Source organism: Streptomyces albiflavescens (genome assembly GCF_014645835.1).
GTDB classification, from domain to species: domain Bacteria; phylum Actinomycetota; class Actinomycetes; order Streptomycetales; family Streptomycetaceae; genus Streptomyces; species Streptomyces albiflavescens.
The window spans coordinates 55,442-109,781 of sequence record NZ_BMMM01000004.1; the positions used below are offsets into that span (position 1 = coordinate 55,442).

General features: G+C 69.5%; 57 protein-coding genes and 2 pseudogenes (2 of these 59 cut by a window edge). 36 read left to right on the forward strand and 23 right to left on the reverse strand.

What is annotated here, in order from left to right:
- The 7 genes from IEY95_RS12625 to IEY95_RS12650 form a co-directional block, all read left to right on the forward strand.
- Positions 1-629, forward strand: partial view of a hypothetical protein gene (locus IEY95_RS12625; RefSeq protein ID WP_189186076.1) — the 3' portion only. The gene continues 601 nt to the left of window position 1, outside the view; only the last 629 of its 1,230 coding nucleotides appear in the window; its start codon lies off the left edge, out of view; its stop codon occupies positions 627-629.
- 135 nt (positions 630-764) lie between these two features.
- Positions 765-1,508 (forward strand): LmeA family phospholipid-binding protein, encoded by a 744-nt coding sequence (locus IEY95_RS12630; protein WP_189186077.1) that lies wholly within the window; start codon positions 765-767, stop codon positions 1,506-1,508.
- A 221-nt stretch (positions 1,509-1,729) separates the two neighbouring features.
- Positions 1,730-1,810 (forward strand): putative leader peptide, encoded by an 81-nt coding sequence (locus IEY95_RS50610; RefSeq protein WP_350310325.1) that lies wholly within the window; start codon positions 1,730-1,732, stop codon positions 1,808-1,810.
- A 144-nt stretch (positions 1,811-1,954) separates the two neighbouring features.
- Positions 1,955-2,800: a sulfurtransferase gene (locus tag IEY95_RS12635; protein ID WP_189186078.1), complete on the forward strand. Its 846-nt coding sequence runs from the start codon at positions 1,955-1,957 to the stop codon at positions 2,798-2,800.
- A gap of 30 nt (positions 2,801-2,830) precedes the next feature.
- Positions 2,831-3,118, forward strand: coding sequence for a DUF1416 domain-containing protein (locus tag IEY95_RS12640; protein WP_054232391.1), 288 nt, complete (start codon positions 2,831-2,833; stop codon positions 3,116-3,118).
- A gap of 167 nt (positions 3,119-3,285) precedes the next feature.
- A complete protein-coding gene (locus IEY95_RS12645) occupies positions 3,286-3,546 on the forward strand; it encodes a DUF3099 domain-containing protein (protein ID WP_189186079.1) in 261 nt (86 codons plus the stop codon).
- A 50-nt stretch (positions 3,547-3,596) separates the two neighbouring features.
- Positions 3,597-4,019 carry a VOC family protein gene (locus IEY95_RS12650; protein WP_189186080.1) on the forward strand — a complete coding sequence of 141 codons (423 nt, stop codon included), beginning with the start codon at positions 3,597-3,599 and terminating at the stop codon, positions 4,017-4,019.
- A gap of 77 nt (positions 4,020-4,096) precedes the next feature.
- Here the strand turns inward: IEY95_RS12650 and IEY95_RS12655 are convergent, their stop codons facing one another.
- Positions 4,097-4,459, reverse strand: coding sequence for a DsrE family protein (locus tag IEY95_RS12655; RefSeq protein ID WP_189186081.1), 363 nt, complete (start codon positions 4,457-4,459; stop codon positions 4,097-4,099).
- Between the two features lie 297 nt (positions 4,460-4,756).
- Between IEY95_RS12655 and IEY95_RS12660 the strand changes: the two genes are divergently transcribed.
- From IEY95_RS12660 to ygfZ, 6 genes are all read left to right on the forward strand, one after another.
- Positions 4,757-5,467, forward strand: a complete 711-nt coding sequence (locus tag IEY95_RS12660) for a hypothetical protein (RefSeq protein ID WP_308429306.1) — start codon at positions 4,757-4,759, stop codon at positions 5,465-5,467.
- Complete coding sequence (locus IEY95_RS12665; protein WP_229702855.1) at positions 5,464-6,420, forward strand: hypothetical protein; 957 nt, start codon at positions 5,464-5,466, stop codon at positions 6,418-6,420. The genes IEY95_RS12660 and IEY95_RS12665 overlap by 4 nt, the downstream gene beginning before the upstream one ends.
- Positions 6,417-7,298 (forward strand): hypothetical protein, encoded by an 882-nt coding sequence (locus IEY95_RS12670; protein WP_189186083.1) that lies wholly within the window; start codon positions 6,417-6,419, stop codon positions 7,296-7,298. Before IEY95_RS12665 ends, IEY95_RS12670 begins: the two co-directional genes overlap by 4 nt.
- Positions 7,299-7,524: 226 nt before the next feature.
- Positions 7,525-8,100, forward strand: coding sequence for a heme-binding beta-barrel domain-containing protein (locus IEY95_RS12675; protein WP_189186084.1), 576 nt, complete (start codon positions 7,525-7,527; stop codon positions 8,098-8,100).
- A 65-nt stretch (positions 8,101-8,165) separates the two neighbouring features.
- Positions 8,166-8,588 (forward strand): Fur family transcriptional regulator, encoded by a 423-nt coding sequence (locus tag IEY95_RS12680; RefSeq protein ID WP_189186085.1) that lies wholly within the window; start codon positions 8,166-8,168, stop codon positions 8,586-8,588.
- Positions 8,589-8,719: 131 nt separating this feature from the next.
- Positions 8,720-9,685, forward strand: coding sequence for a CAF17-like 4Fe-4S cluster assembly/insertion protein YgfZ (ygfZ, locus tag IEY95_RS12685; protein WP_189186086.1), 966 nt, complete (start codon positions 8,720-8,722; stop codon positions 9,683-9,685).
- Between the two features lie 67 nt (positions 9,686-9,752).
- Here the strand turns inward: ygfZ and dtd are convergent, their stop codons facing one another.
- Positions 9,753-10,178 (reverse strand): D-aminoacyl-tRNA deacylase, encoded by a 426-nt coding sequence (gene dtd, locus IEY95_RS12690; protein WP_189186087.1) that lies wholly within the window; start codon positions 10,176-10,178, stop codon positions 9,753-9,755.
- Between the two features lie 194 nt (positions 10,179-10,372).
- On the opposite strand from dtd, the gene IEY95_RS12695 reads away from it, so the two are divergent.
- The 3 genes from IEY95_RS12695 to IEY95_RS12705 all read left to right on the forward strand — a co-directional run bounded on the left by IEY95_RS12695 (position 10,373) and on the right by IEY95_RS12705 (position 13,547).
- The gene (locus tag IEY95_RS12695; RefSeq protein ID WP_189186088.1) at positions 10,373-11,035 is read left to right on the forward strand and encodes an RsiG family protein; all 663 of its coding nucleotides are present in this window, start codon (positions 10,373-10,375) and stop codon (positions 11,033-11,035) included.
- Positions 11,036-11,101: 66 nt separating this feature from the next.
- Entirely contained in the window at positions 11,102-12,055 is a 954-nt protein-coding gene (locus tag IEY95_RS12700; protein WP_189186089.1) for an asparaginase, read from the forward strand.
- A gap of 199 nt (positions 12,056-12,254) precedes the next feature.
- Positions 12,255-13,547: a GNAT family N-acetyltransferase gene (locus IEY95_RS12705; RefSeq protein WP_189186090.1), complete on the forward strand. Its 1,293-nt coding sequence runs from the start codon at positions 12,255-12,257 to the stop codon at positions 13,545-13,547.
- 199 nt (positions 13,548-13,746) lie between these two features.
- Here the strand turns inward: IEY95_RS12705 and IEY95_RS12710 are convergent, their stop codons facing one another.
- Positions 13,747-13,932 carry a hypothetical protein gene (locus IEY95_RS12710; protein WP_189186091.1) on the reverse strand — a complete coding sequence of 62 codons (186 nt, stop codon included), beginning with the start codon at positions 13,930-13,932 and terminating at the stop codon, positions 13,747-13,749.
- A 215-nt stretch (positions 13,933-14,147) separates the two neighbouring features.
- Here IEY95_RS12710 and IEY95_RS12715 point away from each other — a divergent pair, with 215 nt between their 5' ends.
- Positions 14,148-15,056 carry a winged helix-turn-helix domain-containing protein gene (locus IEY95_RS12715; RefSeq protein ID WP_189186092.1) on the forward strand — a complete coding sequence of 303 codons (909 nt, stop codon included), beginning with the start codon at positions 14,148-14,150 and terminating at the stop codon, positions 15,054-15,056.
- A gap of 48 nt (positions 15,057-15,104) precedes the next feature.
- Here IEY95_RS12715 and IEY95_RS12720 read toward each other — a convergent pair whose 3' ends face one another.
- Positions 15,105-15,293 (reverse strand): hypothetical protein, encoded by a 189-nt coding sequence (locus IEY95_RS12720; RefSeq protein ID WP_189186093.1) that lies wholly within the window; start codon positions 15,291-15,293, stop codon positions 15,105-15,107.
- 186 nt (positions 15,294-15,479) lie between these two features.
- Here IEY95_RS12720 and IEY95_RS12725 point away from each other — a divergent pair, with 186 nt between their 5' ends.
- Positions 15,480-16,358, forward strand: a complete 879-nt coding sequence (locus IEY95_RS12725; RefSeq protein ID WP_189186094.1) for a GntR family transcriptional regulator — start codon at positions 15,480-15,482, stop codon at positions 16,356-16,358.
- Positions 16,307-17,095, forward strand: a complete 789-nt coding sequence (locus tag IEY95_RS12730; protein ID WP_229702856.1) for an HAD family hydrolase — start codon at positions 16,307-16,309, stop codon at positions 17,093-17,095. The genes IEY95_RS12725 and IEY95_RS12730 overlap by 52 nt, the downstream gene beginning before the upstream one ends.
- Here IEY95_RS12730 and IEY95_RS12735 read toward each other — a convergent pair.
- A complete protein-coding gene (locus IEY95_RS12735; protein ID WP_189186096.1) occupies positions 17,086-17,274 on the reverse strand; it encodes a hypothetical protein in 189 nt (62 codons plus the stop codon). The genes IEY95_RS12730 and IEY95_RS12735 overlap by 10 nt on opposite strands.
- A 170-nt stretch (positions 17,275-17,444) precedes the next feature.
- On the opposite strand from IEY95_RS12735, the gene IEY95_RS12740 reads away from it, so the two are divergent.
- A complete protein-coding gene (locus IEY95_RS12740; RefSeq protein WP_189186097.1) occupies positions 17,445-18,317 on the forward strand; it encodes a winged helix-turn-helix domain-containing protein in 873 nt (290 codons plus the stop codon).
- On the opposite strand, the gene IEY95_RS12745 is transcribed toward IEY95_RS12740, so the two are convergent.
- Positions 18,281-19,063 carry an HAD family hydrolase gene (locus IEY95_RS12745; RefSeq protein ID WP_189186482.1) on the reverse strand — a complete coding sequence of 261 codons (783 nt, stop codon included), beginning with the start codon at positions 19,061-19,063 and terminating at the stop codon, positions 18,281-18,283. The two genes, IEY95_RS12740 and IEY95_RS12745, sit on opposite strands and share 37 nt — an antisense overlap.
- Positions 19,064-19,308: 245 nt before the next feature.
- Between IEY95_RS12745 and IEY95_RS12750 the strand changes: the two genes are divergently transcribed.
- Both IEY95_RS12750 and IEY95_RS12755 read left to right on the forward strand, forming a co-directional pair.
- Positions 19,309-20,412, forward strand: a complete 1,104-nt coding sequence (locus IEY95_RS12750) for a phosphotransferase family protein (RefSeq protein ID WP_189186098.1) — start codon at positions 19,309-19,311, stop codon at positions 20,410-20,412.
- An 88-nt stretch (positions 20,413-20,500) separates the two neighbouring features.
- The gene (locus IEY95_RS12755) at positions 20,501-22,726 is read left to right on the forward strand and encodes an aminoglycoside phosphotransferase family protein (RefSeq protein WP_229702858.1); all 2,226 of its coding nucleotides are present in this window, start codon (positions 20,501-20,503) and stop codon (positions 22,724-22,726) included.
- Positions 22,727-22,790: 64 nt separating this feature from the next.
- Here the strand turns inward: IEY95_RS12755 and IEY95_RS12760 are convergent, their stop codons facing one another.
- Positions 22,791-23,762 carry a zinc-binding dehydrogenase gene (locus tag IEY95_RS12760; RefSeq protein WP_189186099.1) on the reverse strand — a complete coding sequence of 324 codons (972 nt, stop codon included), beginning with the start codon at positions 23,760-23,762 and terminating at the stop codon, positions 22,791-22,793.
- A 98-nt stretch (positions 23,763-23,860) separates the two neighbouring features.
- Between IEY95_RS12760 and IEY95_RS12765 the strand changes: the two genes are divergently transcribed.
- Together IEY95_RS12765 and IEY95_RS12770 are read left to right on the forward strand one after the other, a co-directional pair.
- A complete protein-coding gene (locus tag IEY95_RS12765) occupies positions 23,861-24,466 on the forward strand; it encodes a TetR/AcrR family transcriptional regulator (RefSeq protein ID WP_189186100.1) in 606 nt (201 codons plus the stop codon).
- A 69-nt stretch (positions 24,467-24,535) separates the two neighbouring features.
- The gene (locus IEY95_RS12770) at positions 24,536-26,572 is read left to right on the forward strand and encodes a HelD family protein (RefSeq protein ID WP_189186101.1); all 2,037 of its coding nucleotides are present in this window, start codon (positions 24,536-24,538) and stop codon (positions 26,570-26,572) included.
- Position 26,573: 1 nt separating this feature from the next.
- Here IEY95_RS12770 and IEY95_RS12775 read toward each other — a convergent pair whose 3' ends face one another.
- From IEY95_RS12775 to IEY95_RS12785, 3 genes are all read right to left on the reverse strand, one after another.
- Entirely contained in the window at positions 26,574-27,242 is a 669-nt protein-coding gene (locus IEY95_RS12775) for an SDR family oxidoreductase (RefSeq protein ID WP_189186102.1), read from the reverse strand.
- Positions 27,239-28,126, reverse strand: a complete 888-nt coding sequence (locus IEY95_RS12780; RefSeq protein ID WP_189186103.1) for a nitroreductase/quinone reductase family protein — start codon at positions 28,124-28,126, stop codon at positions 27,239-27,241. Before IEY95_RS12780 ends, IEY95_RS12775 begins: the two co-directional genes overlap by 4 nt.
- A 424-nt stretch (positions 28,127-28,550) precedes the next feature.
- Positions 28,551-29,438 (reverse strand): sigma-70 family RNA polymerase sigma factor, encoded by an 888-nt coding sequence (locus IEY95_RS12785; RefSeq protein ID WP_189186104.1) that lies wholly within the window; start codon positions 29,436-29,438, stop codon positions 28,551-28,553.
- 106 nt (positions 29,439-29,544) lie between these two features.
- Here IEY95_RS12785 and IEY95_RS12790 point away from each other — a divergent pair, with 106 nt between their 5' ends.
- Positions 29,545-30,315: an SDR family oxidoreductase gene (locus IEY95_RS12790; protein ID WP_189186105.1), complete on the forward strand. Its 771-nt coding sequence runs from the start codon at positions 29,545-29,547 to the stop codon at positions 30,313-30,315.
- A 129-nt stretch (positions 30,316-30,444) separates the two neighbouring features.
- Entirely contained in the window at positions 30,445-31,002 is a 558-nt protein-coding gene (locus IEY95_RS12795) for a GNAT family N-acetyltransferase (protein WP_189186106.1), read from the forward strand.
- A gap of 260 nt (positions 31,003-31,262) precedes the next feature.
- Here IEY95_RS12795 and IEY95_RS12800 read toward each other — a convergent pair whose 3' ends face one another.
- Positions 31,263-33,650, reverse strand: coding sequence for an ATP-binding cassette domain-containing protein (locus tag IEY95_RS12800; RefSeq protein ID WP_189186107.1), 2,388 nt, complete (start codon positions 33,648-33,650; stop codon positions 31,263-31,265).
- 543 nt (positions 33,651-34,193) lie between these two features.
- Between IEY95_RS12800 and IEY95_RS12805 the strand changes: the two genes are divergently transcribed.
- From IEY95_RS12805 to IEY95_RS12815, 3 genes are all read left to right on the forward strand, one after another.
- Positions 34,194-34,706 carry a helix-turn-helix domain-containing protein gene (locus IEY95_RS12805; protein ID WP_189186108.1) on the forward strand — a complete coding sequence of 171 codons (513 nt, stop codon included), beginning with the start codon at positions 34,194-34,196 and terminating at the stop codon, positions 34,704-34,706.
- Between the two features lie 98 nt (positions 34,707-34,804).
- Complete coding sequence (locus tag IEY95_RS12810; RefSeq protein ID WP_189186109.1) at positions 34,805-35,425, forward strand: hypothetical protein; 621 nt, start codon at positions 34,805-34,807, stop codon at positions 35,423-35,425.
- Positions 35,426-35,559: 134 nt separating this feature from the next.
- Complete coding sequence (locus IEY95_RS12815; protein ID WP_189186484.1) at positions 35,560-35,898, forward strand: DUF2516 family protein; 339 nt, start codon at positions 35,560-35,562, stop codon at positions 35,896-35,898.
- Positions 35,899-35,934: 36 nt separating this feature from the next.
- On the opposite strand, the gene IEY95_RS12820 is transcribed toward IEY95_RS12815, so the two are convergent.
- From IEY95_RS12820 to IEY95_RS12830, 3 genes are all read right to left on the reverse strand, one after another.
- Complete coding sequence (locus IEY95_RS12820) at positions 35,935-37,263, reverse strand: PP2C family protein-serine/threonine phosphatase (RefSeq protein WP_189186110.1); 1,329 nt, start codon at positions 37,261-37,263, stop codon at positions 35,935-35,937.
- Between the two features lie 283 nt (positions 37,264-37,546).
- Positions 37,547-38,632, reverse strand: coding sequence for a C40 family peptidase (locus tag IEY95_RS12825; protein WP_189186111.1), 1,086 nt, complete (start codon positions 38,630-38,632; stop codon positions 37,547-37,549).
- 313 nt (positions 38,633-38,945) lie between these two features.
- Positions 38,946-39,758 (reverse strand): class I SAM-dependent methyltransferase, encoded by an 813-nt coding sequence (locus IEY95_RS12830; RefSeq protein ID WP_189186112.1) that lies wholly within the window; start codon positions 39,756-39,758, stop codon positions 38,946-38,948.
- Positions 39,759-40,067: 309 nt separating this feature from the next.
- Between IEY95_RS12830 and mshA the strand changes: the two genes are divergently transcribed.
- The 3 genes from mshA to IEY95_RS12845 all read left to right on the forward strand — a co-directional run bounded on the left by mshA (position 40,068) and on the right by IEY95_RS12845 (position 43,753).
- Complete coding sequence (mshA, locus tag IEY95_RS12835; protein WP_189186113.1) at positions 40,068-41,405, forward strand: D-inositol-3-phosphate glycosyltransferase; 1,338 nt, start codon at positions 40,068-40,070, stop codon at positions 41,403-41,405.
- Positions 41,398-41,898 carry a type III secretion system chaperone family protein gene (locus tag IEY95_RS12840; protein WP_189186114.1) on the forward strand — a complete coding sequence of 167 codons (501 nt, stop codon included), beginning with the start codon at positions 41,398-41,400 and terminating at the stop codon, positions 41,896-41,898. The genes mshA and IEY95_RS12840 overlap by 8 nt, the downstream gene beginning before the upstream one ends.
- A 127-nt stretch (positions 41,899-42,025) precedes the next feature.
- A complete protein-coding gene (locus tag IEY95_RS12845) occupies positions 42,026-43,753 on the forward strand; it encodes a glycosyl hydrolase family 28-related protein (protein ID WP_373294464.1) in 1,728 nt (575 codons plus the stop codon).
- Here the strand turns inward: IEY95_RS12845 and IEY95_RS12850 are convergent.
- A complete protein-coding gene (locus IEY95_RS12850) occupies positions 43,732-44,544 on the reverse strand; it encodes a helix-turn-helix transcriptional regulator (RefSeq protein WP_189186115.1) in 813 nt (270 codons plus the stop codon). The two genes, IEY95_RS12845 and IEY95_RS12850, sit on opposite strands and share 22 nt — an antisense overlap.
- A gap of 49 nt (positions 44,545-44,593) precedes the next feature.
- On the opposite strand from IEY95_RS12850, the gene IEY95_RS12855 reads away from it, so the two are divergent.
- Positions 44,594-45,028, forward strand: coding sequence for a DUF2000 domain-containing protein (locus tag IEY95_RS12855; protein ID WP_229702860.1), 435 nt, complete (start codon positions 44,594-44,596; stop codon positions 45,026-45,028).
- On the opposite strand, the gene IEY95_RS12860 is transcribed toward IEY95_RS12855, so the two are convergent.
- On the reverse strand, positions 45,025-46,329 hold the full coding sequence (locus IEY95_RS12860; protein WP_229702862.1) for an MDR family MFS transporter: 1,305 nt from the start codon (positions 46,327-46,329) through the stop codon (positions 45,025-45,027). The genes IEY95_RS12855 and IEY95_RS12860 overlap by 4 nt on opposite strands.
- A gap of 194 nt (positions 46,330-46,523) precedes the next feature.
- Here IEY95_RS12860 and IEY95_RS12865 point away from each other — a divergent pair, with 194 nt between their 5' ends.
- Entirely contained in the window at positions 46,524-47,285 is a 762-nt protein-coding gene (locus IEY95_RS12865; protein ID WP_189186117.1) for a phosphoglyceromutase, read from the forward strand.
- A gap of 86 nt (positions 47,286-47,371) precedes the next feature.
- Here IEY95_RS12865 and IEY95_RS12870 read toward each other — a convergent pair whose 3' ends face one another.
- The 3 genes and pseudogenes from IEY95_RS12870 to IEY95_RS48890 form a co-directional block, all read right to left on the reverse strand.
- Positions 47,372-47,560 (reverse strand): hypothetical protein, encoded by a 189-nt coding sequence (locus tag IEY95_RS12870; protein WP_189186118.1) that lies wholly within the window; start codon positions 47,558-47,560, stop codon positions 47,372-47,374.
- Between the two features lie 527 nt (positions 47,561-48,087).
- A pseudogene (locus IEY95_RS12875) lies at positions 48,088-48,930 on the reverse strand (tyrosine-type recombinase/integrase); the annotation flags it as partial.
- Positions 48,931-49,074: 144 nt separating this feature from the next.
- Positions 49,075-49,284 (reverse strand): annotated as a pseudogene (locus IEY95_RS48890) (IS1182 family transposase); the annotation flags it as partial.
- A 177-nt stretch (positions 49,285-49,461) separates the two neighbouring features.
- Here IEY95_RS48890 and IEY95_RS12880 point away from each other — a divergent pair.
- Together IEY95_RS12880 and IEY95_RS12885 are read left to right on the forward strand one after the other, a co-directional pair.
- Positions 49,462-50,346, forward strand: a complete 885-nt coding sequence (locus IEY95_RS12880) for an IS5 family transposase (RefSeq protein WP_229702864.1) — start codon at positions 49,462-49,464, stop codon at positions 50,344-50,346.
- Positions 50,347-50,714: 368 nt separating this feature from the next.
- A complete protein-coding gene (locus tag IEY95_RS12885; RefSeq protein ID WP_189186119.1) occupies positions 50,715-51,392 on the forward strand; it encodes a hypothetical protein in 678 nt (225 codons plus the stop codon).
- A 467-nt stretch (positions 51,393-51,859) separates the two neighbouring features.
- Here IEY95_RS12885 and IEY95_RS50615 read toward each other — a convergent pair whose 3' ends face one another.
- The 4 genes from IEY95_RS50615 to IEY95_RS12900 form a co-directional block, all read right to left on the reverse strand.
- Positions 51,860-52,075, reverse strand: a complete 216-nt coding sequence (locus IEY95_RS50615) for a DUF6959 family protein (protein ID WP_373294465.1) — start codon at positions 52,073-52,075, stop codon at positions 51,860-51,862.
- Between the two features lie 554 nt (positions 52,076-52,629).
- Positions 52,630-52,812 (reverse strand): hypothetical protein, encoded by a 183-nt coding sequence (locus IEY95_RS12890; protein ID WP_189186526.1) that lies wholly within the window; start codon positions 52,810-52,812, stop codon positions 52,630-52,632.
- Positions 52,809-53,882: an aldo/keto reductase gene (locus tag IEY95_RS12895; protein ID WP_189186120.1), complete on the reverse strand. Its 1,074-nt coding sequence runs from the start codon at positions 53,880-53,882 to the stop codon at positions 52,809-52,811. The genes IEY95_RS12890 and IEY95_RS12895 overlap by 4 nt, the downstream gene beginning before the upstream one ends.
- A 227-nt stretch (positions 53,883-54,109) precedes the next feature.
- Positions 54,110-54,340: the final stretch of a zinc-dependent alcohol dehydrogenase family protein gene (locus tag IEY95_RS12900; RefSeq protein WP_189186121.1), read on the reverse strand. Its footprint extends 762 nt past the window's final position; 231 of the gene's 993 nt are visible here — the last part of the coding sequence; its start codon lies beyond the right edge, outside the window; its stop codon occupies positions 54,110-54,112.

Consider the following 54,340-nt stretch of genomic DNA (forward strand, 5'->3'; position numbering starts at 1 on the left):
CGCTCGTCGTACCCCTCGTGCTGCTGCAGGCCGTCACGGCGGCCGGATGGTTCCGGCTGAACGGGATGTGGCCCGCCCGGCAGGGCATCGCGCTGGCGTTCCTGGGCGCGGTGACCGCGGACGTGGCGCTGCTCGCGACCGGCCGGGAGAACGGGCCCGCCGCGATCCTCGGCACCCTCGGCGTATGGGTCCTGCTGACCCTCGTCCTGCAACTGCGCAGCCACGCCGACCCGGACACCCGGATGTACGGCCTGATGGCGACCGTCGCCTCGGCGGCGCTGGCGATCGTCGCCGCCGGGCACCTCGCCGCGGAGCCGGACGCCGTCACGGTGGGAGCGGCCGCCGTCGCCGTGGCGATCCTCGCCCGTGCGCTGCCGCTGCCCACGGCGGCCTCCGTGGTGGTCGCGCTGCTGGCCGCCGCGGGCGCCGGTGTCGCCGTCGGCGGGATGACCGATCTGGGGCCGCGGGGCGCCTTCCTCGGCCTCGGCGCGGGCGTCTGCGCGCTGGTCGGCCACCGGGTCGCGAGCTACGACTACCCGTCCCGTTTCGTCCACTTCACCGCGGGCGTGGCCCTTCCCCTGGCCGCCGCGGCCCCGGCGGTCTACCTGCTGGGCCGCGCGCTCGGCTAGCCGAGCGGTTCGTCACAGCTGATCGACAAGCACCTCGAAGGGCCCCCGACACGGGGGCCCTTCGGGGTTAGGCTCGCGATCGACGGCCACTCGGTCGTTGAGACCGGGTCTGCCGAGGTGGGGGAAACACCGAGCATGCGCGCACTGCGAATAACCTTGATCGTCGTCGTCATCCTGGGCGGCCTGTTCGTGATCGCGGACCGGGTGGCGGTCGGGTTCGCGGAGGACAAGGCGGCGGACCGGATCAAGAGCACCGAGGGGCTGGCCGGCACCCCCGACGTGTCCATCGAGGGCTTCCCCTTCCTCACCCAGGTCGCCGGCGGCGAGCTCGACGACGTGAAGATCGGCATCAAGAACTACGAAGCCTCGACGGGCGGCACGAGCGCCGCCGCCGCCACGATCCGCATCGACCACCTCAGCGCCGAGATGCACGGCGTCGTCTTCAACGGCGACTACAGCTCCGCCACCGCCGACAGCGCCACCGGCACCGCGTCCATCGCGTACGACGAGCTGCTGAAGGCCGCCAAGGCCGAGCCCACCCAGGTCGCCTCCGGTGTCACCGCGCGGGTGATCGGCCTCTCCGACGGCGGCAACGGCAAGATCAAGGTCACGGTCGAGGCCACCGTCCTCGGCACCAAGCTGCCCCAGCCGGTCTCCGTGCTCAGCTCCGTCAGCGTCTCGGGGGACACGGTGAAGGTGCACGCCGACTCCCTGCCCAAGCTGGGTGTCGAGCTCGCCGAGGGCCGGATCCGCGCGATCACCGACTTCCAGCAGAAGATCGACGAACTGCCCGGCGGCATCCAGCTCGACAAGGTCGAGGCGGCAAAGAGCGGCGTCGACATCTCGGTGAAGGGTTCGGACGTCAAGCTGGTCGGGTAGGCCTCGGCGCGGGCCGGGGCCCGTGGAGAGCCCGTTGTCCGAAGGGCGAGACGACCTCGTCCGTACCGCAGATGCGCTGTCGGCGTGACGACGGAAACAGCGGCCCGGAAACAAGGCGGGCGCGGCCTCGACGCGCAGCGCATCCCACATCACGGACGATCGCGTCTCAGCATCCGACACACCGGTGACATGCCCGCCTGTCCGTCCCTACGATCGGACGCATGAAGCGACAGGCGGATCTCACGAAGCGGCGGGCAGTAGACCTGTGCCGCGTCGCCGCCATGCTCTGTCGCACCTTCTGAGCGGAAGCGTTCGAACTTCCGCGAGCCGGGCCCCTGGATGTCTCTTGTCGGGGCCACCCCTGCGCCACACAGCCGTTACCGGCATGACCGCGCACCCCTCTCTAACGCACCGCCCCGCCGCAACTGCCCCGGAGGAGAACGAGCATGAGCCGCAGCGACGTCCTGGTAGACGCCGACTGGGTCCAGGACCACCTGGACGACCCGAACGTGGCCATCGTCGAGGTCGACGAGGACACGTCCGCGTACGAGAAGAACCACATCAAGAACGCCATCCGGATCGACTGGACCAAGGACCTCCAGGACCCGGTCCGCCGTGACTTCATCGACCAGGAGGGCTTCGAGGAGCTCCTCTCGTCGAAGGGCATCGGCAACGACACCCTCGTCGTCCTCTACGGCGGCAACAACAACTGGTTCGCCTCGTACGCCTACTGGTACTTCAAGCTCTACGGCCACGAGAACGTGAAGCTCCTCGACGGCGGCCGCAAGAAGTGGGAGCTCGACTCCCGCGACCTGGTCGACGGCTCGCAGGTGCCCGAGCGCGCCGCGACCGAGTACCAGGCCAAGGCCCAGAACACGGCGATCCGCGCCTTCCGTGACGACGTCGTCGCCGCGATCGGCTCGCAGAACCTGGTCGACGTGCGTTCGCCCGACGAGTTCAGCGGCAAGCTGCTCGCCCCGGCCCACCTGCCGCAGGAGCAGTCGCAGCGTCCGGGCCACATCCCGACCGCCCGCAACATCCCGTGGTCGAAGAACGCCAACGACGACGGCACCTTCAAGTCGGACGACGAGCTCAAGGAGCTCTACGCCGCGGAGCAGGTCGACCTCGCCACGGACACCATCGCGTACTGCCGTATCGGTGAGCGTTCCGCGCTCACCTGGTTCGTGCTGCACGAGCTGCTCGGTGTGGAGAACGTCAAGAACTACGACGGCTCCTGGACCGAGTACGGCTCCCTGGTCGGCGTCCCGATCGAGCTCGGCGCCAACAAGTAACCCTCAAGGCCTGAAGGACGGAATCGAAATATGTGTGGAGCGAAGGCCGGCGGCCCCGACGCCTCGACGATCAAGCCCGGTGAGACCACGATCCAGGGGCAGGTGACCCGCGACGGCGAGCCGGTCACGGGTTACGTCCGCCTCCTGGACTCGACCGGCGAGTTCACCGCCGAGGTTCCGACCTCGGCCACCGGACAGTTCCGCTTCTACGCGGCCGAGGGCACGTGGACCGTGCGGGCCCTGGTGCCCGGCGGCACCGCCGACCGCACGGTCGTCGCCCAGACGGGCGGCCTCGCCGAGGTCGCGATCGCCGTCTGAACAGCCGACCGCCGTTTTTGACGGCAGTCACCTGAACGGCTGAAGGGCCGCACCCCCGGGGGTTGGACGCTTACCGGACAGGGGTGCGGCCCTTCGGCTTGCCCGCGTGTGCGAGACGGGCCTTCGCACCCGTGCGCCGACGGCTTCCGCAGGCCTACGCTGGGTGTATGTACGCACGACGGCGTCACGTGTACTTCGCCATGATGGGGACGTGCATCGGACTCTTCGTCATGGCCTGGGCAGTGGTGCGGCTCTGGTCGATTCCCGTGGCTGTCGGGATGTGTGTGGTGGCCATGGTCATTCCGCCGCTGGCCGCGGTGGTGGCCAATCGGCGCGGGCCGGAGGACCGGTGGTGGGACGACCCGTCCGGTGACCCCAAGTCCGACGAGTGGTGGGACGAGCTGGACGGCAAGAAGCGGCGCCCGTAGCGGGCGGCGGGCGCAGCAGACGGCATGGCGGCAGCGGGAGAAAGGCGCATATGTCGCGTACGAGATTGTCCACCGTGGTGTTCGACGCGCCCGACGCGCATGCGCTGGCCGACTTCTACATGCGGTTGCTCGGGTATGTGGTGCGGGCGAAGGAGCCGGACTGGGTGCTCATCGGCCCGCCGTACGGCGGCATCGCGCTCGCCTTCGAGACCGAGCGGCTCTACACGCCGCCCGTGTGGCCCGCGGGCCCCGGCGACCAGCGGATGATGATGCACCTGGACATCGAGGTCGACGACCTGGCCGAGGAGACGGCCCATGCCCTCTCCGAGGGGGCCAGGCTCGCCGAGCACCAGCCCCAGGAGCATGTACGCGTCTTCCTGGACCCGGCGGGGCATCCGTTCTGCCTGTGGGTGCACACGCATGAGAAGCATCCGAAGCGTCTGAGGCGTCACACGCGCCAGACGACTCAGTAGACGAGCGCGAGACGACTCATCGGAGGGGCGGCCGGGCAACTCGGTGGACGAGTGCCTGAGACGGGCGGCCGGGTGGCTCAGTAGACGAGTGCCTGCGTCTCGTCCCCCATCGCCTCCTGCACGAACACCTGCGCGCCCGCGATGCGTACGCCCTCCAGGACGTCCTTCTCCGTGATCTCGCGCCGGGCCGCGCACTGTGTGCACAGGGTGACGCGCCCGGCCGCCAGGATCGAGTCGATCAGGTCGGGCAGCGGCGCCGCGTGCGGAAGCTCGAACTCGGCGGCGCGGCCCGGCAGCGCGAACCACGAGGACTCGCCGGTCAGCCAGAGGGAGACGTCGACACCACTGGCCACGGCCACCGCCGCGACGGTGAACGCCTGTGAGCAGCGCTCCGGAGCATCGGCCCCCGCCGTCACCTTGATCACGAGCTTTTTCGCCATGGCCGAATGGTAGTCCGAATCGTAATGAACTCCTGTGCAACTTCATGCGCCGTCCATGGGTCTCCTGTGCGCGCGGATACGGAATCCGCGCTTCACGTTCCGTGGGGGGACGTCTTGGAAGTCTCGGAAACACCTGAAGCACCTGAAGGGCCCGAAAGACCCGAGGCACCTGGAGTACCTCGAGTGTCTGAAGCGTCTGGAGTACCGGAAGTACCGCCAGTGCCTGAAGCATCTGAAGCAGCGCCCGACGTGTCTGCAGTACCTCAAGTAGTGCCTGAAGTCTCTGAAGTACCTGAAGTGCGCGTACGCCGACGCGGGCGTACGACCCTGCTGATCGCCACCGCCGCCGTGCTCGGGCTCGTCGCCGGTACCTGCGCCGGTTATCTCGTCCAGGCCGACCGCGAGCCCACCAAGCTGCCGTCGTTGTCGCAGCCGGTGGTCGCGCAGGCCAAGGGCGCGGGCCCCGAGCCCCTGTCGGTCGCGCAGGACCGCCGGGTGAAGACCGACGGCGACCTGCGCAAGCTGCTGCTCAAGCGGCCGAAGGGGACGCGGGAGGCCGACTGGTTGAGCGACGACGGCTGGATGGACATCGGCGAGTACTCGGAGTCGTTCACGAAGCCGGCCGGCGCTTTCAGGGATCTGGTCGGCGACGAGTTCCGTCGTGCGGCCGTCACCGGATGGCGCGTCGGCAGCACGTACAGCGTCGAGATCCGGCTCGTCCAGTACCGGCAGCAGGAGAACCTCGGCGCGGCCGAAGCGGCCGACGACGGCCACTACTGGGCGGGCAACGAGGACGGCACCCGTAACTGGGACATCCCCGGCACGGGCGACGGCGTGGCGTACGTCCACACCAAGCCCCACACGGAGGCCGGCTATCTGCCGATGTACGAGGCCGAGGCGCAGGCCCGACGCGGTGACATCGCCGTGGAGATCTGGGTGAACAGCACCAAGCCGATCGCCAAGGCGACGATCATGGACCTGGCCAAGCGGCAGATGGAGCGGCTGTGACCACCGAGCAATCGACAACACCGGAGCCGGTGGAGCCCACACAGCCCGCGCAGGCCGCACAGCCCACACAGACCGCGCAGCCCGCGCAGGCCGTGGAGCCCATACCGGCTGTGGAGCCCGTACAGCCCGTGGATTCCCTGGAGCCCGTGGATTCCGCACCGGAGTCCGCGTCCGATGCGGCTCCCAAGAAGCGTGTCCGTCGCGGGCGCATCGCCGCCATCGCCGGTTCCGTCCTGCTCGTCGGTGCCGTCATCGGTGGCGCCGGCTACACCGTCGTGACCGTCCAGGACGCCGACCGGGACGCGGGCGCGCCCGTCTGGAAGTTCCCGAAGGCCACGAAGGAGGACGCCAAGAAGGCGAAGGCGACCTCGGGGCTCGCCGCCATGCTCGTGCCGTACGAGGGCGAGGGCGAGGGCTGGAGCCGGGGCCCGGACATCGCCGAGTTCGGCTCCGACGCCGCGCTCAGCGGGGGCGAGGCCGCGGCCCTGCGCAAGGAGTCGATCAGCGATCTGCCCCGCTCCCAGCGGCGGCGGCTGGAGAAGGAGATCGACAAGCAGCACACCAAGGGCATGGTGATGCGCAGCTACCTGAGTACGGCGAACGCGAGCGACTCCACGGCCTACGCCGAGAGGGCCTTCACCGTGAGCATCGAGCTGATGCAGATGGAGGACAAGACGGCGGTCCGGAACATGTCGACCTTCCAGAACGAGTTCTTCGACGCCCTGTCGATCTTCCGCAGCGGGCCGAAGATCGAGGGCCACAAGAACGCCAAGTGCTTCCTTCCGCCCAAGGACAAGGAGGAGAAGCTCGACATGATGGTCTGCTCCGCCTACGAGGGCGACGTGCTGGTCAGCGTCACCGCGGAGGCGGCCAAGCCACTGAACACCAAGGGGGTCGCGTCGCTCCTGCGTGAGCAGCTCGACCGCATCACCGAGCCGGGGGAGGCGGTATGACCGAGCAGACGACACCACCGATGGAGCCGCAGCAGGCCGTGCCGCCCCCGGTGCCACCGATGCCCGAGGCGGCCCCGCCGCTCCTGGCCGCCGAGCCGACTCCGCCCGTCAAGAAGGACCGCCGAGTCCTGCGCGCGGTGCTGCGCTGGACCGCTGCCGTGGTGGTCTTCGGCGCGGTCGGCACGTCGGCCGCGTACGGCATCACGCGGATGGAGCGCACCGACGTACCCGGTCTGGCGACGGAGTCGGACGGGCGCTGGGACTACCCGACGATCACCAAGCCGCCGCTGCCCTCGGGCAGCCCGGGACCGATGGCCGACTCGAACAAGGCCGGCACCCACTACGCCGACCTGCGCAAGCTGGTCCTCCCCGCCCCCAAGGGGGCGAAGGCCGACGCGGCGCTGCGCGGCGAGGACGGCTGGCTGGAGAGCAAGACCTTCCTGGCGGAGTACGCCGAGAAGTCGGACCGGGACACGGTCGGGCAGCTGCTGACCGACGACGGTCTGCGGCACATCGCCGCGCGCGGCTGGACCACCGAGGACGGTACGCACACACGGATCTACCTGCTGCAGTTCGAGACCGCGGCCGTCGCGGACGATCTGATCACCACCGAGCTGGCGAACTACGACTCGCCGCAGTACGCGGTACGCGGAGCCGCGCTGACCGAACGGGACGAGAAGTTCCCCGAACGCGCCGCGGTCGACGAGGTCACGCGTTTCTCGTACGTGGAGAGCAAGCCGTACGGCGCCGAGCAGGTTCGGCAGGCGTACCTCTCGGCGGGAGACACCCTCGCCCTGATCGTCCAGTCGCGGAAGGGCACCACGCAGGCCGTCCCGTTCCAGCAGACAGTGATCCTGGAGAGCCAGCTGCTCGGCTGAGCCCGCCAAGGTGCACCTGAAAGAGAGGGCCGGGCCCCATCCGACTAGAGTGGGGTCCGGCTCTTGTGTACACCGCAACCCCCGCTCATCCGAGGAGCACCCGTGGAGATCGCCTTCGAAACCCTGCTGGTCCTGGTCTGCGTCGGCGTGCTCGCCTTCGCCGGGCTGACCGTGAAGAAGCTGTACCAGGGCCAGCGCTGACCCCCATCAAGGAATTTCCGAGCTCATGATCGAGATCCCGTCCGACCTCCACAAGGACCTGGTTCCCCTCGCCTTCCTGCTCGGCAACTGGGCCGGTGCGGGCGTCCACGACTTCCCCGGCGCCGAGAAGTGCAACTTCGGGCAGGAGGTCACCTTCACCCACGACGGGCGGGACTTCCTGGAGTACCACTCGCACACCTGGGTGCTCGACGCGGACGGGAACAAGGTCAGGCCGCTGGAGACCGAGTCCGGCTTCTGGCGCGTCGACGGCAACCGCAAGGTCGAGGTCGTCATGACCCGCGACGACGGTGTCGTCGAGATCTGGTACGGCGAGCTGGCCGACAAGAAGCCGCAGATCGACCTGGTCACGGACGCGGTCGCGCGCACGGCGGCCTCGGGTCCGTACAGCGGCGGCAAGCGCCTCTACGGGTATGTGAAGAGCGACCTCATGTGGGTCGGCGAGAAGCAGACCCCCGAGGTCGAGCTGCGCCCCTACATGTCCGCGCACCTGAAGAAGGTCGTCACCCCGGAGGACGTCGAGCGCTGGGCCAAGGCCCTCCCCGACGACATGCCGGACGACGGCATCGCGTTCTTCAAGTAGGTCTTCCACTTCCTCGAGCAGTTCATCAGCTCGGCAGCACCTGGAATGGTCCTAGACTTCCAGGTGTGGTGAGCACCGACTGGAAGAGCGACCTGAGGCAGCGCGGCTACCGGCTGACGCCGCAGCGCCAGCTTGTCCTGGAAGCCGTGGACACCCTGGAGCACGCGACCCCCGACGACATCCTCATCGAGGTGAGGAAGACGGCGTCGGGGGTCAACATTTCCACCGTCTACCGGACCCTGGAGCTCCTGGAGGAGCTCGGCCTGGTCTCGCACGCCCACCTGGGGCACGGCGCGCCGACGTACCACCTGGCCGACCGGCACCACCACATCCACCTGGTGTGCCGCGACTGCACGAACGTCATCGAGGCCGATGTCTCGGTCGCCGCCGAGTTCAGGGCGAAGCTTCGTGAGACCTTCGGCTTCGACACGGACATGAAGCACTTCGCGATCTTCGGCCGCTGCAAGGACTGCGCGGCAAAGAAGTAGGGCCGGGCCGGCCGACAAGCAGGGACGCGCGGCCGAGGAGCAGGGATCGCGTGGCCGAGATGTGGTGTCCGGCCAGGAAGCCGGGCTTGAGAAATAAAATCGGCGGCTACCGGGTCGTAGGCTGTGTGGATATGAAGAGCCCTCTATTGTCCCTGCCCGGCGCCGTTCCCGCCGAGGGCGTGGACGAAGCCGTCGCCGCCCATTACGGCGATCTGTTTCGCGAGCAGCGTGCCCTCGCCGACGGCACCGGCTTCGTGGACCTCTCCCACCGCGGTGTCGTCACCGTCACCGGTGAGGACCGGCTCAGCTGGCTGCACCTGCTGCTCACCCAGCACGTCTCGGACCTCCCGGCCGGCCGCGCCACCGAGGCGCTGATCCTCTCCGCGCACGGCCACATCGAGCACGCGCTGTATCTCGTCGACGACGGCGAGACGGTGTGGATGCACGCGGAACCCGGCACCCAGGAGGCGCTGATCGCCTACCTGGAGTCGATGAAGTTCTTCTACCGGGTCGAAGTCGCCGACCGGACGGCCGACTTCGCGGTCGTGCACCTCCCGGCCGGTTCCATCGCCGAGGTGCCGGAGGGCGTCGTCGTACGCGAGATGTCGTACGGGCGTGACCTCTTCCTCCCGCGTACGGACCTGGAGTCGTACGCCCACAAGAACGGTCCCGCGGCCGGACTTCTGGCCTACGAGGCCCTGCGCGTCGAGCATCACCGCCCGCGCCTCGGCTTCGAGACCGACCACCGCACCATCCCGCACGAGCTGGGCTGGATCGGCAGCGCGGTGCACCTCCAGAAGGGCTGCTACCGCGGCCAGGAGACCGTCGCCCGCGTCCAGAACCTGGGCAAGCCCCCGCGCCGCCTCGTCTTCCTCCACCTCGACGGCAGCGAGGTCCATCTGCCTCCGCACGGCACCGAACTCCGCCTCGCGGACGATGGCCCCGACGGCCGGAAGATCGGCTTCATCACCACCTCCGTACGCCATCACGAGCTGGGCCCGATCGCCCTGGCACTCGTGAAGCGCAACGTGCCGGTGGACGCGGCGCTGGTGGCCGACACGACGGCGGCGGCACAGGAGGTCGTCGTCGAGCCGTAGCGAACGCGGCCGCGGGTGGGTCGTGCCGGGGGCGCCGCCCCCGGGCCCGGCCGCCGCGCCGGGCGCCTCACATCTCCAGCAGCACCGTGAAGGGCCCGTCGTTCGTCAAGGACACCCGCATCTGCGCCCCGAAGCGCCCCGTCGCCACCGTCGCTCCCAGAGCGCGAAGTTGGGCGACGACCTCGTCGACGAGAGGCTCGGCCACATCGCCGGGGGCGGCGGCGTTCCAGGTGGGGCGGCGGCCCTTGCGCGCGTCGCCGTACAGGGTGAACTGGCTGATCACGAGCAGCGGCGCGTCGATGTCGGAGCAGGACTTCTCGTCGGCGAGCATGCGAATGGACCAGAGTTTGCGGGCGAGTTGGCCCGCTTTCTCCTTGGTGTCGTCGTGCGTGACCCCGACCAGCACGCACAACCCCTCACCGCTGATCTCGCCGACCGTCTCGCCGTCCACGACGACGCTCGCGCCGTCCACCCTCTGCACCACCGCACGCATGCGGACCATCATGCCGTGCGGCGCCAGTGGGGCGCCGCACGGGCTCTTCGCGTGATTTCCGGGGTCACTAACCCCCCATCTGGGGCTTATCGGGGGCACTCGGTCACATAGCGGCCACTTGGGGTGGCACGATGCGGTGTGTTGCGGTGCAACCGTGGGGTGGACCGCGCCGGTCGAGGGGACGGTAGAGGCACATGAGCACACCGAGTAGCGGGCAGCCGCCCGGAACCGTGTCATTGACCCGTATGAGCCTACGGGTGGAACGGACGGGCGGGATGACGGCCCGCCCGCCCACGCAGCGCACCGACAGCCCGCTGTCGGCCGACCCGCCCCCGCACCACCTCGCGGTGCTCCGGCTGCCCGAGCTGCGGGCACTGCGCCGGGACGCCCAGCGGGACGAGGCCGACCTCAGCTATGTGCGGCGGCTGCTCCAGGGACGCATCGACATCCTGCGGGCGGAGCTGGCGCGCCGCGGCGAGCGGCCGGCGCCTTCCCCGGCACCGGGGCAGCTGTCGGTCGTCGGCCCCGGCCAGCGGTCGGTCGTGGAACGGCTCTCGGAGATCTTGACGGACGCGCCCGCCCGGCACCGCTCGTCGGCCCGCCATGTGACAGTGGGCACACCGCACGGCGAGGAGTACCGGGCACTGGCCGCGAACATGCTCGCGGAGGTGGAGCTGTCCGACCTGGATGCCCGTACGGACGAGGAGTTGGGCGCCGGGATGGGCCGGCTCGTCCGGTACGAGCAGCAGGTCTCCCGGCGACGCCAGCAGCTGCAGCGCACGGCCGACGATTGCAGCGCCGAGATCGCCCGCAGGTACCGTGAAGGCGAAGCACAAGTAGACGACCTGCTCATGTGACGCGGCGGCCCCGGCGATCCCGGGCCCCTTCCGGGGTGGGTCACCCACCTCGGAAGGCCACCCCTGATGTCCGTGCCCGCCATATCGCCTGTCCTGGCAGAGGTCATACGTTCCGGCTTCGTCGAGGGACGCCATCGCGGCAGCCTGGTGCTGCTGGCCGCGGACGGGTCGGTCGAGCTGGCGCTCGGCGAGGTGACGGCGCCGGTCTTCCCGCGCTCGTCGAACAAGCCCATGCAGGCGGCGGGTGTGCTGCGCGCGGGCCTCGACCTGGCCGGAGAGCGCCTCGCCCTCACCGCCGCGAGCCACTCCGGGGAGATCTTCCACCGCGATCTCGTCCACAAGATGCTGGACGAGCACGGGCTGTCGGCCGGGCAGTTGCAGTGCCCGCCGGATCTGCCGCTGGACCCGGCCGAGGCCGAGACGTATCTCGCCGCGGGCTCCGTCCGCGACCGGGTCACCATGAACTGCTCCGGCAAGCACACGGCGATGCTCGCGGTGTGCGCGCTGCGGGGCTGGCCGACGGAGTCGTACCTCGACCCCGAGCACCCGCTCCAGCGGCTGATCCACTCCGTGGTCGAGGAGGCCGCCGGGGAGCCCGTCGCCGCGGTCGGCACCGATGGCTGCGGGGCGCCCCTCATGGCCATCACCCTCACCGGCCTCGCCCGCGCCTTCCGCTCCTTCGTCCTCGCCGCTCCCGGCTCCGCCGAACGCCGCGTCGCCGACGCCATGCGCTCCCACCCCGAGTACGTCGCCGGCACCCGTCGCCCCGACACCTGGCTCATGCGCGAGATCCCGGGCGCCCTCTCCAAGATGGGCGCGGAGGCCGTCCAGGCGATCGCCCTCCCGGACGGGCGCGCCCTCGCCTTCAAGATCGACGACGGCGGAGGCCGGGCGCTGGGCCCTGTCCTCGCCCGCGGGCTGAGCCTGCTGGGCGTGGATGCCCCCGTGGTGTCGCGGATCGGGCGGGCGCCGCTGCTGGGCGGGGGACGGGAGGTCGGGGAGGTCCGGGCGGCGTTCTGAGCCCCTCCGGGGGCGCGGGGAACCGCGCGGTCAGCCCCACCGGTCCGCGGTCGAAGAACCACCTGGCGGGGTCCGGGGCACAGCCCCAGGTGCGGTGGGGTCCCCCTGCTCAACGAAGCCTGGAGCTTGGGTGAGGGCAGGGGCGGAGGGGGCGAAAAACCCCACGACACCCCCACCGTCGTACACCTAGCGTGGCGTCATGACCCCCCGCGACACCATCGACGTACGCCCGATCACGGAGCCCGAAACCCGGGACTGGATCCGCGCGCTGAACGCGGGCTTCCTGCGGTCGCCGGAAGTGTCGGAGCGAGAGCTCGCGGACCGGAGCTCGTACCTCGTGCCCGAGCGCACGCTCGGCGCCTTCGACGGCGACCTCCCCCACTCGCGGCTTCGCTCGAGCGGGGGGACCCCCATCGTCGCGACCTTTCGGTCGTTCCCGCAAGAGCTCACCGCGGTGGGCGGCACCCCCGTCCCCGCGAACGCCATCACGAACGTCACCGTCACCGCCACCCATCGCCGCCGCGGCCTCCTCACCCGCATGATGGCGGCCGACCTCGCGGCGGCGAAAGCACGGGGCGATGTCGTGGCGACGCTGATCGCCGCCGAATACCCGATCTACGGACGGTACGGCTTCGGCCCCGCCACCTGCACCACCCAGTGGACCGTCGACGTACCGCGCGCGGGCCTGGACCCCCGCTGGTCGGGCCCGCCCGCCGGCGGTCGAATAGATCTCGTGGACGCCGAGGACGTCCGCAGGATCGGCCCCGAGCTGCACGAGCGGTTCAGGCGCGCCCAGCCCGGCGCGGTCAGCCGCACCGACCGCTGGTGGCAGATCAACACCGGCGTGCTGCGCCTGGACCGCGTGCCGTGGACGGAGCCGTTCTACGCCGTGTACCGCTCGGCGGCCGGCGAGGTCGAGGGCCTGGTCTCGTACGAGTCGGACGACAACTGGGGCGACGCCAAGCAGCCCCTGAACACGGCGGAGGTGAACTGGCTGATCGCGGTGACGCCGGAGGCCGAACGCGCCCTGTGGCAGTACCTCTGCTCGATCGACTGGATCACCAGGGTCAAGACAGGCTGGCGGGCCCCGGACGACCTGCTGCCGCACGTCCTGCCGGACCCGCGCGCCGCCCACATCACCACGCAGTCGGACTGGCTGTGGGTGCGGATCCTGGATGTCGTACGGGCTCTGGAGGCGCGTACATACGCGGGGACCGGGACCCTGGTGCTGGAGGTCGCCGATCGGGACGGGCTGTCCGCCGGGCGCTACCGGCTGGACGCGGGGCCCGCCGGAGCGGACTGCGCGCCGACCACGCAGAGGGCCGAACTCACCCTGGACGTCAGCGATTTGGCGGCGTTGTGGCTGGGCGACGAGTCGGCTGTGCGGCTCGCGGCGCTGGGGCGGGTGCGGGAAGAACGAGAGGGCGCCGCCTCCGTTGCCGACGCCCTGCTCCGCACGTCCAGGCGACCGTGGTGCCCGGACACCTTCTGATCTCGGCTGACCGGTACTCCTTCCGTGCGGGTGATGACCGCTGGTCCGTTATCCGTAGCTCTTCAGTTGTGGCTGCGCATTCGGTTGTGGCCGTGCATTCAGTTGTGGCTGTGCTGTGCGGTGGTGCGAACTGACCGAGCTCCCGGCTCCCCTCCGGAAGGGAGCCCGGTCAGCCGGACTGCCGGACGGTGGCGCCCGGTCAGCCGGACTGGGCGAGCAGCATCACGAGGATCACCGCTCCGATGCCGCTGATCACGGAGTTCCTGGCCTTGAGGCCGATGGACAGCGCGACGAACGCGATGATGCCCATCGGCCCGTACTTCCACTGGATGATCTGCTCGAATCCGATGGCGAGGGCGGCGACGGCGAGGGCGATGAGCGGCATGACGGTCCCTCCTTCGGGACGGGGAGGCGGACCCCCGCTGAGGACCGTCCACCTGGTCCACCTGGCTGACAGGTGCGACTCCGGCGGCCAACCCTCGGGAAGATTGACCATGTTGCGCAAGTTGGTGACCAACTCACTGGTACTTATCTCCGCGTTGGGTCGACTCATAACCACCTATCAGGTAACTGCCCAAAGATGGCGGGAAGTTGTAGTGTTTGGTCGTGGAGCCGGAACACGCCGCCGTCAATGGGCGGAGCAGGTCACCACGGCCACAGTGGTCACACCGCGAGGTGGCCGACGAGCTGCGCAGCCGGATCAGGTCCGGTCAGCTGCGAGCAGGCCAGCGCATGCCCACGCAGGCCAAGCTGGCGGACGAGTTCGGCGTCGAGCGCGGCGCCGTGCGCCAGGCGCTGCGGATCCTGCAGTCGGAGCATCTGCTCGTCAATGTGTCCAAGGGGAGTCCCGCGACCGTCGCGGACCACCCGGACAGGTCTCTGACCGGCCCCGAAGCTCCGCCACAGCCCACCACGGTGGCCCTCGGCGCGCGGATAGCGGCCGCCTTCGCGGCCCCTCATGTGGAGATAGACGCGCTGTGTCTGACGTCGATCTCGCTGACGCTTGCCATCGGCGAGCCCCTCCGTCAGATTCACGCCGGGCGCATAAAACCGGCCAGGGTGGACGTCCGCCTGCTGCTGCCGAGCAGTGATATCGACCTTGCCTTCCCGGCCCCTGTCGACTCTTCCGTCGACGGCCGCCTCCAGCGCAGCTGGCTGGCCAACCGCAACGCCCAGGCCCAGGTGCTGCGCCACAACCTGCTGGCTCTGCGGTCCACGCACGGCATCGATGTGAACGTCATCTTCCGCGCGCTCCCCTTCACGCCACCCGTGAAGCTGTATCTGCTCAACGGCGCCGAGGCCCTCTTCGCCTACTACACCCTCGCCAAGCGCGAGGAGGAGATCGACGATGTGCATCTGGAGATGTACGACGTCCAGGGCACGCAGTCCATGCTCTTCCCCTTTGTCCAGGGTGCCGGGCTGCGGGACACGACGTTCGTGGAGCAGTCCCACCTGTGGTTCAACGCACTGTGGGAGACCATCAGCTCGGAGCTGCTGCTCACGAACTGATGGCCTCCTGGGCCGTGCAGTGGCTTCTCGGACGGGAGACTTCCCAGCTCACAGGGCGGGTCCGGCGACCATCAGGGCGAGCATGACCGCCCCGATGGAGCTGCACGTAGGATTCTTCGCCTTGATCCCGATGCTGAGCAGCAGCAGCCCGGCGATGCCGATCGGGCCGTAGTGCCATTGGACGAGCTGCTCGAAGCCGACGACGAAGACGGCGGAGAGGAGGGCTATGGCGGGCATGGTGGTTCCTCCTGCTTTCAAGTCCTGCTTCAAGGGAGACCGGTGGGAGGCCGGCCGGGAGGGGAGGCAAAACTTCCGCCAACTTGGCCAAGTTGGTAACCAACTCTGTTTAAGTTGTCCCCACTTGGCTACTACTCATAAACAACTTTCAGGCAACTCCCCATAGATGGACCAGAGTTGTAGCGTTTGGTCGTGACCCAGGAGAACGTGGCAGTGAACGGCAGCAGAAGGACCTCGCCCCAGGAGATCGCCGACATCCTGCGGGAGCGCATCCGCGTCGGCGACCTCAGGGCGGGCGACCGCCTGCCCACCCAGGCCGAGTTGGCGGAGGAGTTCGGCGTCGAGCGCGGCACGGTCCGTCAAGCCCTGCGGGCACTCCAGGACGACGGTCTCCTCAGCAATGTCAGCAAGGGCAGCCCGCCGAGGATCGCCGATGTTCCCGCCGCGCGGGACGAACCCCAGCCGACGATGGTGGGGCTGGCGCCTCGCCTCACCGAGGCGTTCTCCGTGCCGCATGTCCGTGTGGACGCCGCCAGCCTCACCGCGGAGACCCTGATGGTGGCCCTCGGGGAGCCCGTCCGCCTGATCCACGAGGGCAGGATCTGTCCGGAGTCGATCGACGTGCGGATTCTGCTGCCCTCCCGGGACATCAACCTGGCCTTCCCCGTTCCGGTGGAGGGACGCGGAGAGGACGACCTGGTCCACAAGCGCTGGCTGGACCAGCGAAACGCCCAGGTGGTCGTCCTGCGCCACAACCTCCAGGCCCTGCGCTCCTCCCACGGCATCGACGTCCGCGTGACCTTCCGCGCCCTGCCGTTCACTCCACCCGTGAAGCTGTATCTGCTCAACGAGTCGGAGGCGCTGATTGCCTACTACATGATCACCAGGCGCGAGGAGAACTCGGACAGCGGCGTCCTGGACATGTACGACGCACTGGGCTCGGCATCCCTCCTGTTCTCCTTCGAGAAGCGAGCCGGCCAACGGGACGCGGCGTTTGTGGAGGAATCCCAGAAGTGGTTCGACGCCCTCTGGGAAACCATCACCACGGACCTGACACTCTCCTAGTGACTTCTGACATGACGCAGACTGAATCGGTGGCGACAGCGACAGAGAACCTACGGGAAGTGATCACCAGCGCCCGCTTCGTGCTCTTCGACTTCGATGGGCCGATCTGCCGGTTGTTCGCGGGGCACGCCGCGGAGGATGTGGCGGGGGCTCTGGTGGAGTGGCTCGAGCGGCAGGGGCTGCGCGGGCTCCTGACCGAGGAGGAACGCGGCCACCCCGACCCGATGGTGGTTCTCTACGCGGTCAACCGGGGTCATCCGCACAGCGATCTGGTGACCGAGCTGGAGGAGCGGCTCACCCAGCAGGAACTCAAGGCGGTGCCTTGGGCCATGCCCACCGCGTTCGCGGATCCACTGATACGGACCTGGAGTGCCGTAGGTGTCCGGCTGGCGGTGACGACCAACAACTCCCCGCTCACCGCCGCCCGTTACCTCGCGCGCCGAGGTCTCACCGAATGCTTCGCGCCCAACATCTACGGCCGCACCCGCAACCTGCACCACCTCAAGCCGGACCCGCACTGCCTCAACCGCGCCCTGAACGCCCTGGGTGCCGCCCCGTCGGCGTCTCTCATGATCGGCGACGCCCCTTCGGACTTTCTCGCCGCCGAACGGGCCGGAGTTCCGTTCCTCGGCTACGCGCGTAACGAGGGCAAGGAGAAGCAACTGAGGGACGTGGGAGCCAAGCATGTGGTGGGGTCACTGGAGCCGGTTCTGCGGGTGCTTCGGGGTCAGCTCTGAAGCTGCAGGGTGAGCAGGAGAAAGAGGAACGCCGCCCATCCGGCCAGCCGTGGATGCCCCGCCCGTATGCCCACCAGCGCCAGGGTCAGCAGGACCAGACCCGCGAACCCGAGCTCCGACTGCACCAGTTGCGCGGTTCCGAACTCGACGGCTGCACCCACCAGTTGGAAGATGACCATGTCCCCCACCCCGTCCGCTTCACGGAAGCGATCAACTACCAGTCCAATTGGACTGGTTGACTTGAAATTGGTTTTCCCGGCCGGGTTGATCCCTTAACTACCAGTCAAGATGAGCTTGCGATGTGACTGAAATTGGTTTGCTTGTCGGTCGCAAGCGGTACGGTCGGCATGTGGGCGAAGAGCGGAGCGGTGAAGGAGGTGGCAAGGAGTTCCGGCGTGTCCTGGATGATCTGCGCAACCGCATGGTCAACGGGGACTATCCGCTCGGGAGCTCCCTGCCGGCGCAGCGACTCCTCGCCGAGGAGTTCGAGGTGTCCCGGGACACCGTTCAGCGTGTGGTGAGGACACTGGCGAGCGAGGGCTGGGTCGAGTCCCGGCAGGGCAGTGGATCCCGCGTGATCAAGACCCAGCGGATTCAACCAGCGGTCCCGCAGGGTGCGAAGCCTGGCCCCATGGCTCTCGGCCCGATCATCAGCAAGGCGTTCGGCCGGTCCGAGGTCAGCCTGGACGTCTTCACGCTGACCGGTGAATCCCTCGACACCCATGTCCGGTTGCAGGCGTTGCGGATCCGCGCGGAGCCTCACGGCGCACCGCAGCGCGTCGCCGTACGCATTCTGGTGCCTTCCGAGGATGCCGAGCTGCCTTTTCCCCGCTCCAAGGACGATCCTTCCGACCGGCGCCCGGTGGAGCGGGTGTGGGACATCGCGCGTCGGTCCGCGTCCTCACTACGGCACGTCCTCGAATCGTTGAGGGTCGAGAAACTGGTGCCGGAGGTCAGCCTGGAGATCCGTCACACCTCCGTCGTTCCGAACTTCAAGTTCTATCTGCTCAACGGTTCGGAGGCGCTGTTCGGGCTGTACCAAGTGGTGGAGCGCCCGATCTTCCTGGACGACGGGGAGGAGCTGACCGCCGTCGACGTCGAAGGGATAGGTGCCAACCTCATGCATTACGAGAGGGACGCCGACCCGGAGTCCCCGGGCTCTTTCTTCGTGGACAGCATGCAGACCTACTTCAACTCCGTATGGACTCTTCTCTCGGAGTAGTCGGCACCCAGGAGCCCGTGGGCCGCGGCGATGACCGGAGCGTGTGATGAGACCACTCCGTCCGCGCCGTTTCGCCGCATCAGCTGTCGGCGCTTCCTGTCCCGCGTGTATCCGAGGAATCGGACTCTCGCCGACTTGGCCGCCCGGAGGTCGGTGAGCTGATCTCCCACCAGCAGGGCGCGTGAGGGATCCAGGCCATCCAGGCATTCCAGGGCGCGGAGCACTACGTCGGGATCGGGTTTCATCCGACGTGGTTCGCCCGGATCACGGCCGCAGACCGCCTCGAACTTCGACTGCAGGCCCGCGTGCTTGAGGTACTGCCAGATGGGGTCATCGGCGTTGTTGCTCACGATCACCAGGCGCTTGCCGAGATCGAGCAGTGTGTCCAGCAGCGTCTCGAGGTCCGGGGCCTGCGGGGCGGAATTCGCAGCGGCGGACTCATGCCGCGTGACGATGGTGTTCGCCAGGTCCAGAGGCCTTCGGCTGCGATACTCCAACGCCTCGCGGTCGAGCATGTCCCTGAGATGGTGGAGGATTCCGTGCGAGTCGTGGCAGTCCTCGACCTCCCGGTCGAGCGGGCCCCATTCGTGCCGCGCCATGACCTTGATCTCCTCGGCGATGTGCGCGGTCGGCTTCTTGCCGAACAGGTCGCAAATCGGCCCGTCGAAGTCGATGAGCACCGCGTCCACGTCGCGCAGAAGTCGTCTCAGCTCCTGACCACGGGATCTGCCGTACAGGAACCACATCGCTGTCACCCGGACAGTGTGGACCACGGGGGCCCGCGCTGTGCGCATGTCCGGCGCGTTGACGCTGCTCAGCGGAGTCTTTCGCACGAATGGGCGTCCATACGCTCACACAGGGGACGGAGGCGCGTTCACGCAGGGGATGGAGGTGATCGAAAGAAACCCTTCTGGCACGATGCCCACCCACGGGGGAGTACGGTGCTCCCCTCTTCCACCATTGGTGCGGTCTCACGCGAGAGAAACGGGCAATGTCACCCGAATCGGCTTCCTTGGCTCGGCAGCGAGCCGTTGAGGTGAGTGGCAATGCGAGCGTGGTCGAAGGACCACTCCATGGCTACCACCATGAGACGTATGTCTTTCCCCTTCCTGGTGGGGCCGAGGAGGCCGGGCAGGTCCGCTGGAAGTGCCGCGAACCGCGCAGCACCCTGCTGTGGTTCGACCGGCGTTGCTTCGCCTCCGAGGAGCAGTTGCTCCGCGCTCTGCAGGGACACATCCGGGGCATCCCCGACATCATCCAGGCGGGGCCCGTCGGTCTTCAGCGGTTCATCGAGGGAGAGACGCTCGGGGCGCGGTACGGATCAGGGCGTACGATCCCTCTCTCCATCGTCCGGCAAATCGTGGAACTCTTCCGGCAGTTGGTCGGCGTGCGGCCTGAAGTGCTGACCGTGGAGAGGAGGTGCGAACCCCAGGACCGCGCCGTCGAAGGCGACACCTCGGGCTTTTTGGAGCGGCTCATCTGCTTCACCGAAGAGCGGGTCTACCAAAGGAACCTGCCCACTTTCGAGGGCCTGTTCGGTTCGCTCGGGGTGGACGGCGACTCTTTCAAGCGGCTCAGAAAGCAGGTGTCGGGGCTGACGGAACGACCCTTCTGCCTCCTGCACGCCGACCTGCATCGCGAGAACTTCATCGTCGATCCCGAGGGCCGGCTCTGGACGATCGACTGGGAGTTGGCGATGGTCGGGGATCCGCTCTACGACCTGGCCACTCACCTTTACCTGATGCGGTACCCGAGGCACCAGGAACGCCGGATGACACAGGGCTGGCGCGAGGCCGTCGAGGATGTCGTACCCGGCAGCTCGGTCGGCTGGGAGGAGGACCTTCCCAGACTGCTCGACTACAAGCGGGCGCAGTCGGTGTTCACGGATGTCATCCGCATGTCCCTGTCGCTCGGCGCGGGGCCGGAGGCCGACGGGACTCTCCTCACCCGTGCGGCCGGAAAGATACAGAAGGTGCTGGTCGCCGCGGCGGAACCGCTGGGGATCGAGAGGGTGCCGAGCAGGCGTCGTATCACTGCGTCGCTCCTGCGGTGGTATCAGACGCACAGAGAGATCGGTACGGAGCGCGCGCTGTAACGTGCGCTGGGCGGCGGTGGTTTGTGGTACCCAGGTTGTTCCTGGGTTCTGTTCCTGGACTTCGGAATAGCTCACAAAGGAGCGGCCAGTGGGCGCACCTCCTTTTCCACGCATCTCACTCGGGGACTCCGACGGCGGCGACGCGTACGACGCATTCATACGTGAGGCGCTGCGCAATGGGGAGGCGAGCGCGGGCCACCACAACCGCAACTATGTGTATCCGCTGACGGAGCGCATGGCCCGGCTCGTCGGGCTGGAGCCGGGCACGCCGGTGACCGTCCGGATACGGCGGACCGAGGCACTGCCGGTGGTGATCAGGACTTGGCAGGACGAGGCGGAGTTCCTCGGTGCCATCGCGGGTGTGCTGCCTCATGCGCCGGTGTGTCTGTTCAAGCGGGGGGACGCGGCCGTCCAGAGTTACGTGAAAGGTGTGCCGCTCGCCGGCATCTGTCCGGACGGCAAGCCGGTCGACGGTGTGCTGATCAAGGCGATGACCGATCTGCTCGCGCGGATGTCGCGGGTGCGAAGGGAGTCCCTGCCACGGCTGCCCGACTGCTGGCCACGCAACGCCCGGGACAGTCAGGGCTTCCTGCGGACTCTGGCCATGCTTGCGGAACGGCAGATTCGGCAGACCAATTGGACTGACTTCGGTGGGCTGTTCGCGGCCCTGGGTATATCCGGCGATGCCATGATCGAGGTAGCCCGACGGGTCCCTGCCATGGCACGCCGCCCGTACAGCCTGCTCCACGCCGACCTGCACCGCGGCAACGTGATCGTGTCCTATGACGGCAACCCTCCGCTGGTCTGCGTCGACTGGGAGCTCGCGACCTACGGCGACCCCCTGCACGATCTCGCCACCCACCTGGTCCGCATGCGGTACCCGGACTTCCAGTGGGAAGAGGTGATCGACGCGTGGGCGTGCAGCGTTGACGAGGAGTGCCCCGCGGCCGCGAACGGACTGACCAAGGACCTGCGCCACTACGTCGACTTCGAGCGGGCCCAGTCCGTCTTCCCCGACGTGATGCGCGCGGCGAAGACGCTGGACGGTTCGCCCGACCAGACAGCCCTGGACACCGCGACGGCGGCGGTGCGCAGGGCGCTGGAAGCCGCCGCCGAACCGCTCCGGCTCCCTCATGTGCCCGACGAGGTCGAGATCGAGCGAACCCTGCTGCGCTGGCAGGCCGGCGGCCGGGCCAGGGCAGGAGACGCACGGCCCGTCCCGGTCCTGAACTGGGAACCGGATCGCAGGATCCCCGAGCGCCCCGACTTTCCCCATTCAGCGGTGCTCGGCGCGTTGATCGCCGAGGCGGTGGTCCCGGCGCACCGAGTGCTCAAGGGCACCGCGCACGTCAACTCGGTCGTGCACGTCCGGGACATCGACTTCCCGGTCGTCGTACGCCGCAGGCTCGCGTCGGACCGCTGCACCGAGTCCCGCTTCCTCAACGAGCACGCGGTCCTCAGAGCCGTCGAACGCTCCGGTCTCCCCGTTCAGGCACCGCGCGTACTGGCGGTGGGCGAGAGCTTCCATACGGGCCCGCGGCGCAGCGAGCCGTTCGCCATCCACACCTACGTCGGGTCGCACGACAGCGACCGCCCGCCCAATCATCCGGTGCAAGGTCTTCTGCCGCACGAGGCGGACGCACTCGTGGACCAGCTCTGCGCGCTGACCGAACTCGACTACCTGGAACTGGATCCGATGGCCGCGGATCTCCAGTTCTGCTTCTACGACTGGCTGATCGGACAGTTGGTCGACCTGGTCCGGAGGCTGCCCGAGGAGTCGCTCCAACTGGCGCGCGAGCTGGGGCTGCCCGACCCCGAGAAACTTCACCGGATACTCTCCCGGCACCCTCTGACCTCACGGCAGCCGGCCCTGCTGCACGGCGACCTGAACCCCTGGAACCTCGTGCGCCGCGAGGACCGGTTCGCGCTCACCCTCATCGACTGGGAGAGGGCGATGGTCGGCGACCCGCTGTACGACCTCGTGCGGCACATGCACCTCACGCCCACCGTGCCCGAGATCCGCGACCGCATGTTCGAGCGCTGGGCGAGCAAGCTCCCCGGCGTGTACACCAGGGACTGGGAACGGGACTGGCGCGTCTACCGGTGGATCGAAGTCGTCCGCTCCGCCTACGTGGATCTGGACCGCCTGCTCGCCCGCGGCGCCGACCTCAACGCCCCCAACGTGAGTAGGGCAGTGGACTCGTACAAGGCGACCCTCGAAGCCGCCACCACGTCGTTGGGGCTGCCCGACCGGCCGACGGCGAACCCCTATCTCGCCCGCGCGCTGCCGCGCGGTGACCACGGCGCCACCTGACCGGGAGGCTCTGGGAGCGCGCCGTGCGGGTGCCGCCGTCCCACGTGCACGTGGGACGGCGTGCTCACACCTTCAGCACGACCTTCCCCAGCAACTCCCGCCCCTCGATGGCCCCATGCGCCTCCCCCGCCCGCTCCAGCGGAAACACCTCGCCGATCACCGGCAGCAGGCGCCCCGCCGCCGCATCGTTGAGCGCGTCGGACGTGAAGCGGCGCAGGTCGGCGGGGCCGAACTGGACGTCTCCGATGCCGAAGAGCTTGATGCCCCGGCGGGTGGCTTCGGCCGGGTCGACGGGGGAGAAGCCGCCCGACGGTGCGCCGTGGGCCGAGAAGCGGCCGCCGTCGGCCGTCAGGGCGAAAGCGGCGGCGCCGAGTTCGCCGCCCACGCCGTCCAGGACGACGTCCGCGGCTTCGGTGGAGCCGCCGAGCGCGTGGCGGGCGGCCCGCGGCCAGTCGGGGTCCGTGGCGTCGACCGCCGCGTCCGCACCCAGTTCCCGCACCAGTGCCAGTTTCGCGGCTCCTCGGGCCACCCCGACCACCCGCGCCCCGCGCGCGTGGGCCAGCTGGATCAGCAGCGTGCCCATGCCTCCGGAGGCGCCGAGGACGAGGACGCGGTCGGTGGGGCCGACGGCGGTCAGTTCGAGCAGGCCTGCGGCGGTGACGCCGTCGTGGACCAGGGCCGCGGCCGGGAGCAGGTCGAGGGAGTCCGGCACGGCGGTCAGGGCCGAGGCCGGGGCGAGTGCCCGTTCCGCGTAGCTGCCGGTCACGAACGCCGTGACCCGGCGGCCGAGCCACTCGGCGGGGGCATCGGCCCCGAGTGCACTGACCACGCCCGACACACCGCCCCCGGGCACGTACGGGGGCGTCACCGGGAAGAAGTCCCGGCCCCAGCCCGCCCTCACCTGTGTCTCCACGAAGATCGTGTCCGCGTAGGCGACGTCGATCACCACCTCGCCCGGTCCCGGAACCGGGTCCGGAATCTCCACGGGTGTCAGGACCTCCGGGCCGCCGAACGCTTTCACCTGTGCTGCTCGCATCGGTAACTCCTTGGAAGCGGGGTCGATGCGGTGCAGTCTTCGACCTCAAGTCCGGTTGAGGTCAAGCGCCGGCCCGGTCGGTGCGTAGGCTCATGGCCATGGGTGAGATCGGACTGCGCGAGCGCAAGAAGCAGCGGATGTACCAGGCCGTCTCCGACATCGCGATCGGACTCTTCCTGGAGAAGGGGTTCGACGCCGTGTCCGTCGCCGAGATCGCCGCCGCCGCCGAGATCTCCAAGCCGACTCTCTTCCGGTACTTCCCGGCCAAGGAGGACCTGGTCCTGTACCGGTTCGCCGACCATGAGGACGAGGCCGCGCGGGTCGCCGTCCGGGGCCCCTCTCCGGTGGAGGCGTTGCGGCGGCACTTCCTCGACGGGCTGGAGCGGTGCGATCCCATCACCGGGCTCAACGACCACCCGGAAGTCCTCGCCTTCCAACGGCTGCTCTACGGGACGCCCTCGCTGGCGGGCCGGATGTACGGGTATCTGGAGCGGTCCGAGGCCGCCCTTGCCGAGGCGCTCGGCGGCGACCTCGGCGCCCGGCTCGCCGCAGGGCAGATCGTCGCCGTGCAGCGCATCCTCGCGCAGGAGAACTGGCGGCGGATCGCGGAGGGGGAGGGGGCCGAACAGGTGCGGTCCGATGCCGTCGCCGCGGCCGAGGAGGCGTTCGCGCTGCTGGGGGCGGGCCTGCCGCGATACGCATGACCTCCGCTCACTGGCCGTTACCAAGTAAAAAATGTAACTCGGTAACGAAACTCGGTTACCCTTGATGGCATGACGTCACCCGACCCTGCCCTCAACCGCTCCCTCACCCGCGAACGCATCTACCACGACACCTGCCGCGCCGCCCTCGCCGCGATGGTCGCCGGTGCCGAGGAACAGGTCGTCATCGGCGAAGACGTCTCCGCCTCCGGTGCAGACGCCGAAGTGCTCGGATACCGGCTGCGCAGCCAGGCGAAGGAGCTGCGTGAGCTGCCCCGAGGCCCTTTGTTCTTCGGCAAGCTGGAATTCGGACGGGATGCCGGGGCGGCCGGCGGGCATGCCGGGCAGAGCTATCACATCGGCCGGCTGCGGATCACCGAACATCCTTCCGCACCACCCCTCGTCGTCGACTGGCGCGCCCCCGTCTCGCGCGCCTTCTACCAGGCGGGCGCCGGCGACCCGCAGGGCGTCGCCGTCCGCCGCCGCTTCGGCTGGGCGCCCGGCAGCCAAGGCGATTCAACTGACCTCACGGGCCTGGAGGACGAGTACATCGGCACAGGTCACGAGCCGGACAGTCGCATCCTCGTGAGCGAGATCGAGCGCCCCCGCGTCGGCCCCATGCGCGACATCGCCGCCACGATCCAGCCCGAACAGGACGATCTCGTACGAGGTGATCTCGGGCTCTCGGTCTGTGTGCAGGGCGCCCCAGGCACCGGCAAGACGGCCGTCGGCCTGCACCGGGCCGCGTACCTCCTCTACACGCACCCGCAGCGCATCCGCCGCGGCGGTCTGCTGATCCTCGGCCCCAACCGCACCTTCCTCTCGTACATCTCGGAGGTTCTGCCGGCGCTGGGCGAGACGGGCGTGCGGCAGTCGACCGTCGGGGACGAGATCGCCCGGCACCCGGTGAGAGGGGAGGACGACGAGCGCGCCGCCGTCGTCAAGCACGACGCCCGGATGGCGGAGGTGTTGCGCCGGGCTCTCCACGCGAACATCGGCAGTCCCGCCGACTCCCTCGCCGTGCCGGACGGCTCGTACCGCTGGCGCGTCCCGCTCGACACGCTCCGTCGCATCGTGGACGGCGTACGGGCCGAGGAGCCCCCGTACGCCGTCGGACGCGAGCGCGTGCGGACGCGGGTCGTGCGCCATATGCAGGAGCAGGCCGAACGGCGCGGCGAAACGGCTACGAACGCATGGCTGCAGAAGATCTCCCGGGCCCGGCCGGTCGGGGCGTACGTCGACGCGGTGTGGCCCCGGGTGCGCCCGGAGGAGCTCGTCGCTCGACTCCTCACCGACGCCGATGCGCTGGCGGCGGCGGCCGAGGGCATCCTGGGCGCGGACGAGCAGAAGGCGATCCTGTGGGTCAAGCCGCCGCGGTCGTGGAAGTCGGCGCGGTGGTCGGCCGCCGATCTCGTCCTCCTCGACGAGGTCGCCGGGCTCATCGAACACCCTGAGGGATACGGCCACCTGGTCATCGACGAGGCGCAGGATCTGTCGCCGATGGAGTGCCGGGCGATCGCGCGGCGGGCGGCGTTCGGGTCGCTGACGGTGCTCGGCGATCTCGCGCAGGGCACGACTCCGTGGGCCGCGCGGGAGTGGGGCGAGCTGCTCGGGCACCTGGGAAAACCGGACGCCGCGGTGGTACCGCTGACGACCGGTTTCCGGGTGCCGCGCGCCGTCGTCGAACTCGCCAACCGGCTGCTGGGACGACTGGACGTGGCGGTGCCGCCCGCTCAGTCCCTGCGCGGGGACGGTGAGTTGAGGGTCCATCCGACGTCCGACGTACTGTCCGCGACCGTCGACGCCGTGCGCGGCGCGCTCACCCACGAGGGTTCCGTCGGGGTCATCGCCGCCGACGGGGACGCCGTACGCGTGCGGGAGGCGCTCGGCGCCGCCGGAATCGCGACGGAGGGCCCCGGCGAACTGGGCGCACGTGTCGCGGTGGTGCCCGCGGGGCTCGCCAAGGGACTTGAGTACGACCATGTCGTCGCCGTCGAGCCGGCCGCCGTCGCGGAGGCGGAGGCGCGGGGGCTGCACCGCCTGTACGTGGTGCTGACGCGGGCGGTGTCGCGGCTGGACGTGGTGCACGCGCGCCCCCTCCCTTGGTGAGTCACCAGGGGAGGGGCGCGCCGTCACGGAAGAAACCGCCGGTGGGACCGTCGTCCGGGAGGGTGGCCGCCCACACGACGCTCGCGGCACCCTCCTCGACCGGGCGGCCGCCGGGTCCGCCCATGTCGGTGGCGACCCACCCCGGGCAGACGGCGTTCACCAGGACCCCGTCGGCGCGCAGTTCGGCGGCGAGCATGCGGGTGAGCGCGTTGAGCCCCGCCTTTGTCACCGAGTAGGCGGGGGTGCCGCCGCCCATGCTCGCCAGGGACGCGGCCTCGCTGGAGACGTTCACGACACGCGGGTGTGCGCTCGCGCGCAGCAAGGGGAGCAGTGCCTGGGTCAGCCGCCAGGGACCGTACAGATTCGTCTCGGCCGCCTCGCGTACGACGCCCAGGTCGGCGGTGGTCGCCCGCTGCCAGGTGTCGTACGTGATCGCCGCGTTGTTGATCAGGACGTCGAGGGCGTCGATGTCCCGGGCGGCCGCGGTGATGTCGGCCTCGGAGGTGACGTCCAGGCGGAGGGGGCGTGCGTTCGGGCCGACATCTCGCGCCGTCTCCTCTGCGGCCCCGGCGGACCGGGCCGTCACGAGCACGGTGTGGCCCGCGGCGGCCAGCTGCCGGGCGACCTCGCGGCCGATGCCGCGGTTGGCGCCCGTGACGAGAGCGATCACCGCGGGACTCCCGGGGAAGTCCACTGGGATGTCAGGAGGGGGATCAACTGTTCTTCCTCGTATGTCAGATGGGCTTCGAGCTCGGTGGTGAGGCGCTCCACCTGGGAGAGTACGTGGCTGGGGTCCGTGTGCCGCGGATCCTGGGCGACGACCCGGCGCAGCTCTTCGAGGAGCTCGGCGATCCGCTCGTGCTCCTGGCGCAGTCGGTCCAGGGCCGGGGCGAGCGCGGGATGGCGGTCGGCGAGGAGCGGGAAGATGCCGAGCTCCTCGCCGGTGTGGTGGTTGTGGAGGCCCTGGCAGAGAGTGAGGCAGTTGACGCGGAGCTGGGCACCGAGGGAGGCGCCGGCGGTACCGGTGGCGCCGGCGGTCCTGAACTCCTCACGGATCAGGGCGAGTTCACGCCGGAACGCGTCGTGGACGACCTTCAGGCCCTCGGCCATGGAGCCGGCGTTGATGTTCGGCGGGCCGGCCGGCGGGATCGGGTGGAGGGCGACGACCGGGATCACGCGATCCGTCTTCGCCTGGTACTCCGCCCAGCCCGGGTCGGCCTCCACGGCGCGGGCGAACACGGCGTCACGTTCGGCGCGTTCGAGGACGACGGCCTCCGCCTCGTAGGTGAAGACTCCGTCCTCGACAGTCAGCCGGGGGTTCGCGAGAAGGTTGTGGAACCAGTCGGGGTGGTGGGGCGCGCCACCGGCCGACGCGATGACGAGCACTCGCTCGCCGCCGTCGGGGTAGAAGCCGACGGGGGTCGTGTGCGGCGTCCCCGTGCGCGCCCCGGTGGTCGTCAGCAGGAGCAGTCGCGCTCCCTCGAAATAGCCGCCGACGCGTCCGTTGTTGGCGCGGAATTCTTCGATGACCTGCTGATTGAAAGGGTTGGGCATTCGCTGCTTTCTTGTGTTTTCGGGCAGGGTGAATTGCCGCGGGGCGAATGAGGTGCGCAAGGGTGCGCCGCGGTGCTGAATGTCCGTGCGTGAGGGCGCGCGGTGTCTCGCACAGGGGGTGCGCGCAGGGAAGTTGTACGAGGGCGCCGTACGCGGAAGGCGTTCGCGGAAGGCGTTCGCGCAGGCCGTACGCAAGAAGCGCGCGAAGAAGGCGTACGAAGAATGCGTACGACGAATGCGTACGACGAATGCGTACGAAGAAAGTGCGGGCGGGGCTCTACCCCGCCCCGGCCTCACTCGGAGGCCGGGCAACCAACTCGCTCACGGCACAAGGCCGACCCGGCAGTCATGGGCGCAACGCTAATGCCAGGGGCGGCCTCAATGCAATGCGGTATTCCAAGCCCGAGCGATTTCGGGCATGTTTTCAGGAATCCAGGGCGGCGACGTCCAGCTCGCCGAGGCGGTCCGGGTCGGCGATGACGTCGATCGCGGTGATTCGGTCGTCTTCGGTGACGGTGAAGGTGAGGACCAGACGGAGGCGGCCGAGGGGGGCCATGGCCAGGCCGACCGTTCCGTCGAGGAGGGCGAGGCCGGTGAAGCGGGCGCGGCCGGTGGCGGCCATCGCGCCCTTGGCGACGGTGATCGCGCCGCTGACGACGACCGGTTCGGGGGTGGGGATGACGGACTTGTCGGCGTGCAGGACGACGTCCGGGTGGAGGAGGGCGACCAGCGCGTCGAGGTTTCCGCCGCGGGTGGCGGCCAGGAAGGCTTCGACGACCCGGCGCCGACGGGTGAGATCGGCCTCGGGCAGGGGGGAGGCGCCCTTGACGCGGCGCCGGGCGCGGCTCGCGAGCTGCCGTACCGCGGCCGGGGAGCGATCGAGCATCGGGCCGATCTCGTCGAAGGGCACGGTGAACATGTCGTGCAGGACGAAGGCGAGCCGCTCGGCCGGGGAGAGCGTGTCCAGGACCACCAGCAGCGCGACACCGACCGAGTCGGCGAGGACCGCCTCCTCTTCGGGGTCGCCGCCGTCCTCCGGGCTCACGGCCTGGTCGGTGAGGCGTACGTCGAGGGGTTCCTCGCGCTGCCGCTCGCGGGTGCGCAACAGGTTCAGGCACACCCGCGCCACGATCGTGGTCAGCCACCCGGCGAGGTTCTCGATGTCGTCGGTGTCGGCGCGGCGGGCCCGCAGCCAGGCTTCCTGGAGAGCGTCATCGGCTTCGCTCGCCGAGCCGAGCATCCGGTAGGCCACCGCCCGCAGATGCGTCCGGTGCTCCTCGAACCGCTCCGCCAGCCATGCACTCTCGCCCACCGTGTCACATTCCTTCCTCGCGGGGTGTCAGAGCAGTAGAACACCGAGAACCCGCTGAGGGGACAGGGATTTCGCAGGTCCGGTCCCCACCACCATGGGAGTAGTCATGACGTCCACCCTGTCGACCATCCTGGTCACCGGCGGTACCGGCACGCTCGGCAGCCTCGTCGTCCCGCTGCTGCGGGAGGCCGGCCGCGACGTACGGGTGCTGAGCCGGCACGCCCGCGAGACCGCCGACGGCGTCGAGTACGTGGCGGTCGACCTGCTCGAGGGCGAGGGGCTGGAGGGCGCGCTGGCCGGGGTCGGCACCGTCCTGCACCTCGCGGGCGGCCCCAAGGGCGACGACATCGCGACGCGGAACCTGGTGCGGGCGGCCAAGTCCGCCGGCGTACGGCACCTCGTGTACATCTCGGTCATCGGGGCGGACCGGGTCCCGCTGGCCTGGCTCAGGTCCAAGCTGGACGCCGAGCGGGCCATCGCCGAATCGGGTGTGCCCTGGACGACGCTGCGGGCGGCCCAATTCCACGAACTGACGCTGAACATGGTGCGGACGATGGCGAAGATGCCAGTCTTCCCGGTCCCGGGCGGCCTGCGCCTCCAGCCGGTCGACGCGCGCGACGTCGCGGCCCGCATCGTGGAACTCGCCCTCGGCGGCCCGGCCGGCCTGGTGCCCGACCTCGCCGGCCCCAAGGTCTACGGCCTCGGCGACCTGGCCCGCGGCTACCTCAAGGCCCGCGGCAAGCGCCGCCCGACGATGCCGGTCCGCATCCCCGGCAAGGCGGGGCGCGCCTACCGCGCGGGCGACAACCTGACGCTCGACGGCGCCGAGATCGGCAAGCGGACGTGGGAGGACTTCCTGGTGGAGCGGGTGGGCTAGGGCCTGTCGTCACATTCCCGTCGTCGCCCGCGGGGCAGACGGGAAGTTGACGACAGGCCCCAGGACCCCGTCCTGCGGATCACGCCCGGGCCGCGGCCGGGTGGGCCCAGGGATTCATATGATCACCCCATGATCGAAGGCGAGTTGGTACGGCTGCGGGCGCTGCGCGCCGATGACCTGGACGCCCATGTGCGCTGGCGCAACGACCCGGAGGTGGTGCACTGGGCGACCGGCGGCGACCCGCTCTTCGGTCCCGTCACCCGCGAGGCGGTGGCCCACTTCTACGAGTCCCGGCTGCGCGACGACCCGCGCGTGCAGGCCACGTTGACCGTGGAGGACCTGGCCGACGGCCGCGCGATCGGCATGGTCGACTACCGCGACCTCGACCCGTTCACCGGCTGCGCGACAGTCGGCATCACCATCGGCGAACGCGACCACTGGGGCGGCGGCTACGGCTCCGAGGCTCTCCACCTCCTCCTCGGCCACCTCTTCGGCCCCCTCCGTCTGCACCGCGTCGAGCTGGACACCTGGAGCGGCAACGAGCGCGCCCTCCGCGCCTTCCGGGCGGCCGGCTTCATCGAGGAGGGCCGACGGAGGGAGAGTGTGCGGGTGGGGGACGAGTGGCACGACAGGGTGCTGTTCGGCCTGCTCAAGCAGGAGTGGACGGCACACGGCAAGAGGCCTTAGCTCCCGGCGGGGGGAGTGGACGACGGCACACGGCAACAGCTCTTGGCTCCCGGCGGGAGGAGTGGACGGCACACGGCAACAGCTCGTGGCTCCCGGCGGGAGGAGTGGACGGGCGTACGGCGACGGGCCCTTGGGCCCACGACCGGATCCCCCTCATCGGTCTGCCGGCCCCGCTCGCCGTCCCGCCCCCCGGGTAGTCCCCGGCCAACTCATGCATGGACGTGGCGAGATCCACGTCCACAGCGATGAGGGCGTCTCGGTCAGGTGCCGACGTAGGCAGCGAGGTGCTCGCCGGTGAGGGTGGAGCGGGCGGCGACGAGGTCGGCGGGTGCGCCCTCGAAGACGATCTTGCCGCCGTCGTGGCCGGCGCCGGGGCCGAGGTCGATGATCCAGTCGGCGTGCGCCATGACCGCCGGGTGGTGCTCGACGACGATGACCGACTTGCCGGAGTCGACGAGCCCGTCGAGCAGGCCGAGCAGATGCTCGACGTCGGCGAGGTGCAGGCCGGCGGTCGGCTCGTCCAGGACGTAGACGCCGCCCTTCTCGGCCATGTGGGTGGCCAGCTTGAGCCGCTGCCGCTCGCCGCCGGACAGCGTGGTGAGCGGCTGACCGATGCTGAGGTAGCCGAGCCCGACGTCGGCGAGCCGCTCGAGGATGCGGTGCGCGGCCGGCGTGTGCGCCTCGCCGGGGCCGAAGAACTCCTCGGCCTCGGTCACCGACATCGCGAGCACCTCGCTGATGTCGCGGCCGCCGAGGTGGTACTCCAGCACCGATGCGTCGAACCGCTTCCCCTCGCAGTCCTCGCAGGTGGTGGCGACGCCGGCCATCATCGCCAGGTCGGTGTAGATGACGCCCGCGCCGTTGCACGTGGGGCAGGCGCCCTCGGAATTGGCGCTGAACAGCGCCGGCTTGACGCCGTTGGTCTTCGCGAACGCCTTGCGGATCGGGTCGAGCAGCCCGGTGTACGTCGCCGGGTTGCTGCGCCGGGAGCCCCTGATGGCTCCCTGGTCGACCGAGACCACGCCCGCGCCGGCCGGGATCGAGCCGTGGACGAGCGAGCTCTTGCCGGAGCCCGCCACGCCGGTGACGACGCAGAGCACCCCGAGCGGGATGTCGACGTCGACGTCCTGGAGGTTGTGGGCGGTGGCGCCGCGGATCTCCAGCGTGCCGGTGGGCTTCCGCGCCGTCTCCTTGAGCGCCGCCCGGTCGCCGAGATGGCGGCCGGTGATGGTGTCCCCGGCCCGCAGCCCCTCGACGGTGCCTTCGAAGCAGACCGTGCCGCCCGCCGTACCGGCACCGGGGCCGAGGTCGACGACGTGGTCGGCGATCGCGATCGTCTGCGGCTTGTGCTCCACGACGAGCACCGTGTTGCCCTTGTCCCGCAGCCGCAGCAGCAGGTCGTTCATCCGCTGGATGTCATGGGGGTGCAGGCCCGTGGTGGGCTCGTCGAAGACATAGGTGACGTCGGTGAGCGAAGAGCCGAGGTGGCGGATCATCTTGACGCGCTGCGCCTCTCCGCCCGAGAGCGTGCCCGACGGCCGGTCGAGCGCGAGGTAGCCGAGGCCGATCTCCACGAACGAGTCGAGGCTCTGCTGCAGCGCGGTCAGCAACGGTGCCACCGACGGCTCGTCGAGGCCCCGGACCCATTCGGCCAGGTCGCTGATCTGCATCGCGCATGCGTCGGCGATGCTGATCTTCTTGATCTTCGAAGACCGGGCTCCCTCGCTGAGCCGGGTGCCGTCGCACTCGGGGCAGGTGGTGAAGGTGACCGCGCGCTCCACGAATGCCCGGATGTGCGGCTGCATCGCCTCCTTGTCCTTGGAGAGCATCGACTTCTGGACCCGCGGGATCAGCCCCTCGTAGGTCATGTTGATGCCCGCGATCTTCATCCTGGTCGGCTCGCGGTGGAGGAAGTCGTGCAGCTCCTGCTTGGTGTACTTGCGGATCGGCTTGTCCGGGTCGACGAATCCCGACTCGCTGTAGAGACGGGAGTTCCAACCGCCCCCCGTGTAGCCGGGGACGGTGATCGCGCCCTCGGCGAGCGACTTGGAGTCGTCGTAGAGCTGGGTGAGGTCGAGGTCGGAGACCGTGCCGCGGCCCTCGCAACGCGTGCACATGCCGCCGGTGCGGTTGAAGGTCGCTTTCACGGCCTTCTTGACGCCGCGCTCGACTGTGATCGCGCCGCTCGCCCGGACCGAGGGAACGTTGAAGGCGTACGCGCTGGGCGGACCGATGTGCGGCGTGCCGAGCCGGCTGAAGAGGATGCGGAGCATCGCGTTGGCGTCGGTGGCGGTGCCGACCGTGGAGCGGGGGTCGCCGCCCATCCGCTGCTGGTCGACGCTGATCGCCGTCGTCAGCCCGTCGAGGACGTCGACCTCGGGCCGCGCCAGAGTCGGCATGAAGCCCTGCACGAAGGCGCTGTACGTCTCGTTGATCAGCCGTTGCGACTCCGCGGCGATGGTGTCGAACACCAGCGAGCTCTTGCCCGAGCCCGAGACACCGGTGAACACCGTCAGCCGGCGCTTGGGGATCTCGATGCTGACGTCCTTGAGGTTGTTCTCGCGCGCGCCGTGCACGCGGATCATCTCGTGGCTGTCGGCAACGTGCGGCGCAGGCGACTGCGTGTCGGTCCTCGGGGCCATGCTCATCGTGTCTCCATCTGTTGGGCGGGGCCGCCTTCGCGGTCTCCGTCGGCGTCGCCTGGCTCGATCCGACCAGCTTCGAGCGTACGTGTGGTTCTCCTCGGCCCGTGGAGCTTTTGCCCCTTGCCACGTGGTGCGCCCGCCAAGGCGTCGGACCGGCCGGCGGTCGTCCCGCCCATCGGCTCGTGGGGCAGCTCGTTCGTCGGTCCGGTCGGGACCGTCCGGCTCGGGGACGAGCGGGACGTCCGGAAACCGGCAGCCCGATCGCCGCGGTCGGCGATTTCACGGTAGGGGCGGCCCGGCGGCCCGCGCTTCTCGAATCCTGACCGGTCCGGTCACCTGTCTCGCCACCCAGCACGCCATTCCGGCCGTCGCGTGCGCCGTCCGGCACCGACAGGCGCCGCGCGGCACACTGGCCGGCTCGGTGAAGCGACTGCGGAAGGTGCCCAGAACCGTCTCGGGCAGCCCGGGAGCGGCCACCGCGTGGTGTGGCGCACTTTTGCAAGCAGGTGCTTGCAATTGTTAGCGGGGATGCGGCAAGGTAGAGGCATGGCATCGCTCAACGTCGGCAATCTTGGTGAGTATCTGCGGGAACAGCGGCGCAACGCGCAGCTGTCACTGCGGCAGCTCGCCGACGCCGCCGGGGTGTCCAATCCGTATCTGAGCCAGATCGAGCGCGGGCTGCGCAAGCCGAGCGCGGAGGTGCTCCAGCAGGTCGCCAAGGCGCTGCGGATCTCCGCCGAGACGCTGTACGTGCGGGCCGGCATCCTCGACGCCGAGCGGGACCGGGACGAGGTGGAGACGCGTGCCGTCATCCTCGCCGATCCCACGCTGAACGAGCGGCAGAAGCAGGTGCTGCTCCAGATCTACGAGTCCTTCCGCAAGGAGAACGGGTTCGAGATCGCCCAGGCGGGCGAGGACGTTCACGGCACCGAGGTGCACGGCACCGACGTGCGCACGGCTCAGGACATACCGGATGCCGAGCACCCGAAGGACACCGCCGTCCGCGGCCCCCGCACGGCCGACGGCAGCGATGCCGATCCGCAGCAGACCGCCAGTTGAAGACCAACACCAGCACCGCCAGAACCTCCGCAGACCGGCCGGTCACACCGCGGATCACCAAAACCCTCAGCTGAAAGCGATACGGGAGGACCATCGCCATGGCCATCACCGACGACATCCGCAAGGCCGCCACGGACCCGACCCCGCTCTACTTCCTCGCCGGCACCGCCGACCTGGCCGTCCAGCAGGCCAAGAAGGTCCCCGGCATCGTGGAGCAGATCCGCGCCGAGGCCCCCGCGCGCATCGAGACCGTCAAGAACTTCGACCCGAACGCCGCCCAGGAGAAGGCCACCGCCCGCGCCAAGGAGGCGCAGGAGACCATCCAGGCCAAGGTGACGGAGTTCATCAGCACCCTCGACGCCGACCTCAAGAAGCTCGGCAGCACCCTCGACACCGACCTGAAGAAGCTCGGTGAGTCCGCTCAGGACTTCGCCCTGCGCGGTGTCGGCGTCGCCGCCGAGTACGCCGTCAAGGCCCGGGAGACGTACGAGAAGGTCGCCGAGCATGGCGAGCAGACCGTGAAGACCTGGCGCGGCGAGGCCGCCGACGAGATCGAGGAGCTGGCCGCGGCCGTCGAGCCGAAGGCCGAGCCGGTCGAGGTCAAGGACGAGGGGAAGCCGGTCGAGGCCGCCGCGTCCGCTCAGGCGAAGAAGCCCGTCGCCAAGAAGGCCCCGGCCCGCAAGACCACCGCCAAGAAGACGACTCCGCCCGCGAAGTAGGTCGCAGGCAGTACGTCGCAAGCAGCAACCAGGCCGCTGCGCCTTCCTGAGACGGGCCGGGCACTCTCAGAGTTCCCGGCCCGTTCTCCGGGTACGGTGGCCGTAGAGACGACTCGACTCGGGCGGTGGGCATTGTGCTGATGACGGCATTCGGCGGCCTCATGTGGCTGATCTTCACAGCCATGCTGGTGCTCGCCGTGGTGGCACTGGTGATGGCCGCGGTGGCCCGCGAGGACGCCTACCGCGCGGCCGACAAGCAGAACAAGATGTTCTGGCTGATCATCCTCGGCATCACGGTGGCGGTGAATCTCCTGGTGCCGATGCTCTTCCTGCAGATCGCCGGCCTGATCGCCACCATCGTCTTCTTCGTCGACGTCCGCCCCGCCCTCCGTCAGGTGTCCGGCGGCGGCCGAGGCCGCCGTGGCGGAAGCAGCAGCGACGGCCCGTACGGTCCCTACAACGGCGGACGGTAAGGCCGACCAGGCCAACAGGCCTGACGCGTACGGCGCTTACGGCGTCCTGTCCAGCAACAGCACCGCCACGTCGTCCGCCAGCTCCCCGCCGTTGAGCTCGCGCACCTCGCTCACCGCCGCGCGCAGCAGCTCCTCGCCCTCCAGTCCCTGGGCGAGCTGGCGGCGGACCATGTCCACCATGCCGTCCTGGCCGAGCCGCTCCTTGCCCTCGCCGATGTGGCCCTCGATCAGACCGTCGGTGTACAGCATCAGGCTCCAGGCGGGGCCCAGATCCACCTGCATGCGCGGCCAGCGGGCGTGCGGCAGCAGACCGAGTGCGGGGCCGTTGTTGTCGGACGGCAGCAGTTCGGCCGGGCGGCCCGGGCGGGCGATCAGCGGGGACGGGTGGCCCGCCAGGCAGAGCCCGGCGCGGCGTCCGTCCGGTGCTATGTCCACCGTGCAGACCGTCGCGAAGATCTCGTCGCTCTCGCGCTCGTGCTCCAGGACCTGCTGGAGCGTCGAGAGCAGTTCGTCGCCGCACAGTCCCGCGAACGTCAGCGCACGCCAGGCGATGCGCAGCTCCACGCCGAGCGCCGCCTCGTCGGGCCCGTGCCCGCAGACGTCGCCGATCATCGCGTGCACGGTGCCGTCGGGCGTGCGGACGGTGTCGTAGAAGTCGCCGCCGAGCAGCGCCCGGGAGCGGCCCGGGCGGTAGCGCGCGGCGAAGCGCAGCGGGGAGCCCTCCAGGAGCGGGGTCGGCAGCAGGCCGCGCTCCAGGCGTGCGTTCTCCTGGGCGCGCAGCTTCGACTCGGTGAGCCGTCGCTCGGCCCTGTCGGAACGTTTCCTCTCCACCGCGTACCGGATCGCGCGGCTCAGCAGCCGGCCGTCCAGCTCGTCGCGGAAGAGGTAGTCCTGGGCGCCGACGCGCACCGCCTCCGCGCCGCGCTCGGCGTCCCCGGACGCGGTGAGCGCGAGGACGGCGTGCCGGGGCGCGAGCCGCAGCACGTGCTTGAGCGTGACCAGCTCCTCCTCGCTGCCGGTGGCCCGGCCGGGCGCGGGCAGCGCGAGGTCGAGCAGGATGCAGTGGACGTCGTCGGTCAGCAGCCGCTCGGCCTCGGTGAGGTTGCGGGCGGTACGGATGCGGATCGGCTTGCCGGCGGCGTCGAGCATTTCGGGCACGCTGAGCGAACCCGCCGGGTCGTCCTCGATGACCAGCAGGGTCAGGTTGGTGGCGCTGTCGAAAGGGGCCGAGGCGCGGGGCGCCGGTACTGCCCCGGCGGGGCCGCCGGTCGAGTCTCCGGATGGGCCGCCGGGTGAGAACACGGCTTGAGCCTGACCACTTTCCACGGCCGGGATCGCTCTCTGCCGCGGTACGGGTACGGGCATCGTCTGGGTTCCTTCCCTCCCCCCGAGGGCGTGGTGGGTCGAAAGTCCTCGACCCACCGACGGGGACCATAGCGTCAGCCGGTGCCGCAACGGAATGGTGTGCGGCACGACGTCCGGCAAACGGCCACCGTCATATGCCGCATCCCGTACCGCATTTGGACAGGATGTGGTTCCCCCCGGGATGACGAAGGTCACGTCCCTGGGGTTGCGCGGGGAGGGCAACCGTGCGACAGGTCACGTGGGACAGGTCACGCGGGGTGCGCCGCCGGCCGCACCTGAGGCGTCACGCGTCCGGCCGTACAACCCCCAGAATCGGCATCGAACCCGCACCCGTGATCGTCACCGTGCGCCCGGGCCGGGGCGCGTGCACGATCGCGCCGTCTCCTATGTACATCCCGACATGGCTGGCGTCGTCGAAGTAGATGACCAGATCGCCGGGGCGCATGTCCCTGATGCCGACGTGGGTGAGCTGCTTCCACTGCTCCTGCGAGGTGCGGGGAATGCCGTGCCCGGCGGACGCCCAGGCCTGTGAGGTCAGCCCCGAGCAGTCGTACGACTTCGGGCCCTCCGCTCCCCACTCGTAGGGCTTGCCGATCTGGCCGGTCGCGTACTTCACGGCCTTCTTGCCCTGCTCGGACGCCTTGCCGTTGATCTCCGCGAGGATGCCGGAGCTCAGCCAGGTGGTCTGCGCCTGGTAGGCGGCCTCCTCCTCCAGCTTCGCCAGCCGCTCCCTCTCCTTCTTCTCCAGCTGGGACTCCAGCTTCTCGGCGGCGGCGATCCGCTCCTTGATCTTCTTCTTGGCCTCGGCCTTGGTCTTGCGGTTGGCCTCCAGCTTCTTCCACTGGGCGGAGGCGTCCTTCGCGTACTGCCGCAAGTCCTGCTGTGTGCGCGTCATCTCGGCGAGCAGCCCCTTGGTCGCGTGCTCGCCCTGTCGCACGCGCCCCGCGCCGTCCAGGAACTCCTGCGGGTCGTCGCTCAGCCACAGCTGTGCCTCGGGCGGCAGCCCGCCACCCCGGTACTGCGCTCGAGCGGCGGCGCCCGCGCGGTCCTTCAACTTGTCCAGCTTCGCCTGGCCTTTGACGATCTCGCGGGCCAGATCGACGATCGCGGCGGACTGCTTCTGGGCCTTCTCCTCGGCGGCGTTGTACGCGTCCGTGGCCACCGACGCCTCGTGGTAGAGCTTGTCCAGCTTCTTGCGGACCGCTTCAAGGTCCTTGTTGCTCACGGGCGTTGGTGTCGCGGTGGGAGTCCGGGTCGGTGTCGGTGTCGGGCTTGCGTACGCCACTTGGGGTGTCGCGAGCACCGCGCAGGCACATGCGCAGGCCAGGGCCATGGCCGCCGTGGTCAGGCTCCGCTTGCCGGATCCCATTACTCAGCCCCCAAACTGATTTACCGTCAGTAACTTACGGACGCCTGGGGGATCGTGCCATGTCGACGCGCAATGCGACAGAGGTGGGCAAGAACTCCCCTCCGTCGGCCCAACTCCCCGCCCTCTCCCCTCCCACACCCCGGATTCCACAAGGCGATCTCCCCGCCTGTGTGACGAACCAGTCACGGAGATCGTTCCCCGCAGGTCAGGCCACTTCGGCCGATCGCGATCCGCGATCCGCGATCCGCGATCCGCGATCCGCGATCCGCGATCCGCGATCCGCGATCCGCGATCCGCGATCCGCGATCCGCGGTCACGCGCGCGGCGCCAACGCCTCCCAGCGCACCGTGACTTCGCCCTGCCGCCAGCGCGTCACGCCGTCCGTGACCGGCCAGTCGGCCGTCAGGTCGCGGACCGTCCGGATCCAGCGCTGCCGGGCGCCGTACGAGGCGTAGGGCGCGGCGGCCGCCCAGGCGCGGTCGAAGTCGCGCAGGAAGGCGTGCACCGGTTCGCCCGGGACATTGCGGTGGATGAGGGCCTTCGGCAGGCGTTCGGCGAGGTCGGAGGGGCGGTCCAGGGAGCCGAGGCGGGTGGCGAAGGTGACCGTGCGGGGGCCCTCCGGGCCGAGGGCGACCCATACGTGCCGGCGGCCGATCTCGTCGCAGGTGCCCTCGACGAGCAGGCCGCCCCGGGAGCCTCGGCCCGTCGGTGCGAGGCGTGCGCACAGGCGCTGCCAGACCTCGGCGACCTGGTCCTCGTCGTACTGGCGCAGCACGTTGGCCGCGCGGATGAGGGCGGGGCTGCCCTGTACCGGTACCTCGAAGCCGCCGTGTCGGAAGATAAGACCCTCGCGCTCGTACGGGCGGGCGGCGGCGACCCTGGCCGGGTCGATCTCGACGCCCACCACCTGGGCGCGGGGGGCGGCGGTGCGCAGCCGTGTCAGCAGTTCCACCGCCGTCCAGGGGGCCGCGCCGTAGCCGAGGTCGACCGCCACGGGGGTGGGGGTGCGGCGGAGTTCGGCGCCGTGCGTCGCCGCGATCCAGCGGTCCATGCGGCAGAGGCGGTTGGGGTTGGTGGTCCCGCGTGTCACGTTTCCCACGGGGCGGGAAGCTGCGCGGGCTGTCATACGTACGAGGGTATGCGTCCACATGGGAGGCACCCGGTGCCGGTGCCGAGGTCGGTGCCGAGGCCGGGGGTTTCTCGCCCCCTCCGCCCCCTGTCTGGGGGCTGCCGCACCCAGATGGGGGGCGGAGACAATCCCACGCCACCCCATCCCGCCCCGTACGGCCTCCACGCCCCCCACCCTCGAACGGTTGAGCGAGCACCGGTAATGATTCGGCAAAGAGGAAATGGAGCAGCACCCTCCGGCGTTCCCTCTCTCGGAGGGCGCAGTGCGTCCTCCGACCCGCATGCCCGCAGCAAGGAGGAACGCCAGGTGAGCCAGTACGTCAGCAGGCTCGGGCGACGCTCCCCGGCGGCGTCCGCAAGGCTCCGGCTGCACCGCAGGCCCCGTCGCGTCGCGATGCTCTCCGTGCACACTTCGCCGCTGCACCAGCCCGGCACGGGCGACGCGGGCGGGATGAACGTCTACATCGTGGAACTCGCCCAGCGCCTCGCCGCGATCAACATCGAGGTCGAGATCTTCACGCGCGCCACCACGGCCGCCCTCCCGCCGACCGTCGAGCTCGCCCCCGGCGTCCTCGTCCGGCACGTCGACGCGGGTCCCTACGAGGGACTCGCCAAGGAGGACCTGCCCGCCCAGCTGTGCGCCTTCACACACGGCGTCATGCAGGCCTGGGCCGGCCATCGCCCCGGCTACTACGACCTCGTGCACTCGCACTACTGGCTCTCCGGCCATGTCGGCTGGCTCGCCGCCGAGCGCTGGGGCGCGCCCCTGGTGCACGCGATGCACACCATGGCCAAGGTCAAGAACGCGGCGCTCGCCGAGGGCGACAACCCCGAGCCGGCCGCCCGCGTCATCGGCGAGACCCAGATCGTGCGTGCCGCCGACCGCCTCATCGCGAACACCGCGGAGGAGGCCGACGAACTCGTACGGCACTACGAGGCCGACCCCGGCAAGGTCGCCGTCGTCCATCCGGGCGTGAACCTGGACCGCTTCCGCCCGGCCGACGGCCGCGCCGCCGCCCGCGCCCGCCTCGGGCTTCCGCAGGACGCCCTGATCCCCCTCTTCGCGGGCCGCATACAGCCCCTGAAGGCCCCCGACGTGCTGCTGCGCGCCATCGCCGTCCTGCTCGACGAGCGCCCCGAGCTGCGCGGGAACATCGTCGTGCCCGTCGTGGGCGGTCCCAGCGGCAGCGGTCTCGCCAAGCCCGAGGGGCTGCAGAAGCTCGCCGCGCGGCTCGGCGTCGCCGACGTCGTACGCTTCCGGCCGCCCTGCGCCCAGGATCAGCTCGCGGACTGGTTCCGGGCGGCGTCGGTGCTGGTCATGCCCTCGTACAGCGAGTCCTTCGGGCTGGTCGCCATCGAGGCGCAGGCGGCGGGTACGCCGGTGCTCGCGGCCGAGGTGGGCGGGCTGCCGGTGGCGGTGCGCCACGAGGAGACCGGCTTCCTCGTCCCCGGGCACGATCCCGTCGACTACGCGCGCGTGCTGCGTGATTTCGCGGACGACGCGCGGCTGTCCGCCCGGATGGGTGCCGCCGCGGCGTGCCATGCGGAGCGCTTCGGCTGGGACACCGCGGCCGCGGGGACGGCGGACGTGTACACGGCGGCGATGCAGGCTCATCGGCGTCGCGTACGCTCCCACCATGGCTGATGTACAGCAGGCTGCACAGGTCATCGAGGGGGTCCTCAAGGACGCCGAACTCGAATGGGAAAGCCCCGAGCCCGGCAACTACGTGGTGAAGCTTCCCGGCACCCGGAAGCTGTCGACGACCCTCTCGCTGATCGTCGGCAGGCACTCGCTGTCGCTGAACGCGTTCGTGATCCGGCACCCGGACGAGAACCGGGAGGCGGTCCACCGCTGGCTCCTGGAGCGCAACCTCAAGCTCTACGGGGTCAGTTACGCGGTCGACTCCCTCGGGGACGTGTATCTGGTCGGCAAGTTGCCGCTGGCCGCGGTCGCGCCCGATGAGATCGACCGTCTCCTCGGCTCGGTCCTGGAAGCTGCCGACGGCTCTTTCAACACCCTCCTAGAGCTCGGTTTCGCCTCCGCGATCCGCAAGGAGTACGCCTGGCGGGTGTCCCGCGGCGAGTCGACCCGCAATCTGGACGCGTTCACTCACCTGACCCAGCGTCCCGCCAACTGACCTCCCTCCGCTACTGATTAGCCGTTGCGCACCCTCTTCCCTGCCTGCGGCCCCCGTGGCATGCTCACCGCCGACGCAGATCTGAACGTCGTTCACATCCATGGAAGACAATGGAAGGCGGACGGGTATGAGCACGGGCAGGGGCACGGGCGGGGGTACGGGGATGAGCAACGGGCATTCGGGCATCACCAGACGGCGCCTGCTCGGCAGCGCCACAGCCGTGGCGGCCGTCGCCGTGACCGGCGGAACGACGACGGCCGCCGCATCACCCGTACAAGGTGCACAACAGGGACAAGTCCCGGCCCTCTGGCACGAGTTCACCCGCACCCCCTTCACCCACCCGCAGATCCCGTACATCGGCAGGTCCGGCCGCGGTGGCGGGGCGGCGCGCCTCCCTCGCCGCCCCGTGGTGGCCGACGTACGCGACTACGGCGCCGTGGCGGACGACGGCACGACGGACTGCGCCCCCGCGATCAACCGTGCCATCGCTGCTGCCGGAAGGGCCGGCGGTGGCACGGTTCTCATCCCGCCCGGCACCTTCCGCATCGACGACCTGATCCGCATCGGGCATGCGAACGTCGTGCTGCGCGGCGCAGGCAGCGACCGTACGAAGCTGTACGCGACCAAGAACCTCACCGAGCTGATCGGCGTCTACGGATCCCGTTACGGCGGCGACAAGTCGTCCTGGTCCTGGGCGGGCGGGCTCGTCTGGCTCTGTCCGGCGGACCGCTTCGCGACGCTGACGACCGCCATCAAGGCCAAGGCGTGGCCCTTCGAGGGCTGGACCGGCAACAAGCGCGACGAGTGGGAGACGCTGACGACGGTCGCGCCCGCGCGTCAGGGCTCCTGGACGGTGACGGTCGCGGACGCCGAGAAGCTGCGGCCCGGCGCGCTCGTCCTCCTCCGCCTCGCCGACGACACCGGCCACACGCTCCTGGAGCACATGGCGGGCGGCGGTCCGGGCCCCGAGGCGTACTACTGGGACGACAAGACGAAACTGACGTCGTACGTCCCCTACGAGTGGCCCGTCCGCATCGCGCACGTCCGCGGCCGCAAGGTCACCCTCGAACGCCCCCTCCCGCTCGACGTACGCCCCGAATGGGATCCCCGCCTGACCACCCACGTCCAGGAGTTGACCGGCTCGGGCGTCGAGGGCCTCACCCTGGAAGTGGTCGAGACGCCCCAGTCCCCGCACCTCCTCGACAAGGGCTACAACGGGGTCGTGTTCCAGTGTGCGTACGACTGCTGGGCCGACGACATCGTCGTACGTCATGTGGACAACGGATTCGGTCTTGTCGCGGCCTCCGCCTGCACCCTGCGCCGTACGAAGGTCGCGGGCCGCGGCTCGCACCACCCCTACTTCTGCCGCGAGGGCTCGCACGACAACCTCATCGAGGACTTCACGATCGAGCAGCGCACGGTGCCGGCCCCCGCCGGAACCCAACTCCACGGCATCAACGTCGAGGGCCTGTCCTCCTACAACGTCTGGTCGCGCGGCGACATGCAGATGGGCACATTCGACTCCCACCGTGGCCTGCCCTTCGCCAACGTCCGCACGGACATCACCGTTCACAACAACGGCCGTCACGGCGGAGACGCCAGCGCGGGGCCCCTCCTCGGCGCCCGCTTCACGCACTGGAACATCCGGGTGACCAACGGCCGCGCGGGCCTGATGAAGATCGACGGCCTCGCGCCCTACTCCGCCACCGTCGGCGTCAACGAGGTGACGGAGTTCGACCAGATCGACGTACCCGACTTCACCGGAGACCTGCACTCCCGCCTGGAGCTGTACGGCACCACGGACGTCGTACGCCCGCGCAACCTGTACGACGCTCAGCGCGAGCTGGAGCGGTAGCGACCGGGGGAGACTCCCACCAACCGCCGGAAGTGGCGCGTCAGATGGGACTGGTCGTAGAAGCCGGTCGCGGTGGCCACCTCGGCCGGTCTTCCGCCCTCCAGGAGGAGCCGGCGGGCGCGGTCGACGCGGCGGGACATCAGGTACTGGTGCGGGGCGATGCCGTACGCGCCACTGAACGCCCGCACCAGGTGGGCGGGATGGGCGTGCACGAGCGCGGCCGCCTCGTCGAGGGCGATGCCCTGGACGAGGCGCTCGTCGAGGAGTTCGCGCAGGCGGTGGGCGAGCGGGCGGTCGGGCCGCGGCTCCTCGACGAGCCTCGGCCGCAGGTGCCCCCGCAGCCGCTCGGCGATCAGGGTCAGCCTGCTCTCGGCCTCCCACTCGTCCCCGGGGTGCGCCAGCGCCCGGTGCAACTGCCCGACGCGGCGCCGCAGCACGGGATCCACCAGGTCGGGACCGTCCACCGCCGGCCCGATGAGGCTCTCGTCGAGCCGGCTCAGGTCGAGGTACAGGACCCGCTTGCGAAAGCCGTGCTCGGTGACCGGTGAACCGTTGTGCGGGACGTGCGGCGGCAGCAGCGACACCGTGTCGTGCGGAGTGCCGTGCTCATGCCGGTCGAGGTCGTACCGTACGGCGCCGTCGTCGACGATCAGCAGCGTCCACGCCTCGTGCACGTGCATGGGATACGCGTACTCGGTGTAGTGGGCGTGGAAGACCTCCACGACACCCGGAACGTGCGGGCGCCACGCGGTGATCTCCCGCTGAGGGGCCGGATGGGCCTGAGGGGCCATGCAAAGAACGTACAAGACGACCTCCTACGGCGTTCGAGAGTCTCGACGTATGAGCACCTCGACCCCTGAACCCATCCGCTTCGACACCAAGATCGCCGTACTGCTGCGGGACGACCTCGAGCCCTGGCAGCGACTCAATGTGACCGCTTTCCTGGTCAGCGGGCTCGGGACGGTCCTCCCGGAGGTGATCGGCGAGCCGTACGAGGACGCCGACGGCACGCCGTATCTGCCGATGTTCCGCCAGCCCGTGCTGATCTTCGAGGGCTCGAAGGAGACCTTGACCGCCGCGCACGGCCGCGCACTGTCCCGGGCGCTGCCGCGCGCGGTCTTCACGTCCGATCTGTTCGCCACGGGCAATGACCGTGACAACCGGGCGGCCGTACGGGCCGTGCCGACGGGGGAACTGGATCTGGTCGGGCTCGCGGTGTACGGGCCGCGGAACGCGGTGGACAAGGTGCTGAAGGGTGCGCGGATGCATCCCTAGGGGGTGGCGGTGCCGACCTCGGCGTTCGCGGAGGCTGAGGCGGTGGCGGTGGCGGTGGCGGTGGCGGTGGCGGTGGACGGCGTGGTGGCAGGCGTCGGCTCCTCGGCCGGAAGCCGGCGCATCAGCATCCCGTAGCCGAGCCCCGCCGCCGTGCCGACCACCGCGCACAGCCCCCACAGCCACTCCGCGCCGAACCGGTCGATGACCAGGCCGGACATCAGAGGCGCGATGAGCGCGGCGAGCGACCAGGACAGGGTGTACATGCCCTGGTAGCGGCCGCGGCCCTGCACGGGGGAGAGGCGGACGACCAGGCCCGTCTGAGTGGGTGCGTTGACGATCTCGGCCAGGGTCCACACGCAGACGGTGAGGGCGAAGACGCCGACCGAGCCCGCGAAGGCGGTCAGCCCGAAGCCGTATCCGGCGAGCAGCGACGAAAGGACCAGCAGCCGTCTCGGGTCCCGGTGCTCGATGAAACGGGTGACCGGGATCTGGAGCGCGACGATGAGGACGCCGTTGACGGCGATCGCCATGCCGTAGTCGGCCGGGGTGAAGCCCGCCTCGCCCATCGCGACCGGAAGTCCGACCGACCCTTGCTGGAAGACGAGCGCGACGAGGAAGGACAGTCCGACGACGCTCATGAAGCGGCCGTCACGCAGGACGGTGCCGAGGCCGACGACGGGTTCGGAGGCGGCCTTGGCCGTGAGGGACGGCCTGGACTCGGGCAGCTTCGCGAAGACGACGAGCGCGCAGACGAGGGTCATGCCGGCCTCGATGAGGAACCCGGCGAGATAGCTGAACTCGGCGATGAAACCGGCGGCCATGGAGGAGACGGCGAAGCCGAGGTTGATGGCCCAGTAGTTGAGGGAGAAGGCGCGGACGCGGTCCTCGGGCCGGACGATGTCGGCCATCATCGCCTGCACGGCGGGCCGCGAGGCGTTCGAGGCCATACCCACCAGGAAGGCGACCGCGGCGATCGCCACCGGGTGGTGCATGAAGCCGAGCAGCGCGACCGAGGCGGCCGTCGACAGTTGCGCGATGAGCAGGGTGGGCCGCCGCCCGAGTCGGTCGGTCATCACACCGGCCGCGAGCGAGGAGACGACACCGCCGAGTCCGTGCAAGGACGCCACCAGGCCGGCGTACGAGGCGGAGTACCCGCGGTCGAGCGTCAGGTACAACGCCATGAAAGTGGCGACAAACGCCCCGAGCCGGTTGACCAGGGTGCTGGTCCACAGCCACCAGAACTCGCGGGGGAGCCCCGAGACGGTCTCTCGGGCGGCGCGTCTCATGACGGCGAGTGGCATGGCTGGTCCCCCACGGGTGTCTTGCTGCCTTACGGGTGTAAGTGGCTGAGGCGGCGAGCACAACTTACGAGCCGGGGAGGCCGGGGAGCCACTCAATTAACAGAAGCCGTCAACCGACGGACTTCCAGGGGGGCAAGTGTCCGGCTTCCGGGCAGGCGAGCGAGGGGACGAAGGCTTCCATTACGCTCGGGCGTATGGCCGACGCACCGTACAAGCTGATCCTCCTCCGCCACGGCGAGAGCGAATGGAACGCGAAGAACCTGTTCACCGGTTGGGTGGACGTCAATCTCAACGAGAAGGGCGAGAAGGAGGCAGTCCGCGGCGGTGAGCTGCTCAAGGACGCCGGCCTGCTGCCCGACGTGGTCCACACCTCGCTCCAGAAGCGCGCGATCCGCACCGCGCAGCTCGCGCTGGAATCCGCGGACCGTCACTGGATCCCCGTCCACCGCTCGTGGCGCCTGAACGAGCGCCACTACGGTGCCCTGCAGGGCAAGGACAAGGCGCAGACGCTCGCCGAGTTCGGCGAGGAGCAGTTCATGCTGTGGCGCCGCTCGTACGACACCCCGCCCCCGCCCCTTGAGGACGGCACGGAGTTCTCCCAGTCCGACGACCCGCGCTACGCCTCCATCCCGCCGGAGCTGCGCCCCCGCACGGAGTGCCTGAAGGACGTCGTCGTCCGCATGCTCCCGTACTGGTACGACGGCATCGTCCCCGACCTCCTCGCCGGCCGCACGGTCCTGGTCGCGGCCCACGGCAATTCGCTGCGCGCCCTGGTCAAGCACCTCGACGGCATCTCCGACGCCGACATCGCGGGCCTGAACATCCCCACCGGCATCCCCCTCTTCTACGACCTCGACGCCGACTTCAAGCCCCTCAACCCGGGCGGCACCTACCTCGACCCGGAGGCCGCGGCGGCCGCCATCGAGGCGGTCAAGAACCAGGGCAAGAAGAAGTAAGACGGACTGATCAAGCCCCCTACCTGCGGGTTCTCCGCTGGTAGGGGGCTTGTTGTTGTGTCTGGGCCGTCTCTGGGCCGTCGGGACTAGAAGAGGCGAACGATCACGCGGACGGAAATCAGGAACGCCATCGGAAGGACGGCAACCGGGGTAACCCCCGACCACATGCTGAGAGCGGCCCCGCCCCCACCGACGAGGCCGAACGGCAGTTCCCGGGGGGTGAGCTCGATGCGCAGGCTGCGTCGTGGCACCATGGACTTCTCCATGCGGGTCATGAATTCTCCAGTGCTAGGGGCAATGAATGTGCCGATGGAGAGGAGAGGTCGCTCCTGCATGAGCGGCCTCTCCGTTTATTTCGGCAACAGGACTTTACTGCGTGTAGCCCTAGGCTCACAAATCCCCAGTTAAGGCGGGGTGGGTCGCCGAACTCTTGCGGATTTTCGGTTTCGCCTTCCTGTCTCCATGTCGTGACCGGTGCGTCCGCACTCCGAGGAACGTCAGATGCTGTGCTGTTCCCTCACGAGTAGTTGATCACGGAGATTTCTGTGCTCCGGCTCCCTGTCTATGGTGGTCTTGACCAGGTGGGTTGTGTGGAGCCGACTGGCGCTCGGGTTAGATGCGGCATCAGCTATGGGTTTGATGCAGCATTAGCTATGGGTTTGGTGCGGCATCAGCTATGGGTTTGATGCAGCATTAGCTATTGGTTTGGTGCGGCATTAGCTCCGAGTTTGGTGCAGCATTAGCGTTGGTTTGGTGCGCCAATAGCTATTAGTTTGGTGCTCGAACCCTGGGTGAACAAAACTTAGTGACCTGCGTAGATAGCTGTCACTGTCTTGCGGGTGCGCTCCTGGCTGGACGGCATCAGGTGCGCGTAGACGCGGAGCGTCAGACCAGGGTCGGAGTGGCCGAGGTACTCGGCGAGGGCCTTGATGTTCTCTCCGGCGTCCAGGAGCACAGAGGCGTAGAAGTGGCGGAGGGCGTGCATGCCGTTCCCGCGGGACTCGACGTACGGCTGTCCACGCTCGGGGAACGGGATCACCCCGGCGCCGGCCAGCGCCCGCTTCCACGCCTCCTCGTTGAGCGACGTGCGCCAGACATGACCCCCGCGCGGCCCGGTGAAGATCAGCCGCTTGGTCACCGGGGGACCGTCCGCAACCTTCCACGGCAAAGTGATCTCCACCGGCGGGAACTCCTGCATGTGCGCCCGGAGGGCGTCAGCGACCGGCCCTGGGAGCGGCACGTCCCGGAACTTTCCACCCTTCGGCGGGGCGAACACGGCCTTGCTGCGGCTCAGCTTGAGCTGCTGCACCACGTGCAGCGTGCTCGACTCGAAGTCGATCGCGTCGACGGCGACACCTAGGATCTCGCCTTGTCGGAGCCCGCAGCCGGCACCCAGGTCGACCATTGTTTGGAAGCGCTCAGGCATGGACGCGCGGACAGCGAAGACCCGTTCCGCCGTCCACGGGACTACGCGCTTCGTGTCGACGGTCGGCGGCCGGACCGAGCGAGCCGCACATGGGTTGCGGGGGAGATGCCCGTCATCCACGGCCGCGCTCAACGCAGCGCGCACGTTGGAGTAGATCGTCCGGGCGTAGGACCCCCGGATGCCGTTCTCTTGTAGCTGCCGCACCCAGTCGCGGATGTGACACGAGGGGACGGGAGGTGATCAAGAAGCGGGCCGCCGACGACGAGGGCGTCCCGCCCAGCCAACTCCGCCTCGCCTCGCCCTATGACCTCGACGCACGCTGGGCGGCCAAGGGCGAGGATCCGTGCTGACCCGAACAACAGCGAACTGCAACACCGTGACCAGGCATAACACCCCCGGAGACAGTCCCGGGGCACCCCGCACCCCGAACGCCTCGGCAAACGGCTCGTCCGCGAACACCTCCGCAAGCCGGTCCCGCGCCCGCATCGCCAGGCTCCCCTTCGGAAACGCAGCCCGCGCCACCAGCACGGTCTGCTCCGGGACCTCCGGCAGCCCCTTCGGCCGCATCGACATCCACACCACCCCCACGGCCGCACGACAGGACAACGACCGCACGAACGATCACCCCGCGCCCACCCTGGGGCCCCGCACAGAATTGCGCAGCAGAGTCAACAGCGGTGTCAAAGCCGGGCTGCACCAAGAGGTCCTGTCATGCCGTTGTACGCGTCCGCTCCTGCCACTGTCACCCCGATGGAAGAAGACAACTGCCCGTGTGTGGCCTGTCGCTGGGGGCACGGCACCCGCCATCCGGTCCGCCCGCGTCGCTACACCTCCGACACCACCGACGAACAGTGGCAGGTCATCGCGCAGGTACTGCCCTGGCCGGCGTGGCTGGACGGGTACGGCGGCCGTCCGGAGGAATACTGCCGCCGTCAGATCATCGACGCGATCTTCTACGTCGACGACAACGGCTGCAAGTGGCGCAACCTCCCCGCAGACTTCCCGCCCTGGCGCACGGTCCACGCGGTCTTCACCCGCTGGTACCAGGACGGCGACACCGACGCAATCCACAACGACCTGCGCGACCAGGTCCGCAAGGACGAAGGCAGGGAAGTGGACCCGACCGCCGCGATCATCGACTCGCAGTCCGTCCGGGCCGCGGAGACCGTCGGCGCCGACAGTCGCGGGTACGACGCGGGGAAGAAGGTGGCAGGCCGCAAACGCCACGTGATCACGGACTGTCTCGGTCTCCTGCTGGTCGTGATGGTCACCACCGCGAGCGTGCAGGACCGTGATGGAGCCCGTCCTGCCCTGCGTCACCTGCGCGAACTCTTCGAAACGATCACCCTGGTGTGGGCCGACGGCGGCTACGCGGGCAAGTTAGTCGACTGGGCCAAGGACAAGCTCCGGCTCACGCTGGAGATCGTCAAGCGCAGCGACGACGTCAAGGGCTTCGTCGTCCTGCCCCGCAGATGGGTCGTGGAGCGAACGTTGTCGTGGATCTTTCAGCGCCGACGCTGCGTCCGCGACTACGAGCGCTTACCCGAACATCATGAGGCCATGGTCAAGTGGTCCATGATCATGCTCATGAGCCGGAGACTGGCTCGCTCCACCACCGCCAAGCGGCCTAAATGATCAGATTGTTCACAGGCTCTTACGGAGGGCGTAGCGGGCCATGCGCTTCCTTCAAGGTCGCGTCCTCGGGGATACGTCGCAGCCGCTTGCTGCTTCAAAAATACGAGTATATGCTCCCATGTGTCGATGGGGCCTCTCCTGCTTCCCGGGAGGATTCATGCCCCGTACCCGTTTCCCGATCAGGCGGCCGTCCGCTGGGAGGCGCGAGGGCCGTGACCGGCGTGGCGCAGCGAGAGCTGCGGTCGCCGTCGCGCAGCAGGCGACCGGTGGGACCGGTCACCTGCTTCCGGGAGCGACGTGCCGGTTCGAGCCCTGTCCCCCAGAGCAGTGCGCAGGGTGCGGCTGTGATCCAAGTGAAGGAATCTTCTATGTCTGTCAAGAACAAGGTGCTCGCCGCGGCGGCGACGGTGACCATGGTTGCCGGCCTCGGCGCAGCGGGAACGCTCTCCGCGAACGCGGCCACCCCGGAGTGCGGCGACAGCTGCATCAAGATCTACAGCGCCAAGTTCGGCACGGCTGAGCAGCCCAACCTGGTCGAGACCGTGTATAAGGGGGTGGCGAGGGTCGGCCAGCCCACCGCGATGTACCCCGTCAGCACGTCCGACCCGGCCGGGGACATCGTCGGCCACCGCTTGAGCCCGGTGTCCGACTTCTACAAGGACGGCCTGGTGTCCGCCGAGGTGAACGAGCACTACGGCGACCAGAGCGCGGTGGAGGTCGAGTACGCGCCGCACGGCGTGCGCACCGGCCTGTGTGCGGGCCTGGCTCACACCGCGTACCAGGGCGAGGGCCTCACCCTGCAGAAGTGCGGCGTGTCCGCCAACACCGTCTGGATCATCGACATCCCGGATGCCTCCCAGGGTCACTTCCCGCTGGTCAGCGGCTCGACCACGGACTTTGCCCACCCCTACGCGATGACCGTCACGCACGATGCCTCCGGGTATGACGATGTCGCGACCGCGGTGCCCATGCAGCTCCGTGTCGCCAGGCTGATGGGCACCCCGTCCGACGTGCCCGACAGCCAGCTCTGGGGCGCGACGAAGTAGGAAGCCCTTCCTGCAGCCCTGAGGGCAGCACCATCCGATCGGAGCCGTGGAACCCGCACTCCCGCAACAGCAGACGGGCCGGCAGAAACCGGGTTCCCGACCTCGATCCTTCATGACGGTCCGCCGACGGAGTCGGCGGACCGTCTCAGTCGCGCGGCCTCGCGCCGAAGCTGCCTCAGTACCCGACCAGCTCGGAGGGGCTCGTGCCACCGCCCGCGTCCCCGCCCTTCAGCCGGCAGCCCGGCGGGGACGGCCATCGCAGACGCCTGGGTGCGTTACTCGCCGCCGGGGCCGCCGAGGTACCGCGACAGCACGGCCGCCTCCGCGCGAAGCAGCCTGGTGGAGGGCCCAGGGGACGCAAAAGATCCGGCTCTACCGAGCGCTCGGGCTGCAGACTCTGGTGCGCAATTCGGTTGAGCAGCGCGGACCTGCTGCGAAGGCCGCAACGGTCATGCTGTTGGCGCAGGTCACAGCCTGGGCACCGGGGCCGCTTCGGAATTGCGCACCAGAGTCGTCTTGGCTCCCAAAGCCCCTCCCCAGAGTGTTGCCCTTGGTGGCAGACGCACCATAGCCGCACTGAGGGTGTCCCCCTGAATCAGGACTCCGGGGAAGTTGCGTCCCGGGAGGCGCACCACGGCGTCGTTGCCGCCATCGGTGAACAGCTCAGCCTCTACTCGTTCCATCAGGGCCCCCGTCTCAGTGCCCGTCTCATTCAGCACCGTTCACGAGGGTTCAGGGCGGGACCGGAACCAGTGCCGGCTGTGCCGCTGACCCGGCGCGAACGCAGGTGAACAGCGTTGTACACAGCCCTCTGCTGCATCAACAGACTTGGAAAGCGTGCGCGGGGACCCGGTGTGGTTCACCCCGATGCAGCGTGGCCGAGGGCGGTGGGGGGTACAGCGAGGCATACGCGTGCGTGGTCGGTTGGTGCGCCCGCCGTCGTGGCTGACTGTCGTCGGCTGAGGTTCAGGCAGGGCATTGAAGGTGTCGGCCGTCAGTCGAGTACCCGAGGCTGGGCCGTCTCTGGGCCGTCCGAGGCCGCTCGACAGTGGCCAAGGACGACCAACGATGACCACCAGGCGCACGCGCCCACCGCTCCTGACCGGCAAAAACCCAGCTCCCCAAGATCCCCGGCAAGACCCAGGGCAAGAAGAAGTAGGTTTCGTGATCATGCCCCTGAGCTGCGCATACGGCGCGGCTCAGGGGCATTTTCGCGGCCTGGGACCACTCTGGGCCCTCAGCCCTCCGGGTCCTGCGGTCGGAGGGCCAGCCCGAGCGCCTTCCGGGCCCGGTCCCGGCTGCTCGGCATGAGGTGCGCGTACGCCTTCGGCGTCAGCCCCGCCACGGCGCCGACGTACTCCAGGCTGCGCGCGATCGGGCCACTCCATGTCCTCGAAACCGGTCCGCCGCCTGAGATCACGCCACCGGGGTCGCGGGCTCGTCGACCACGCTTGCGTCACCGCCGCGGATGGGGTTCACGATCCACGCGTTCAGCTCGTGCGGGGTGCCGAGCCTGATCGCGCTCACCTCGTCGAGCCGGGCGAACTGCTCCGGGGTCAGCGTCACGTCCAGCGCGCCCAGGTAGTCGTCGAGCTGCGCGACGCTGCGCGGGCCGATGATCGGCACGTACGCCGTGGCCGCCCGCGCGCCCTGCTGCCGCATCCAGGCAATGGCGACATGGGAGCCCGGCACGCCGAGCTCGGCCGCGATGTCGAGGACGGCGTCGACGATCGCGGTCTTCTGCGCGGTTTCCTCGAAGAACCCGACGGCCTTGAGGTCGCTGATCCGGCCGGAGGCGCCCTGGCGGTACTTGCCGGTCAGCAGACCGCCGCCGAGCGGGCTCCACAGCGTCGCGCCCAGGCCGAGCGCCTGCGCCATGGGCAGCAGCTCCCGCTCGGCGGTGCGGTCGACCAGGCTGTACTCGACCTGGATACCGGCGACCGGAGACCAGCCGCGCAGCTCGGCGATGGCGGCGGCGCGCGACACCCGCCAGGCCGGGAAGTTCGACAGCCCGAAATAGCGGATCTTTCCGGCGCTGACCAGGTCGTCCAGGCCGCGCAGGATCTCCTCCATCGGGGTCAGGCCGTCAGGGGCGTGCACCCAGTACATGTCCAGGTGATCGGTGTTCAGGCGGCGCAGGCTGGCCTCGAGGGCCTGGACCATGTTTCGGCGGTTGTTGCCGGTGTTGGAGACGGTCAGCGGCCCGACGCCGTTCATGCTGTACTTGCTCGTCAGCACGAAGTGGTCCCGGTCGGCGCCCAGGAACTCGCCGAGCAGCTGCTCGGATTCGCCGGCCTGGTAGTTATCGGCGGTATCGATGAGTGTGCCGCCGGCTTCGGCGAACCGGTCGAAGATCTTGCGGGCCTCGGCGGGCTCGGCACCGGGGCCCCAGCCGCCACCGGCGCGCCAGCCGGTGCCGAAATTGGCGGTGCCGAGGCCGTACTCGGACACGCGCAGGCCGTTGTTGCGCCCGAAGGTGGTGTATCGCATGGGTGGTCTCCCTAAGACGAGTAGGACGAGTAACTTGCGTTGTGTAGGCAAAGACGCGGTTCTTGGCGCCTATGAGGTGTGTCGGGTCAGCGGGGGACGGTCGCCATGTCAATCAGCGACAGCCACCCCGAGCGACGCGATATCGCAGGGCAGGCCCTGCGAGGCTCCGTCCTCGATGCCGGCAGTGCGCACGAGAGCGGGATCCCCGTTCCCGGCCGGCTCACGGGTCAGCGAGGTACGGTCACGACGATCTTGCCGACCTGGGATCCGGACTCGAGCCGACGGTGGGCCCCGACGATGTCCTCCAGTGGGAAGACGGTGTCGATGACCGGTCGCAGGGTCTCGCGGGCAAGGCCGTCAAGGACCCAGTCGACGGCGGCCTTGCGGCGTTCGACGTCGGTGGTGAGCTCGAAGACCTTGTACCCCCGGATGGTCAGGCTCTTGCCGATCAACCCCCA

What these genes read in the sequence shown, in the direction of transcription:
- IEY95_RS12630 (WP_189186077.1), top strand. Translation starts at nt 765, where the DNA reads ATGCGCGCACTGCGAATAACCTTGATCGTCGTCGTCATCCTGGGCGGC.
- IEY95_RS50610 (WP_350310325.1), top strand. Translation starts at nt 1,730, where the DNA reads ATGAAGCGACAGGCGGATCTCACGAAGCGGCGGGCAGTAGACCTGTGC.
- IEY95_RS12635 (WP_189186078.1), top strand. Translation starts at nt 1,955, where the DNA reads ATGAGCCGCAGCGACGTCCTGGTAGACGCCGACTGGGTCCAGGACCAC.
- IEY95_RS12640 (WP_054232391.1), top strand. Translation starts at nt 2,831, where the DNA reads ATGTGTGGAGCGAAGGCCGGCGGCCCCGACGCCTCGACGATCAAGCCC.
- IEY95_RS12645 (WP_189186079.1), top strand. Translation starts at nt 3,286, where the DNA reads ATGTACGCACGACGGCGTCACGTGTACTTCGCCATGATGGGGACGTGC.
- IEY95_RS12650 (WP_189186080.1), top strand. Translation starts at nt 3,597, where the DNA reads ATGTCGCGTACGAGATTGTCCACCGTGGTGTTCGACGCGCCCGACGCG.
- IEY95_RS12655 (WP_189186081.1), bottom strand. Translation starts at nt 4,459, where the DNA reads ATGGCGAAAAAGCTCGTGATCAAGGTGACGGCGGGGGCCGATGCTCCG.
- IEY95_RS12670 (WP_189186083.1), top strand. Translation starts at nt 6,417, where the DNA reads ATGACCGAGCAGACGACACCACCGATGGAGCCGCAGCAGGCCGTGCCG.
- IEY95_RS12675 (WP_189186084.1), top strand. Translation starts at nt 7,525, where the DNA reads ATGATCGAGATCCCGTCCGACCTCCACAAGGACCTGGTTCCCCTCGCC.
- ygfZ (WP_189186086.1), top strand. Translation starts at nt 8,720, where the DNA reads ATGAAGAGCCCTCTATTGTCCCTGCCCGGCGCCGTTCCCGCCGAGGGC.
- dtd (WP_189186087.1), bottom strand. Translation starts at nt 10,178, where the DNA reads ATGCGTGCGGTGGTGCAGAGGGTGGACGGCGCGAGCGTCGTCGTGGAC.
- IEY95_RS12695 (WP_189186088.1), top strand. Translation starts at nt 10,373, where the DNA reads ATGAGCACACCGAGTAGCGGGCAGCCGCCCGGAACCGTGTCATTGACC.
- IEY95_RS12700 (WP_189186089.1), top strand. Translation starts at nt 11,102, where the DNA reads ATGTCCGTGCCCGCCATATCGCCTGTCCTGGCAGAGGTCATACGTTCC.
- IEY95_RS12705 (WP_189186090.1), top strand. Translation starts at nt 12,255, where the DNA reads ATGACCCCCCGCGACACCATCGACGTACGCCCGATCACGGAGCCCGAA.
- IEY95_RS12710 (WP_189186091.1), bottom strand. Translation starts at nt 13,932, where the DNA reads ATGCCGCTCATCGCCCTCGCCGTCGCCGCCCTCGCCATCGGATTCGAG.
- IEY95_RS12720 (WP_189186093.1), bottom strand. Translation starts at nt 15,293, where the DNA reads ATGCCCGCCATAGCCCTCCTCTCCGCCGTCTTCGTCGTCGGCTTCGAG.
- IEY95_RS12735 (WP_189186096.1), bottom strand. Translation starts at nt 17,274, where the DNA reads ATGGTCATCTTCCAACTGGTGGGTGCAGCCGTCGAGTTCGGAACCGCG.
- IEY95_RS12745 (WP_189186482.1), bottom strand. Translation starts at nt 19,063, where the DNA reads ATGTGGTTCCTGTACGGCAGATCCCGTGGTCAGGAGCTGAGACGACTT.
- IEY95_RS12750 (WP_189186098.1), top strand. Translation starts at nt 19,309, where the DNA reads ATGTCACCCGAATCGGCTTCCTTGGCTCGGCAGCGAGCCGTTGAGGTG.
- IEY95_RS12760 (WP_189186099.1), bottom strand. Translation starts at nt 23,762, where the DNA reads ATGCGAGCAGCACAGGTGAAAGCGTTCGGCGGCCCGGAGGTCCTGACA.
- IEY95_RS12765 (WP_189186100.1), top strand. Translation starts at nt 23,861, where the DNA reads ATGGGTGAGATCGGACTGCGCGAGCGCAAGAAGCAGCGGATGTACCAG.
- IEY95_RS12770 (WP_189186101.1), top strand. Translation starts at nt 24,536, where the DNA reads ATGACGTCACCCGACCCTGCCCTCAACCGCTCCCTCACCCGCGAACGC.
- IEY95_RS12780 (WP_189186103.1), bottom strand. Translation starts at nt 28,126, where the DNA reads ATGCCCAACCCTTTCAATCAGCAGGTCATCGAAGAATTCCGCGCCAAC.
- IEY95_RS12790 (WP_189186105.1), top strand. Translation starts at nt 29,545, where the DNA reads ATGACGTCCACCCTGTCGACCATCCTGGTCACCGGCGGTACCGGCACG.
- IEY95_RS12795 (WP_189186106.1), top strand. Translation starts at nt 30,445, where the DNA reads ATGATCGAAGGCGAGTTGGTACGGCTGCGGGCGCTGCGCGCCGATGAC.
- IEY95_RS12800 (WP_189186107.1), bottom strand. Translation starts at nt 33,650, where the DNA reads ATGAGCATGGCCCCGAGGACCGACACGCAGTCGCCTGCGCCGCACGTT.
- IEY95_RS12805 (WP_189186108.1), top strand. Translation starts at nt 34,194, where the DNA reads ATGGCATCGCTCAACGTCGGCAATCTTGGTGAGTATCTGCGGGAACAG.
- IEY95_RS12810 (WP_189186109.1), top strand. Translation starts at nt 34,805, where the DNA reads ATGGCCATCACCGACGACATCCGCAAGGCCGCCACGGACCCGACCCCG.
- IEY95_RS12820 (WP_189186110.1), bottom strand. Translation starts at nt 37,263, where the DNA reads ATGCCCGTACCCGTACCGCGGCAGAGAGCGATCCCGGCCGTGGAAAGT.
- IEY95_RS12825 (WP_189186111.1), bottom strand. Translation starts at nt 38,632, where the DNA reads ATGGGATCCGGCAAGCGGAGCCTGACCACGGCGGCCATGGCCCTGGCC.
- IEY95_RS12830 (WP_189186112.1), bottom strand. Translation starts at nt 39,758, where the DNA reads ATGACAGCCCGCGCAGCTTCCCGCCCCGTGGGAAACGTGACACGCGGG.
- IEY95_RS12840 (WP_189186114.1), top strand. Translation starts at nt 41,398, where the DNA reads ATGGCTGATGTACAGCAGGCTGCACAGGTCATCGAGGGGGTCCTCAAG.
- IEY95_RS12845 (WP_373294464.1), top strand. Translation starts at nt 42,026, where the DNA reads ATGAGCACGGGCAGGGGCACGGGCGGGGGTACGGGGATGAGCAACGGG.
- IEY95_RS12850 (WP_189186115.1), bottom strand. Translation starts at nt 44,544, where the DNA reads ATGGCCCCTCAGGCCCATCCGGCCCCTCAGCGGGAGATCACCGCGTGG.
- IEY95_RS12855 (WP_229702860.1), top strand. Translation starts at nt 44,594, where the DNA reads ATGAGCACCTCGACCCCTGAACCCATCCGCTTCGACACCAAGATCGCC.
- IEY95_RS12860 (WP_229702862.1), bottom strand. Translation starts at nt 46,329, where the DNA reads ATGCCACTCGCCGTCATGAGACGCGCCGCCCGAGAGACCGTCTCGGGG.
- IEY95_RS12865 (WP_189186117.1), top strand. Translation starts at nt 46,524, where the DNA reads ATGGCCGACGCACCGTACAAGCTGATCCTCCTCCGCCACGGCGAGAGC.
- IEY95_RS12870 (WP_189186118.1), bottom strand. Translation starts at nt 47,560, where the DNA reads ATGACCCGCATGGAGAAGTCCATGGTGCCACGACGCAGCCTGCGCATC.
- IEY95_RS12880 (WP_229702864.1), top strand. Translation starts at nt 49,462, where the DNA reads ATGGAAGAAGACAACTGCCCGTGTGTGGCCTGTCGCTGGGGGCACGGC.
- IEY95_RS12885 (WP_189186119.1), top strand. Translation starts at nt 50,715, where the DNA reads ATGTCTGTCAAGAACAAGGTGCTCGCCGCGGCGGCGACGGTGACCATG.
- IEY95_RS50615 (WP_373294465.1), bottom strand. Translation starts at nt 52,075, where the DNA reads ATGGAACGAGTAGAGGCTGAGCTGTTCACCGATGGCGGCAACGACGCC.
- IEY95_RS12895 (WP_189186120.1), bottom strand. Translation starts at nt 53,882, where the DNA reads ATGCGATACACCACCTTCGGGCGCAACAACGGCCTGCGCGTGTCCGAG.